Annotated in this window: 48 protein-coding genes and 1 other RNA gene (2 of these 49 cut by a window edge); 19 read left to right on the top strand and 30 right to left on the bottom strand. The window is 56.5% G+C overall.

What is annotated here, in order from left to right:
- From AABZ39_02385 to AABZ39_02375, 3 genes are all read left to right on the top strand, one after another.
- Positions 1-863: the 3' portion of a helix-turn-helix domain-containing protein gene (locus tag AABZ39_02385; protein ID MEK6793598.1), read on the top strand. Its footprint begins 235 nt before the window's first position; 863 of the gene's 1,098 nt are visible here — the last part of the coding sequence; its start codon lies beyond the left edge, outside the window; it ends in the stop codon at positions 861-863.
- Between the two features lie 196 nt (positions 864-1,059).
- Positions 1,060-1,806 (top strand): ABC transporter ATP-binding protein, encoded by a 747-nt coding sequence (locus AABZ39_02380; protein ID MEK6793597.1) that lies wholly within the window; start codon positions 1,060-1,062, stop codon positions 1,804-1,806.
- Positions 1,799-4,189 (top strand): FtsX-like permease family protein, encoded by a 2,391-nt coding sequence (locus AABZ39_02375; protein MEK6793596.1) that lies wholly within the window; start codon positions 1,799-1,801, stop codon positions 4,187-4,189. Before AABZ39_02380 ends, AABZ39_02375 begins: the two co-directional genes overlap by 8 nt.
- Positions 4,190-4,208: 19 nt before the next feature.
- Here the strand turns inward: AABZ39_02375 and queC are convergent, their stop codons facing one another.
- Both queC and AABZ39_02365 read right to left on the bottom strand, forming a co-directional pair.
- Positions 4,209-4,883, bottom strand: coding sequence for a 7-cyano-7-deazaguanine synthase QueC (queC, locus tag AABZ39_02370; protein ID MEK6793595.1), 675 nt, complete (start codon positions 4,881-4,883; stop codon positions 4,209-4,211).
- Positions 4,884-4,893: 10 nt separating this feature from the next.
- Positions 4,894-6,225, bottom strand: a complete 1,332-nt coding sequence (locus tag AABZ39_02365; protein MEK6793594.1) for a CsgG/HfaB family protein — start codon at positions 6,223-6,225, stop codon at positions 4,894-4,896.
- 111 nt (positions 6,226-6,336) lie between these two features.
- On the opposite strand from AABZ39_02365, the gene AABZ39_02360 reads away from it, so the two are divergent.
- Both AABZ39_02360 and AABZ39_02355 read left to right on the top strand, forming a co-directional pair.
- A complete protein-coding gene (locus AABZ39_02360; GenBank protein ID MEK6793593.1) occupies positions 6,337-6,822 on the top strand; it encodes a YchJ family metal-binding protein in 486 nt (161 codons plus the stop codon).
- A 2-nt stretch (positions 6,823-6,824) separates the two neighbouring features.
- The gene (locus AABZ39_02355) at positions 6,825-7,580 is read left to right on the top strand and encodes a YkgJ family cysteine cluster protein (GenBank protein MEK6793592.1); all 756 of its coding nucleotides are present in this window, start codon (positions 6,825-6,827) and stop codon (positions 7,578-7,580) included.
- Positions 7,581-7,749: 169 nt separating this feature from the next.
- Here AABZ39_02355 and AABZ39_02350 read toward each other — a convergent pair whose 3' ends face one another.
- From AABZ39_02350 to AABZ39_02295, 12 genes are all read right to left on the bottom strand, one after another.
- The gene (locus AABZ39_02350) at positions 7,750-8,148 is read right to left on the bottom strand and encodes a response regulator (GenBank protein MEK6793591.1); all 399 of its coding nucleotides are present in this window, start codon (positions 8,146-8,148) and stop codon (positions 7,750-7,752) included.
- 9 nt (positions 8,149-8,157) lie between these two features.
- Entirely contained in the window at positions 8,158-8,685 is a 528-nt protein-coding gene (locus tag AABZ39_02345; GenBank protein MEK6793590.1) for an NADH-quinone oxidoreductase subunit B family protein, read from the bottom strand.
- 3 nt (positions 8,686-8,688) lie between these two features.
- A complete protein-coding gene (locus AABZ39_02340) occupies positions 8,689-9,231 on the bottom strand; it encodes a 4Fe-4S binding protein (GenBank protein ID MEK6793589.1) in 543 nt (180 codons plus the stop codon).
- Between the two features lie 10 nt (positions 9,232-9,241).
- A complete protein-coding gene (locus AABZ39_02335; protein MEK6793588.1) occupies positions 9,242-10,141 on the bottom strand; it encodes a complex I subunit 1 family protein in 900 nt (299 codons plus the stop codon).
- A 1-nt stretch (position 10,142) separates the two neighbouring features.
- Positions 10,143-11,822 carry an NADH-quinone oxidoreductase subunit C gene (locus tag AABZ39_02330; protein MEK6793587.1) on the bottom strand — a complete coding sequence of 560 codons (1,680 nt, stop codon included), beginning with the start codon at positions 11,820-11,822 and terminating at the stop codon, positions 10,143-10,145.
- A gap of 28 nt (positions 11,823-11,850) precedes the next feature.
- Complete coding sequence (locus AABZ39_02325) at positions 11,851-13,698, bottom strand: proton-conducting transporter membrane subunit (protein MEK6793586.1); 1,848 nt, start codon at positions 13,696-13,698, stop codon at positions 11,851-11,853.
- The gene (locus tag AABZ39_02320) at positions 13,688-14,167 is read right to left on the bottom strand and encodes a hydrogenase maturation protease (protein ID MEK6793585.1); all 480 of its coding nucleotides are present in this window, start codon (positions 14,165-14,167) and stop codon (positions 13,688-13,690) included. The genes AABZ39_02325 and AABZ39_02320 overlap by 11 nt, the downstream gene beginning before the upstream one ends.
- Complete coding sequence (locus tag AABZ39_02315; protein MEK6793584.1) at positions 14,164-14,991, bottom strand: FAD/NAD(P)-binding protein; 828 nt, start codon at positions 14,989-14,991, stop codon at positions 14,164-14,166. Before AABZ39_02315 ends, AABZ39_02320 begins: the two co-directional genes overlap by 4 nt.
- Before the next feature lies 1 nt (position 14,992).
- The gene (locus tag AABZ39_02310; protein ID MEK6793583.1) at positions 14,993-16,057 is read right to left on the bottom strand and encodes a 4Fe-4S dicluster domain-containing protein; all 1,065 of its coding nucleotides are present in this window, start codon (positions 16,055-16,057) and stop codon (positions 14,993-14,995) included.
- Between the two features lie 2 nt (positions 16,058-16,059).
- The gene (locus tag AABZ39_02305) at positions 16,060-18,075 is read right to left on the bottom strand and encodes a molybdopterin-dependent oxidoreductase (protein MEK6793582.1); all 2,016 of its coding nucleotides are present in this window, start codon (positions 18,073-18,075) and stop codon (positions 16,060-16,062) included.
- Between the two features lie 257 nt (positions 18,076-18,332).
- Positions 18,333-19,673, bottom strand: coding sequence for an alpha-galactosidase (melA, locus tag AABZ39_02300; protein MEK6793581.1), 1,341 nt, complete (start codon positions 19,671-19,673; stop codon positions 18,333-18,335).
- A 91-nt stretch (positions 19,674-19,764) separates the two neighbouring features.
- On the bottom strand, positions 19,765-21,099 hold the full coding sequence (locus AABZ39_02295; protein MEK6793580.1) for an alpha-glucosidase/alpha-galactosidase: 1,335 nt from the start codon (positions 21,097-21,099) through the stop codon (positions 19,765-19,767).
- A gap of 168 nt (positions 21,100-21,267) precedes the next feature.
- Between AABZ39_02295 and AABZ39_02290 the strand changes: the two genes are divergently transcribed.
- The 4 genes from AABZ39_02290 (at position 21,268) to AABZ39_02275 (ending at position 28,540) form a co-directional block, all read left to right on the top strand.
- Complete coding sequence (locus tag AABZ39_02290; GenBank protein MEK6793579.1) at positions 21,268-22,305, top strand: substrate-binding domain-containing protein; 1,038 nt, start codon at positions 21,268-21,270, stop codon at positions 22,303-22,305.
- A 70-nt stretch (positions 22,306-22,375) separates the two neighbouring features.
- On the top strand, positions 22,376-25,942 hold the full coding sequence (locus AABZ39_02285; GenBank protein MEK6793578.1) for a sugar-binding protein: 3,567 nt from the start codon (positions 22,376-22,378) through the stop codon (positions 25,940-25,942).
- The gene (locus tag AABZ39_02280) at positions 25,939-27,219 is read left to right on the top strand and encodes an acyltransferase domain-containing protein (protein ID MEK6793577.1); all 1,281 of its coding nucleotides are present in this window, start codon (positions 25,939-25,941) and stop codon (positions 27,217-27,219) included. The genes AABZ39_02285 and AABZ39_02280 overlap by 4 nt, the downstream gene beginning before the upstream one ends.
- 64 nt (positions 27,220-27,283) lie before the next feature.
- Positions 27,284-28,540: a hypothetical protein gene (locus tag AABZ39_02275; protein MEK6793576.1), complete on the top strand. Its 1,257-nt coding sequence runs from the start codon at positions 27,284-27,286 to the stop codon at positions 28,538-28,540.
- A gap of 52 nt (positions 28,541-28,592) precedes the next feature.
- Here AABZ39_02275 and AABZ39_02270 read toward each other — a convergent pair whose 3' ends face one another.
- A complete protein-coding gene (locus tag AABZ39_02270; protein ID MEK6793575.1) occupies positions 28,593-29,327 on the bottom strand; it encodes a helix-turn-helix transcriptional regulator in 735 nt (244 codons plus the stop codon).
- Between the two features lie 143 nt (positions 29,328-29,470).
- On the opposite strand from AABZ39_02270, the gene AABZ39_02265 reads away from it, so the two are divergent.
- On the top strand, positions 29,471-30,091 hold the full coding sequence (locus AABZ39_02265) for a HEAT repeat domain-containing protein (GenBank protein MEK6793574.1): 621 nt from the start codon (positions 29,471-29,473) through the stop codon (positions 30,089-30,091).
- Between the two features lie 20 nt (positions 30,092-30,111).
- Here the strand turns inward: AABZ39_02265 and AABZ39_02260 are convergent, their stop codons facing one another.
- The 12 genes from AABZ39_02260 to AABZ39_02205 all read right to left on the bottom strand — a co-directional run bounded on the left by AABZ39_02260 (position 30,112) and on the right by AABZ39_02205 (position 47,326).
- Positions 30,112-30,543: a septum formation initiator family protein gene (locus AABZ39_02260; protein ID MEK6793573.1), complete on the bottom strand. Its 432-nt coding sequence runs from the start codon at positions 30,541-30,543 to the stop codon at positions 30,112-30,114.
- Complete coding sequence (locus tag AABZ39_02255) at positions 30,540-33,437, bottom strand: Cache 3/Cache 2 fusion domain-containing protein (GenBank protein ID MEK6793572.1); 2,898 nt, start codon at positions 33,435-33,437, stop codon at positions 30,540-30,542. Before AABZ39_02255 ends, AABZ39_02260 begins: the two co-directional genes overlap by 4 nt.
- A gap of 15 nt (positions 33,438-33,452) precedes the next feature.
- Positions 33,453-34,577 carry a hypothetical protein gene (locus AABZ39_02250; protein ID MEK6793571.1) on the bottom strand — a complete coding sequence of 375 codons (1,125 nt, stop codon included), beginning with the start codon at positions 34,575-34,577 and terminating at the stop codon, positions 33,453-33,455.
- A gap of 60 nt (positions 34,578-34,637) precedes the next feature.
- Positions 34,638-35,492, bottom strand: coding sequence for a flagellar basal-body rod protein FlgF (gene flgF, locus AABZ39_02245; GenBank protein ID MEK6793570.1), 855 nt, complete (start codon positions 35,490-35,492; stop codon positions 34,638-34,640).
- 119 nt (positions 35,493-35,611) lie between these two features.
- A complete protein-coding gene (locus tag AABZ39_02240; GenBank protein ID MEK6793569.1) occupies positions 35,612-38,212 on the bottom strand; it encodes a carbohydrate binding domain-containing protein in 2,601 nt (866 codons plus the stop codon).
- A 174-nt stretch (positions 38,213-38,386) separates the two neighbouring features.
- The gene (locus AABZ39_02235) at positions 38,387-39,751 is read right to left on the bottom strand and encodes a substrate-binding domain-containing protein (GenBank protein ID MEK6793568.1); all 1,365 of its coding nucleotides are present in this window, start codon (positions 39,749-39,751) and stop codon (positions 38,387-38,389) included.
- Between the two features lie 52 nt (positions 39,752-39,803).
- A complete protein-coding gene (locus AABZ39_02230) occupies positions 39,804-40,124 on the bottom strand; it encodes a hypothetical protein (protein MEK6793567.1) in 321 nt (106 codons plus the stop codon).
- 3 nt (positions 40,125-40,127) lie between these two features.
- A complete protein-coding gene (locus AABZ39_02225) occupies positions 40,128-42,794 on the bottom strand; it encodes a hypothetical protein (protein MEK6793566.1) in 2,667 nt (888 codons plus the stop codon).
- Positions 42,795-42,811: 17 nt separating this feature from the next.
- Positions 42,812-44,926 carry a glycosyl hydrolase family 28 protein gene (locus AABZ39_02220; protein ID MEK6793565.1) on the bottom strand — a complete coding sequence of 705 codons (2,115 nt, stop codon included), beginning with the start codon at positions 44,924-44,926 and terminating at the stop codon, positions 42,812-42,814.
- Positions 44,927-45,030: 104 nt separating this feature from the next.
- On the bottom strand, positions 45,031-45,921 hold the full coding sequence (locus AABZ39_02215; protein MEK6793564.1) for a helix-turn-helix domain-containing protein: 891 nt from the start codon (positions 45,919-45,921) through the stop codon (positions 45,031-45,033).
- A gap of 29 nt (positions 45,922-45,950) precedes the next feature.
- Positions 45,951-46,571 (bottom strand): hypothetical protein, encoded by a 621-nt coding sequence (locus AABZ39_02210; GenBank protein MEK6793563.1) that lies wholly within the window; start codon positions 46,569-46,571, stop codon positions 45,951-45,953.
- Complete coding sequence (locus AABZ39_02205; protein ID MEK6793562.1) at positions 46,568-47,326, bottom strand: polysaccharide lyase; 759 nt, start codon at positions 47,324-47,326, stop codon at positions 46,568-46,570. The genes AABZ39_02210 and AABZ39_02205 overlap by 4 nt, the downstream gene beginning before the upstream one ends.
- 413 nt (positions 47,327-47,739) lie before the next feature.
- Between AABZ39_02205 and AABZ39_02200 the strand changes: the two genes are divergently transcribed.
- From AABZ39_02200 to AABZ39_02180, 5 genes are read left to right on the top strand one after another with little or no spacing between them, the layout of a single operon-like run.
- On the top strand, positions 47,740-48,174 hold the full coding sequence (locus tag AABZ39_02200; GenBank protein MEK6793561.1) for a polymer-forming cytoskeletal protein: 435 nt from the start codon (positions 47,740-47,742) through the stop codon (positions 48,172-48,174).
- A 5-nt stretch (positions 48,175-48,179) separates the two neighbouring features.
- A complete protein-coding gene (locus AABZ39_02195; GenBank protein ID MEK6793560.1) occupies positions 48,180-48,866 on the top strand; it encodes a radical SAM protein in 687 nt (228 codons plus the stop codon).
- On the top strand, positions 48,859-49,044 hold the full coding sequence (locus AABZ39_02190) for a hypothetical protein (GenBank protein MEK6793559.1): 186 nt from the start codon (positions 48,859-48,861) through the stop codon (positions 49,042-49,044). Before AABZ39_02195 ends, AABZ39_02190 begins: the two co-directional genes overlap by 8 nt.
- The gene (gene map, locus AABZ39_02185) at positions 49,034-49,798 is read left to right on the top strand and encodes a type I methionyl aminopeptidase (protein ID MEK6793558.1); all 765 of its coding nucleotides are present in this window, start codon (positions 49,034-49,036) and stop codon (positions 49,796-49,798) included. The genes AABZ39_02190 and map overlap by 11 nt, the downstream gene beginning before the upstream one ends.
- Positions 49,773-51,209 carry a hypothetical protein gene (locus AABZ39_02180; GenBank protein ID MEK6793557.1) on the top strand — a complete coding sequence of 479 codons (1,437 nt, stop codon included), beginning with the start codon at positions 49,773-49,775 and terminating at the stop codon, positions 51,207-51,209. Before map ends, AABZ39_02180 begins: the two co-directional genes overlap by 26 nt.
- 78 nt (positions 51,210-51,287) lie before the next feature.
- On the opposite strand, the gene AABZ39_02175 is transcribed toward AABZ39_02180, so the two are convergent.
- Together AABZ39_02175 and AABZ39_02170 are read right to left on the bottom strand one after the other, a co-directional pair.
- Positions 51,288-51,809 (bottom strand): hypothetical protein, encoded by a 522-nt coding sequence (locus AABZ39_02175; GenBank protein MEK6793556.1) that lies wholly within the window; start codon positions 51,807-51,809, stop codon positions 51,288-51,290.
- A 213-nt stretch (positions 51,810-52,022) separates the two neighbouring features.
- Positions 52,023-52,991, bottom strand: a complete 969-nt coding sequence (locus AABZ39_02170) for a P13 family porin (protein ID MEK6793555.1) — start codon at positions 52,989-52,991, stop codon at positions 52,023-52,025.
- Positions 52,992-53,160: 169 nt separating this feature from the next.
- Between AABZ39_02170 and AABZ39_02165 the strand changes: the two genes are divergently transcribed.
- The 4 genes from AABZ39_02165 (at position 53,161) to ssrA (ending at position 56,520) form a co-directional block, all read left to right on the top strand.
- The gene (locus AABZ39_02165; protein ID MEK6793554.1) at positions 53,161-54,378 is read left to right on the top strand and encodes a hypothetical protein; all 1,218 of its coding nucleotides are present in this window, start codon (positions 53,161-53,163) and stop codon (positions 54,376-54,378) included.
- 165 nt (positions 54,379-54,543) lie between these two features.
- Entirely contained in the window at positions 54,544-55,410 is an 867-nt protein-coding gene (gene rpsB / locus AABZ39_02160; protein ID MEK6793553.1) for a 30S ribosomal protein S2, read from the top strand.
- Positions 55,411-55,442: 32 nt separating this feature from the next.
- A complete protein-coding gene (gene tsf, locus AABZ39_02155) occupies positions 55,443-56,036 on the top strand; it encodes a translation elongation factor Ts (GenBank protein MEK6793552.1) in 594 nt (197 codons plus the stop codon).
- A 136-nt stretch (positions 56,037-56,172) separates the two neighbouring features.
- Positions 56,173-56,520: a transfer-messenger RNA gene (gene ssrA, locus AABZ39_02150) on the top strand.
- Between the two features lie 15 nt (positions 56,521-56,535).
- On the opposite strand, the gene AABZ39_02145 is transcribed toward ssrA, so the two are convergent.
- Positions 56,536-57,671: the 3' end of a sugar-binding protein gene (locus AABZ39_02145; GenBank protein ID MEK6793551.1), read on the bottom strand. Its footprint extends 2,065 nt past the window's final position; the window shows 1,136 of its 3,201 coding nt (coding positions 2,066-3,201); its start codon lies beyond the right edge, outside the window; its stop codon occupies positions 56,536-56,538.

Below are 57,671 nucleotides of genomic sequence, written 5' to 3'. Positions count from 1 at the left end.
TCGGGGTATACGGCGAGCCCTCGCAGCTCCTGTTCGGACCGCTCATATTCCTCTACTTCCGTGGGCTTGTCGGAAAACGGCATCATCCCGCATACGCACTGCATCTCCTCCCGTTCATCGGGGCGCTCATATTGATCGCACTCCTGCATGCATCCCATGCAAGTACCGCTGGAACGGTTATCGCGGTGACGGCCTTTTTGCAGATCGTTGTCTATCTCGTCATGTGTCATTACTCCCTGCACCAGTACCGTACATCACTACTTACGAAGCATTCGGCCATCCGTGAAGAGCGGTTCTCCCTCCTCAGGGCGATCATGATAGCCATCGGCATATGTTATCTCCTCAAACTGCCCGTGCTCGTCATGCTCACACACGGCGGGCCGGAATATCTTGATGATATCCTCGCGCTCCTGCTTGCCGCTGCCGTGTATGCGGTCGGCTATAGTTCATTCCTGCCTGCTGTCACTTCGCCTGCGGAAGCGGCAGAACCGTACAAGGGGTCGCGGTTGTCTGCGAAGGAATCCCGAAAGCACTATGCGATGCTCTGCGCCCGTATGGACGGCGAACGTCTCTACAAAGACCCCGAACTCACCCTGAAGAAGCTCGCATCGATCGTGGATACGCCCTACTATCTCCTCTCACAGATGATCAACGAGAACAGCGGGAGCAATTTTTTCGATTTCGTGAACCGCCGCCGCGTGGACGAGGTGAAGCGGCTCTTCGACGATGCATCGATGAAGGGCTTTACGATGCTCGATATTGCGCTTGAGGCCGGCTTTAATTCGAAGGCAACGTTCAACAAGGTGTTCAAATCCGTCACCGGCATGACACCTTCCGCCTTCAGCCGCCGCATGCCTCGATAAAGTCTCACTTTATAAAGCAGGACGACAGGACAGCGCCGTCATAGTATCTTTGCCTCAGAACTATTTTTTCGGAGGCATTCATGAAAAAAGGCATCATTATCTCGCTCATCGCGCTCGCTGCCGTTGCAGGCACAGGGTATGTCATGCATCACTTCAATGTCGTCGCGGCGATCAAAGCCATGCACGGCCGGTAGTCATGGGAAAGAATACTCTCAAAGAACGGAACGCTCCTGCTGCGGGAACACTGCCGCTCATGCGCGTCGAATCGCTTTACAAAGTCTACCCATCGCCGATGGGTGATTTCACCGCGCTCAGCAATGTGTCCTTTCTGGCGGCACAGGGCGAGTTCATCGCGGTGGTCGGTCGGTCCGGAAGCGGAAAATCGACGCTGATGAACCTTCTCACCGGCATCGATGCACCGAGTACCGGGCACGTCGTCATCGGCGGCACGGATATACACGCACTCTCGCAGAACGACCTTTCGCTCTGGCGCGGACGGAATATCGGTGTGGTGTTCCAGTTCTTTCAGCTTCTGCCGACGCTTACCGTGCTCGAGAACATCATGCTGCCGATGGACTTCTGCAGGACATATCCCGTCCGTGAACGCTCCGAGAGGGCGCTCGCGCTCCTTTCGCGCGTCGGCATACGCGATCAGGCCGGCAAGCTCCCCGCATCGCTTTCCGGCGGACAGCAGCAGCGCGCGGCGATAGCGCGTGCGCTCGCGAACGACCCTATGATCATCGCCGCTGACGAGCCTACCGGCAATCTCGATTCCCACACCGCGGACGCTGTACTTGACCTCTTCTCAGAACTTTCCGCCGACGGAAAAACGGTCATCATGGTCACCCACGAACGCGCCATCGGTCATCGCATATCGAGGGAAATACGCCTCATGGACGGGGCCATCGTATCCGATGCCGAAGCGGAGGAACGCCATGCGTAACCCGCGCCTCGCGAAGATAATTCGTGATAGTGTCCGCACACGCGGAAGGCTCCTTCTCATGACGGCTGCGGTAGCGGCGAGCATCATCGGCATCGCCTCGGTGATGACCGCGTACTCCATACTCACCCGGGAAATACGCCGCAATTATCTGGGCACAGCGCCTGCATCCGCCACTATCGAACTTGACCGGATCGACGATGCGCTCGTTGCCGCCGTACGTACACAGGACGGCATCGCCTCGGTCGAAGCGCGCGATTCCGTTCTTGTCCGCGCACAGACGGCATCGGGGGACTGGCGCCCGCTTCTGCTCTTCGTCATCCCCGACTTTCACGATATGCGTCTCAGCAAGGTCTCCCGTGACCGCGGTGCATGGCCGCCGCCGGAAGGGAGCATGCTCGTTGAACGCAGCGCGGTATCGCTCATGACCGATGTCGGCGGCACGCTCGCCATCCGCGCACCAAGCGGCGTTCGACGCGACATATTTGTCGCAGGGACAGCGCATGATCCCGGACTTGCCCCGGCGTGGCAGGAGCGCACCGGTTACGGGTATATCACTCCCGGCACCTTCGCCCTGCTCGGCGGGTCCGGCATGCACGAACTTAAGGTCCGCGTTTCCGATGCGCTTGATGACGACCGTGCGATCGATGCACGGGTGCGTACGCTCGCATCATGGATCAATGCACGCGGGTATTCGGTGCGCGAGATACAGATACCGCCGGCGAAGAAGCATCCGCATCAGAATCAGATGACGGCGATACTCACCATGCTCTTTATATTCAGTCTGCTCGCGCTCGTGTTAAGCGGCATTCTCATGGCGGCCATGGTCTCCGTGCTCATGGCCGGTGAGATACGACAGATCGGCGTTATGAAAGCGATCGGCGGCAAAACATCGGACATAGTGTTCCTCTACCTCGCTGAGATCGCCGCAGTGAGTGTCGCATCGCTTTGTATCGGCATACCGCTCGGTACATACATCGGCACTGGATATGCGGCGGTCGTCGCCGAGCTCCTCAACTTCACGCTCTACAGCACTGCGGTACCAATGGCTATCCATGTCGGAGAGGCGGCTGTCGGCATGGCAATACCGCTCCTCCTCTCGCTGATACCCGTGCTCCGTGCAAGCCGCATGACAGTGCGCGAAGCAGTGAGCGACTACGGCGTTCGTACGGATGTCAAGCGCACTGCGCCGATACTCCCGGATATGTTCCGCACTGTGGACAGGACGCTCATCCTTGCCATCCGCAATCTCTTCCGTCGGCGCGGGCGTCTTGCGCTTACGCTCGGGCTCCTTGCATCCGCCGGTGCGCTTTTCATGACCGCACTCAACGTAAATGCCGCATGGAAAGAAACCATCGACCGCTCGTTCCGCTCGCGGCATTACGACGCGGAAATACGTACGATACGCCCGGAATCGGTCGGTCGTGTGCGCAGTGTTCTCTTGGCTGTGCCCGGCATTCGCTCCGTTGAAGGATGGGGTCATGCGCCGGCATCAGCGAACGTCGCCGGCGGGATAGAGATATCGCATGTCTATCCCGACGGCGGTCACGGAAGTTTCACCCTGCGCGGTATGCCTGCCGGGTCAACGCTCGTAACATTCCCCCTGCGGGAGGGGCGGTGGCTCCGTATGGATGATACGAACGCGGTCATGCTCAATCAGATAGCACGGCTCATGTTCCCGGACATTCGTATCGGGGGCACGATACCGCTCACGGTCAGCGGAGGACATTCCGAATGGCGTGTCGTCGGATTTATTGAGGAGATCGGCCCCGCCGCGGCGTACACGTCGCGCGCTTCGTTCGATGCGGTAATGCAGAGCGGCATTCGATCGTTTCGCATCGTCACTGCGCCCATGGAAGATGCGAAACGCGCTGTAGTGATACGCTCTGCGGAAAAAGCGCTCGTCGAGAACGCGGTCGGTGTCTCCGCCATCATCGCCGATGCCGAGTTCCGTAACGCCATTACCGAGCACGTGTCGACACTGATCTCCTCGATCGTATTCATCGCAGTGCTTATGGGCATCGTCGGCATGCTCGGGCTTGCATCGACGACAAGCACGAACATCCTTGAGCGTACGCGTGAGATCGGCGTCATGCGCGCCATCGGTGGTACACCGAACGCGATATACAGGAACCTCGTGAGCGAGGCGGTATTCATCGGGCTTATCAGCATCGTCCTTGCGACCGTACTCTCGCTCCCGCTTACTACCGCTGTCGGCAGACTGCTCGGTTCCATGGCGTTCAGAACGCCGCTCCCGCTCGTTATCTCGCCGGTCGGTCTTTCGATAGCGGTAGCCGCCGTGGTACTCGGCTCGATCGCAGCAAGCATCATGCCTGCCCGGCGCGCATCACAGCTGACGATACGAGAGACCATTGCCTATGAATGATGGGTAAAATGATCGCCTGCTATTTTCCGGAAACGAATTCGTCGAAACCATTCTTCCGAAGTACGCATGCAGGGCATTGCCCGCAGCCGTACCCCCAATCATGCATCGATCGATCGCCTTCGTAGCATGTATGCGACTTTGCGATCACGATATCGAGCACGCCCTCGGTCTCGGCACGTTTGAACGTTTCGGCCTTCGTCAGATACATGAGCGGTGTTACGATCGGTATCTGCTTATTGCTCCCGAGCGAGAGCGAACGCTCCATTGCATCGATGAACTCGCGGCGGCAGTCGGGGTAGCCGCTGTAATCTGTCTCGCACATGCCGGCGACTATCGTGTCTGCATGTATCGTCTGCGCATATGCGTGCGCGAGCGTAAGGAAAAGCGCATTGCGGTTTGGCACGAACGATGCCGGGAGCGATGCATCATCGGGATGCTTTGCAGCGATATCGCCGTCCGACAGAAGCGCGGAAGTTACCAGCGATGAAAGGAAATCGATGATGACGACCTTAAGCGGCACGTTCATCAGTGCGGCAATATCCTTCGCGGCGGTAAGTTCCACCGCATGACGCTGACCGTAGGAGAACGTTATCGCATCGACCTTCTCGGCGCGGTTCTTCGCCCATCCGAGGCAGGTGGTTGAATCCTGACCGCCGGAGAATACGACAAGCGCATGCCCCATCGCGTGTTTCATCGACACCCTGTCATTCGGGGATATAGTTCATCATCGTGCGCATCGACGCGAGATAGGACGAGCCCGGGTAGAGGTTCTCCACCGTGGACAGCATGCGTGCGGCGTTCTCTTTCTGAAAAAGTTCGCGATAGCACGAGAACATGAAATACAGTATCGTATCGGGCGTAATGCCCTGCTTCTCAAGCTCGGCAAGCGATATGGACCGGTACACTGAAAGCGCCTTGTCGTATATCTTCGCGTTGAAATATTCGCTTGCGGTACGGAAGGCGAGCATTTCCGGCGTGTTCTTCTCCGCCGCAATGGCCGCTATCTTCGTCTCGGTGCGCTTCCCGACCGTGTCGCGGTCCTTCACGATGTTCAGGTGCTCAGTAACGTAATTCTTCACCGACGAATAGTACATGGATGTCGGATAGCGTGTGAGGAAATTCCCCCCCTCGGCCGTGGTCTCCTCGGAGCGCTTCAGCATCGCGTATGAAAAAACGATGTAATAATCGGTCATCTCATCGGCGCCGATCATGGACCCCTCCGGCGCTTTCGGCGGGTTTATCCGTGCGCGAAGGCAGAAATTGAGGAGCGCGGTATAGCGCATGCTGCTCATAAAGGAAATTGTGGTGCGCGTAAACGTTGCCCAATCGGCGGTGTTTTGCCCTGACCGATTAAGCTCCACTTCGCGGCGTTTATCACTCTCTTCGATCCGTCGTTCGATATCGCGGAGCACGGCGAGGAGCATGGGCATATTGCCGCGGCTCTCGATGAGCTTCTTGATGAGCTCTCTCGCACGCGCGCTGTCGCCCGAACGCTCCGCCGCAAGGGCTTCGCCGAAACTGTTGAGTGTTGATGCATCGAGCGTTCCCGTCGCCGCTTCGTCCGGCGGCATACTGAGCCCCGGGATCATCTCGCTGACGGCGGCAGCCACGGCGCGATACAGTTTCCGTTCGAGCGCAAGCACATCGGCACCCGCGTCCACACGGCCGGTCTTCGCTATCACGCCGCTTTCTACCGCAATGACCTTCCACACCGCACTCGATGCTGTTCCGAATATACAGCTCCCGACGATGAGATAGGTCGCACCGAGCATCTTCCCTATCTTCGGGGCCGTCCTCTCGTCGGCAATGCCGGAGAGTCCGAGCTCTATCTCCTTCATCGCCTTGTCCATGTTCATGCGTTCGACGAGCGTAAGGCCCTTTACACGCCCGAGATCGGCGATAAGGAGCTCCGCCATCGCCTTGCCGGCATTCGCGTACTGCCTCTCACCGGACATATCGTCGAACGGAAGCACGGTCACCGCAGGTGCTGCGAAAGCGAAACACGCACAGAAAAGGAATACGATCATTTGTTTCATGCGATAAGTATACCGGGCTATCCATAGCTGTCAAGCCGCCCATCGCTGTACATGGAATTGACAATGTCCTTCCGCGGTATATAGTAAGGTAACATAATATGAGAGGTCGTTATGGCGTTATGTCCCTGCTGCTCGAACCGCGAATTCGATTTGTGCTGCGGTCCCATCATCGCCGGAACACCGGCCCCGACCGCGGAAGCGCTCTTCCGCTCGCGTTACACGGCATTCGCAATACGCTCGCTCGACCATATCGACCGAACGCATGCGCCTGAGGTGCGCGACGATTTCAACCGTGCTGAAGCGGAGCGATTGGCCGAACTCTGCGAGTGGCTTGACTGCAGGGTGCTTCGCGCTGAAGAATCCATTGATACCGCCGAGGTGGAATACTCCGTGAAATTCCGCCGCGAGGGGAATTACATCACGAGCGCCGCCGTCTCACGGTTCCGCCGCGAAAAAGGCGAATGGTTCTATGTAAGCAGCGTTATGAAGACACTTCCGGTACAGCGCACATCGCCGAAAATAGGGCGTAACGATCCCTGCCCCTGCAATTCCGGGAAGAAGGTCAAGCACTGCTGCGGTGAAAAAGTCCTCGCCTGATCATGGAGCACCATTTCCGCTGTACCGCCTGCGGCTCATGCTGCTTCGGATTCCTCCCGCTTACCTGGACAGATGCCTCCGCCCGCGCCGATACCTTTCCCATCGCCTTCATCTGGACCGCGGTACGGCCGGACAGCAAGGACCACGCCTATACCGCATCGTTGGGCGCAACCGTCGCAGCCGATGGACTGTCGCTTGCAGTGCAGATAACACCGACAGCATTCATACCGCCGTCATTCCCCTGCCCCGCCCTCATGGACGACAAGCGATGCGCACTGCACGGCGAAAAAAAGCCGCTTCGCTGCAGGACGATGCCGCTCTATCCGTACCGCGAAGAGCGTTTCCAGGGCGAGGTCCTTTCCCCGCGTACGGGCTGGCGCTGCGACACTTCCGATGCTGCCCCGGTGATCTATGACGGCAAGAACGTACTCGAGCGCACGGACTTTGACCGCGAGAAGGATGCACTGACCGCCCAGGTGCCGTTCCTCAGACGATACGCCGAATACATGCAGAAATATTCACCGTGGCTTCCCGCAAATCTTCTCAAAGCGTCCGAACACGGCGGCGGAACGGCCGTCACAAGCCTTGCCTCTTTCCTCACGGCAACACGCGAGCCCAATGCATCTGATATTGCTCGGCGTCAGATGCCGGTGCTCGCAGCATTCGCAGAGCGGACGGCGGGCAACGGCCGGCTCAAGGAATTCCACGCTTATTATACGAACGGGGAAAAAGAAATGGGTTATCTGGCGAAACGATAGCGAAATAATATTCATCCTCCTGCCGCCCTCAATACATTGATTTTCCTATTGTTGCGCGCATGTATGTCTGCGTCACGTGATGCGCGGAGAACAACCCCTGCCCCGCCGTTTTATTTTTTTCAAAAAATAATTTTGGTTTGCCTTACACACACTCACGAACAGGCACTATCTAGTGCGCATCGACCTTCGCGAGGAGCTGTTCCGGCGTCACGGGCTTCGTTATGAAATCGACAGCGCCGGGAAGGAAGCTCTCTCCGTCGTCGAGCGAGAAGCGCGAATGCGTCACGCGGTCGATGGCGGAAAGCACCACGATGGGAACATCCTTGAACTCGCGATACTTCGCATTGGGGCGATCGCTCCTGAGCATATTGATGAGCTCGAAGCCCGCGGTATCCGTTTCCATGATGATGTCGAGAATGATAAGATCGGGCCTGACCGATACGACCTTCATGCGCGCCTCGGCGCCGCTGTGCGCTGTCGTCACCGCATGCCCGTTCGCCGTGAGCACGCGTGTAAGTGTAGCACAGAGCTCTTTGTCGTCGTCGACGAGGAGTATCTTTTTTCCCATGGCGAGTCCTTAATCCAAAAGCTTGTAAATGACGTTGCGCTCTTCATACTCGCGGTTCTGTTTGTACTTATCGATCGGGAATTCGACCTGCTTGAGCTCTACCGGCGAGGCCTTCTTGTCCACAAGGCCCAACGCAAGCGCAACGCCGAAGATGATGGCCTCCGGGCGCGGTGGGCAGCCGGGTATGATGTAATTCACCGGTATCGCCTTGTCCGCTCCGCCCGTTACGTTGTACGTGTCGAACCAGCACCCGCCGCCCGCGGCGCAGGAACCGATGCCGAACACGAGCTTCGGATTTGGTATTGCATCATACGCTTTTTTCACGAGCGGGAGCGTGGGCCGCGTGACCGCACCGGATACGAGCATAACGTCCGCATGGCGCGGCGATGCGACGAGTTTCATGCCGAATCGCTCCACATCGTAGTACGGTGTGAGCACATTGAGTATCTCAATGTCGCAGCCGTTGCAGGCGCCGCTGTTGCAGTGATATATCCAAAGCGATCTCGGGAACGCCCGCTTGCAAAGTCCCTTGAGCATATCTTATTCCTTCACCTGCGGGCGTGTATAGTTCTCGGTCTCCGCAAGGGTCTTCGTATCGAACTGTTCGGTCGATCTCGGTATGACGGCGCGCACGGCGAGGTTATCGTAGCGGTACCCGCGCAGCGCCATCTTATCGATCATATTCGTCGTTTCCATATCGAAGCAGCGCCCGCAGCGCTGGCAGGTGAGCATGAACAATTCCATCGATACGGTGATGTCGTTCTTCTCCCCGGTGGCAAGCTCATACTGTTCGGTCATGGTTATCGCGTCTTCCGGGCAGACATCGGAACAGCGTCCGCAGTAGGTGCAGCGTGAGCCGTCATACACCATGACGCGTATGTCCTGGCAGAGGTCGCGTACGAGTATCGTCCGCGCGGGGCAATGATTGGCGCACCCGGCGCAACCCACGCATTTGTGATGGTTCCATGCCGGCTGTCCGCGGAAATCCTTCTCGACGGGCCGCGGTTTGAACGGGTACGGCATCGTGACCACGCCCGCACGGAAGCAGATGATCGCCTGTAGTATCTTACTGATGAGCCACATCAACGCCTCCCTAGAGCCCGTACACGGATAGCCCGACGGATGCGAGCGCGAGCAGAATGAGTATACCGTAATATTTCTGTGCCTGATCGATGCGCATGCGCGGGTTCGTCGATCCGATGAGGCCGACGAGAACAAAAATGACCGACACGGCGGCAAGCTCTATCAGCACATCGAGACCGTACGTACCGGTACGGACGATCGGCAGGAACGCCACGACGAAGAGCGACGCGTAGAACATCTGCTTCAGCATGAGATAATAGCGGAAGAGCGCATAGTTCGGGCCGCTGTATTCGATGAACGGTCCCTCGAGTATCTCCACTTCCGCTTCGGCGATATCGAACGGCTGACGGCCGACGAAGGCCATGAGCGCAAGGAGATAAACAAAAAGCATGAGCAGTGTCGAATAGTCATAGCCGCCGCCCGCGACCGAACCGATCGCCGGGAGTATGCCGAGCGACTTCGCCTTGACCGCACCGGCGAGGAACGTCATTGCGAGCACCGGCTCGAGCATGATCATCGTTATCATCTCGCGGCTCGCGCCGACACCGGCATAGGTGTTGCGGCTCGCAAGTCCGCCCAACATGACCGACACGCCGCCGACGGTAAGGAGATAGACGATGGTAATGACATCCGCATGCTGCGCAAGCCACCCGCTGTGATACCCGAGCGGGAAGAACGCAATGACGCCGAGTATCGATGCGAACGCGAGGAGCGGCGCTATGGTAAAGAGCGCATTCCCCGCGCTCATATTCTCCTTGCCGAGGAGCTTAAGCAGGTCGCGGTATGGCTGGATGACCGGCGGGCCTTTGCGCGACTGCACACGCGCGATGACCTTGCGCACGATGCCTTCATAGAGCGGCGCGAGCAGAAGGAAAAGTACGATCGTTACGGCTATGCTCAGTATGTCCATATCAGTTCCCCGTCCGTATCATGCAGGCATACGCTTCAAGTTCTTTGCCGGTCATACGCACGGCATCGCCGCTCTTCACATCGACGCGGAGCACTCGGTCGGTGCAGGAGAAGCACGGGTCGATGCTGCCGATGATGACGGGCATATCGGCGAGCTGTTCATTGAGGAGCATGAGCGGTACACCCTGCAGGTTCGGATACGTCGGCGCACGCACGCGCCAGCGCTCCGGACGATTGTTCTCCCCGGTGATGAGATAATGTACGGATTCACCGCGCGGCGCTTCCACCGCCATGATCGCATGGCGCAGGGGCGGTATATCCTCCGGCACTTCCACGAGAAGCGGCTGACCGTCGGGCATCTTGTCGAGCGCCTGTCGGATTATCTTTATCGATTCGAACGTCTCGAGCACGCGGACGACGATCGTACCCCACACATCGTTCGTGTCGACGACGGGTACATCGAACTGCACCGCATCATACGCGGCGTAGGGGTGATCGCGGCGTATGTCCATATCAAGACCGCGCGCGCGCGCAACGGGACCGACAAGGCTCCAGAGCTTTGCCTCTTCCTTCGTTATCGTGCCCACACCCTTGGTGCGGCGGTGTATCATCGAATCGTTCTTTATCGCTTTGTGTATCGCGGTCAGCTCCTTCTCAATGCCGTTGATGACGCCGAGAAGCTCCGCCGAAAGTTCCGCGGTTATGTCACGTCGTACGCCGCCCACGATTATCATGCCGTAGGTCTTGCGGTTGCCGGTAAGCTTCTCACCGTACCACATGAGCTTTTCGCGCACACGCCATGCCTGCATGAACACCGTATCGAAACCGATAAGATGGCCCGCGATGCCGAGCCAGAGGAGATGCGAATGTATGCGCTCTATCTCGAGCATTATCGTACGGATGAATTCCGCGCGGCGTGATATCGTAAGCCCCGCAGCAAGCTCCACCGCCTGACTGTACGCGGCGGCATGAACCGACCCGCAGATCCCGCAGATGCGCTCGGCGATGTACGGCACTTCGTTATAGGTGACCTGTGTCTGACAGAGCTTCTCTATGCCGCGGTGCACCATGAAGCCGCGGTAATCGGCGCCCTTTATCGTCTCGCCGTCGACGTACACGGCAAAATGTTCGGGCTCATGGAGCGTCGGATGGAAGGGGCCCACGGGTATGACCGTCGTGCCTTCGGGTGCTTTATCGAGTTCGTATGCTACGTTCTCCGCCGGCGGGGGCATGAGGTTCCAGGGAACATCTTTCCTGAGCGGGTACACTCCCGCGGGCCAGTCATCGGACAGCACGAGCTTTTTGGGCTTCGGGTGCCCGGTGAACTTCATGCCGAGGAGATCGGCGCATTCGCGTTCCGACCAGCCTGCGCTCGGTATATCGGGGGTGATGGAATCGAACACGGGATCATCGGCAGGGGCATGCGTGCGCAGGGATACGAAGATGCCCTCGCGGTCGAAGCTGAACGTATGGATGAGCGCGAGCGTGCGGTTATGCGCTATCATATCCGAGCCGATGCTCACCTGATACCGCGCGCCCCTGCTCACGAGCGCGGACGATACCGCTCGCACCTTTGACCGCTCGATGTCCACGTAGAGCCGCCCCTTCTGCGACGAAGAGCCGATAACGCCCCCGGGGAAGGTGCTTCGCAGCCACTCATATATCGATTCTATCGAAAGCATACGTTTCCTTCTTCTCCTCTGTTGTCCGTCACTTTTTCACATTGCCGCCGGCCCACCAGAAGGCCTTCTTGAACGCGGAGAACATGTTCGCGCTCGCATAGCGGTTCTTATCGTTGAGTTCCTGATACCCGCAGAGCCATGCCGTCGTACGTTTCTCGGTCGACCCGCCCGCACGCTTGATGAACCATCCGACAAGGAGCGCGCCGGCGACCACCGCGATAATGACAAGCGGTACCGCGGCGGACGCAAAACCGTTCATCCCCGGCACCGATACGATGACGCCGAACGATGATGCGGACACACGCTCGCCAAGCCCCGCAGTGAACAGCGCCTCAACGATGGACCCGTGTGCGGTCGCGAACGCGCGCGTAATGAGCGTAAATGCGATCGCCGGAAAAAAACCCTGCGCACAGATGATGAGCGCAAGCGCTATCTTCGGGAGAAGCAGCATGACAGGGACTTCGCGTATCGGTTTGGAGACGTTCCATTCGCTCCCTGCGGAAGCGAAACTCATGCCGAAGAATTTCACGTACGCCGCGAGTGTTATCGTGCTCGTAAAGAGCGCTATGATGCCCGCGACTACGAGCACTCCCACTTCGCTCCCGGCAAGGAGCGATGAGGATACTATCGTCCATTTGCTCGCAAAGCCGCTTAACGGCGGTATCCCTGCGATAGCGAGGGAGGCAATGAACGCGAGCACTGCGGTCACCGGCATGAACTTCATGAGCCCGCCGAGCTTGCTCAAGTCCTTGGTACCGGTAGCGTAGAGCACGCTCCCGCTCGTGAGGAAGAGAAGCCCCTTGAACACCGCATGGTTGATGACATGGTACACGGCGCCGATAAGCGCGATGACGGCGAACCCCTGCACGAATGCGCTCGTGCTGTGTATCATTGCCAGTGCCGCGCCGATGGCGAAAATGATATAGCCGAGCTGACCGATGGAACTGTAGGCAAGAAGCCGTTTCGCATCGTTCTGTTTCATCGACTGCACGGTGCCGATGAAGAGCGTCACCGCACCCATCACGGCGATGCCGATGCCCCAATAGTATCCGCTGAATCCTGCCACGCCGTCATGCGGTATCATCCAGAAGAACGTGCGAAGAAGTCCGTAGATGCCGGTCTTGAGCATTACGCCTGAGAGCATGGCGCTCACCGGCGAGGGCGCTACCGAATGCGCATCCGGGAGCCAGAGCTGCCCGAGCGGGAATACGCCCGCCTTGCAGCCGAAACCGGCGAAAAGGAGCGCGAACACGGCGATGATCCGTATCGGATCGGTAGCTGCGATCTTCCCGGTAATGACGGCAACACTGTCGCCGGGTTCTATCCCGTGAACGAAGAGCGTCGCACCGATGATGACGCCGTAAGCGAGTTCCATGAGGATAAGATATTTATTGGCGCTTGCGACATTGGCACGCTCGCGGTGCTCGAAGCGGATGAGGAAATACGAAGCGAGCGTCATGATCTGCCAGGCGGCGGTGAACCCGAAGGAGAGATCGTCCACCGTGACGACACCGATCATCCCGGCGATGAAGAGCGGGAACGCGATATAGTACGGCGCCGCGCTGTACTCCCGGTAATGCTCCATATACTTTATCGAATAGAACGAGCTTGCGATCGAGAGCACCGCAATGACGGTGATGAACACCGCGGATAACCCGTCGGCGAGGAACGGCACGGCGATGGGTCCGATATGGACGGTATGCTCGTACGGATGCCCGAGCAGTATGTTCGCACTGAATCCGATGAGCATGACCGCTCCCGCCGCGATGAACACGAAATGTATTACACCCGCAAGGAATCGTGAACGCGAGAACACCGGGGATATGACCGCGGCGGCGGCAAGCAGTGCGAGCGGGAAGAACGGATTATCGAACATCGGCGACCTTCTCCTTGCAATAGCGCGAAAGCATCTCGGCAACAGCGGCAGTGCTCTGTGCGACACGAGCGGTCATGGTGCTCCCGATATCGATATCCTCAGCCTCAATGCCGAGGAACCACACATCCTTGCCGTGCGAAGCGAGTATCGATACGGTCATGGAAAGCGCCGCCTTATGCGACGATACGCCCGCGGATTCCGCGATATCGGAAAAACGCGCAAGCACGATGGCGCCCGGCTCCGCACCCGTACGTACCGCATCGATGATAAGCACCTGCTCGGCATCGCTTTCGGCGATGGTGAACGCATAGTTCTCTATCACATCCTCGGCGATGACGACATCCGCACCGAGCGCTGCGAGATGCTCCGCAACGCGCACACCGGCACCGTCGTCGGCGCGCAGGGTATTACCCATGCCAACGATGGTCACACGGCGCGAGAATATATCGGCGAGCACTTCGTGCATCATATCTGCTCCCCGAGCGTCTTTATCTGATGGTAGGTATAGACGGGCCCGTCGGTGCAGACGAGTGTCCGGCCTATGGAGCAGTGCTGGCATTTGCCGATGCCGCACTTCATGTGCCGCTCAAGCGTCGATATGATGCTGTGTTCATCGAGCCCGCGGGAAAGGAGCTCCTTAATGACCGCGTTGAACATCATCGGGGGGCCGCAGACGAAGGCGACGGTATCCTTCACCGGTATATCGGCGTTCTTGATGAGGGTATGGACGAAACCCGTAGGTCCGTCCCAGCCGGGCATGGGATTATCGATGGCGATGAAAGTCTCGAATCCAGGGGCGGTCTTCCACTCCTTGAGATTGTACTGATACATGAGGTCGCGCGGGGTGCGTGCCCCGTAGAACATGAGTATGCGCCCGAATTTCTGATTGTTCTGCATGACATGCATTATCGAGGAGCGCAGCGGGATGATGCCGATACCGCCGCCGACATAGATGATGTTCTTGCTCTGAATATCCTCGAACGGAAAACCATTGCCGAACGGTCCGCGCACGCCGATCTTATCGCCCGGCTTGAGCTCATGGAGCGCATTGGTCACTTTGCCGGTGCGGCGTACGGTAAGATGGAACCGGTCGTTCTCCGGGCACGCCGGGAGGGACACGGCGAATTCCCCCGCACCGAACACGGTGCACATGATGAATTGGCCGGACTTGAACGCGAACGGCTTTTTTCCGGGGCGTTCATCGAAGGAGAGATAGAACGTTTTCACGTCGACTATCTCATCGCGAATTTCATCGACGGTGACTACTTCCGGTATGGTCGTATTATCGCTCATATCACTGACCCTTCTTCGTGATCTCGCGCCGTATATAGGTCACGACGTTGGGCATGCCGATATCACCGGGGCATACCCACGCGCAGCGTCCGCAGCCGACACAGCCGGGGCGCAGGTATTTCTTCGACTGCGAATAGGAGAGCTTGCAGAAAAAGCGTTTGCTCCGGCGGTCCTCCACGGGCTTGCGCGGGTTATGCCCGCCGGCCATGCGGGAATAGCCTTCGAAGGAGCAGGAATCCCAGGTGCGCGTGCGCTCGGCGGAATCCTTGCCGGTCACCGAATCGACGACGTTGAAGCACGAACAGCTCGGACAGACGAAGGAGCAGGCGCCGCATTCAAGGCATTGATCGCCGATATAGGTCCACGCCTTTTCATCGAAGAGGCCCGTCGTCACGCGGTTGACCACGCGTGATATCCACGCCTTATTGTCCTTCGCCGTTTTGGAAAAGAGCGAGAGCGACTTATCAACGGCTTTTTCCCTGTCGCGCTTCGCCGATTCGGGTGCGGATGCAAGCGAAAGCTTTTTCGCAAGCGTCTCTCCCTTCTCGCTCCCAATTTCGATGAGGTATTCATTGCCGAGGTCGGTAAGGTTCATATCGAACCCTTCGCGTGCGCTGGGACCGCTGTCCATGCAGGAACAGAAGCATTCGCGGAACGGGGTAACGCAGGTATTGGCGACGATGAACATCTTCTTCCGGTGATCGCGGTATACCTCGTCGACGAAATCCTGACCGAGATAGAAACGGTCGAGACACTGAATGCCGGTAAGGTCGCAGGCGCGTACGCCGAAAAGAGCCTTGGGCGAATTGTCGGTCTCGGGGGTGAACTTCACTTCCTGCTTCGCCTTGTCATACGCGTAGGAGAGCGTTCGGCCGAACTGCGGGAACACGACATGCTTGGGCGGCACGAGCGGGAGCGCGGCGGTAAGATTGATGCGCGCGAGGTCCTTTATCTGCGTGAACATGACCTGCAGTGTTTCGCGCTGCAGTGCCGGTGCGTAGAGCGTGTGTTCCTCCGCGAGCGCGGCGGCGATGTCGTTCACTTTGTCTTTTGCTATGCGGTACATCATCACACCTTCACTATGCGCACCGGAACGGTCGCATCCTCTCCGCGTTTCATCACGCTCTTATGCGCAAGGAAGAATCGCGTTACCATGTCGTCAACGAAATAGGCGACATATGCGGTATTCGGCTTCACCTTGTCGGTTATCTGCACCATCGCTTCCATCGAACCGTAGGGGGAGATGATCTTCACGTTCGCACGATCGCGCACGGTAAGCCGCTTGGCATCCTCGGGTGAAACGGCGACATACCCCTGCGGATAGAGGAGCAGCGTCGCATTGTATTCCCGGAGCGGGATAGTGGTCTTTTTCATCAGATTGTTCTGATGCCAGAAATGCTGTGCTTCGCCTATGACAAGCTGTACCGGATATTCCTCGCTCACCGGCGGCACCATAAAGCTCCAGTCGGTGGGAACGAACGTTATTTTTTTTGCGGCCTTTTCAATGCTGAACCGCGGTGTCCCGCCGGGATTATCCGCCGTACATGGCCACTGAATCCCGAAACTGTCGGTAAGTTTGTCGTAGCGAATATCGGAATACTCCGGTGTGAGCCGTGCTATCTCTCCCATTACGTCCGCAGGCGATGTGTACGTCCATGATGCACCGGCAGCCTTCGCGATGGCCGTATAAAGCTCCCAACCGGGCATTATCCCATCGAGCGGCTTTCGCTTCTCACGGAAGAGCTGCACGCGTCGTTCGGTATTGGTGAACGTACCGTCGCTCTCGATATAGGATGCGATCGGAAGCACAACATCGGCAAGGTCGGCGAACGGATTGTGATAGGTGCCGATATAAGCGACGAATTCTATCGCGTCTATCTCGTCGTGGTGACGTATCACCGTTTCATCGTGGTCGACGGCCACGAGCGCCTTAAGCCCGCGGCTTCTATCCATCAGGAGATCATCGATAGGCCGCCCGGGGCGGGCGCTCAGCCGAACATTCCATTCCTTGTTGAATTTGTCGCGCACCGCGGCATCAGTGATCGACTGATAACCGGTCAGAAGATCGGGCGCAATGCCCATATCGTAGCTGCCCTGCAGATTGCAGATGCCGGTGATCGGGTTCACACCGCATCCTTCCTTGCCGATCTTGCCTGCGAGCATGAAGAGATTGAAGAGATACCCTATCGTATCGCGGTCGAAACCGGATATTCCCGATGAGAAGAACGCCATCGCGGTCTTCGCGCGCGCCAATTCCCGCGCCGTTTCCTTAAGCGATTCAAGATCGATGCCTGTTTTCTCCTCGACCTCGGATTCCTTGAGGAAGGAGAGACATCCCACGAAGCCGTCATATCCTTCCGTCTGCCGTTTGATGAAATCCTCATCCGTGCGGCGCTCTTCAAGGAGCACGGTCGCCATATACGCGAGCGCGACCTTATAGGAGCCGGGTTTCAGCTGAATGAAACGGTCGGAAAGATGCGCTATCTGCGTATTGCGTGTATCGATGGTCACGAGCTTTGCGCCGGCGCGTGCGGCCATGTGCAGCTCGCTCCCGATGATGGGATTCTGCTTCGTTATGTCCGAACCGAGCACAAGAAGATATTCCGCGCGTGCGATATCCTCAAGCGATCCGATCATGCCGGCCATACCGGTGCCGGCGTGCATGACGTCGATGCTGTTGCGGTGGCCGGGGTCGGAATCGAGGCAGATGTTGCTGGTATTGAACACCGACCGGGCGAGCTTCATGAGGAGAAAATTCTCCTCGTTCGATGCCCGCGGCGACGCAAGGAAACCGGTGTTGTCAGCGGCGTCGTTCTTATAACGGGAAAGGTTCTCAACGAGCAGTGCAATAGCTTCTTCATACGTTGCCGGGACTAATACGCCGTCTTTCCGTATCAGGGGTGTCTTAATCCGTTCATTGCTGTTGATGAGCTCGTGGACATGCCAGCCGCGCACGCACAGCCGCCCCTTGCTTACCGGGTGATTGCGTACCGGAAATACGCCTGCAACATCGTTACCGCGCATATCGAGCATATGCGCGCATCCTGTGCCGCAGAAAGTACAGACACCGGATTTATAGCTCATTCTTCATTCCTGGGATCGATACGGGCGCGAACTATCGGGAACGCCCTCGCATGGATCGCTGATCTTCCGCGAGGGCTCTATCGTTGGTTCTGCGTAGGCCGGCTCATCGCTGCAGAAATAGTATAACGGAAGGCCGTGAATTGTCAATAAACATCCACCGGCTGAATATGACTATCATGCTTTTTCCGGACATGCACCCGAGCGCATAAAAAAAGCCGCCCGGCGGCGGCCGGACGGCTTGTCATGTTCTACTGTTCTCAGCGGCCGACGGTGATCTTCCCTTTGAACTGGGGCAGATAGTCCTTGTTCGCCTGGAACATCTCATTGACCATGGCGCGTGTCTCCTCCATGCTGAGGACAGCCGAGGTGAGCGGATCGAACAGCACTGCGTGGAAGACCTTGCGGGCATCGCCCTCGATCGCGCCTTCTACCGCAAGCTCTTCGCAGCGTGCGCTTATGTTATTGAGCACCGCGAGCTGCGCCGGGAGCGCACCGACATGCACCGGGTTAAGCCCGCGCTGTGAGGCGAATACCGGCACCTCGACGCAGCAGCCGTGGGGCAGGTTGTCGATGATGTTGAAATTGCGCACATTGCCGTTGAACTCGAACACAGCATTGTCGCCGAATATCGCGTTGAATATCGATGCAGCGTATTCGTGACCGCGCTCGAGCTTTACCGGTTTATCAAGTTCCTGCTTGATGAGATCTTTCCAGTCATGCATGCGCTTAAAGTAATGTTCGAGGATATAGGCATGATGCCCCGGATTCCAACCGGTACCGTTGGTGCAGTATTTTTCGATGAGGTCCTGGCGTTTTCTGAACCAGGCATTGTACTCGGAATTGTGCCCGCTCGATTCGGTCACATAGTAGTCGAGCGCGAGATACATCTCGTTGCGGACCTGTTCTTCATTATATATCTCAGGCTTCTCATTGATCGCCTTGCGGATGAGGGGATACGCATCCTTGCCGTTCCATTTGAAGTCGAGATAGAACGCCTGGTGATTGATGCCTGCGCAGAAGTAGGTTATCTCCTTCATCGGCGCGCCTATCCACTTGGCGAGCATGCCCGCTGTTCCCTGCACGGAGTGGCAGAGACCAGTGACGGACAGTTTCGGGAATTCGCTCTGCATGCCGCGGCAAAGCATGGCCATCGGGTTGGTATAGTTAAGCACGATCGCGTTCGGTGCATACTTCTCAACGTCACGCACGATATCGAGCATCGGCGGGAGCGTTCGGAGCGTGCGAAATATCCCCGACGGGCCGCGCGTATCGCCGACATTGATGTCTACCTTATATTTCTTCGGGATCTCGATGTCGGTGCGGAACACCTGCGGTCCGCCCTGGAGTATCGTGATAACGACGCCGTCGGCGCCCTTTATCGCCTCGACGCGGTCTTTCGTCGCGGTGACTTTCGCCGGATATTTTCCCGCGGCGACTATCTTCTCGACCGCCGCTTTTGTGAATGCAAGCCGCTCGTCGTCGATATCCATGAGCGCTATCGTCGCGTCCTTGAACGCGTCGAACGTGAGGATGTCGCGAACGAGACCGCGTGTGAAGCCGAAGCTCCCCGCGCCGATGAATGCGATCTTCTTAGCCATGATGGTTCTCCTTTTTATTTCACGCTCGCCCCTTCCCCTCTCTCACATCCCCGTGAGAGAGGGGAAGGGGTCGGGGGGATGGGGTGAGTGTTTATTTATACTTCGGAAGCATTTCTCCGTGTGCTGCAATGAGATCATCGCACATCGCCTTGATGTCGTCGATGGAAAGCTCACCCGCCGTATGCGGATCGAGCATGGCCGCGTGATATATGTGCTCTTTCTTTTTCGTAAGCGCGGCTTCGATCGTGAGAAGATGTACATTGATGTTCGTCATGTTAAGCGCAGCGCACTGCCGCGGGAGCATGCCGACATGCGTACCCTGTATGCCGTTCCGATCGACGAGACATGCGACTTCTACAACGGCGTCCGACGGGAGGTTCGTAATAAGCCCGTTGTTGAGCACATTCCCGCCGATGCGCGCCGGTTCATCGGTCTCCATCGCGTTCATGATGATGGAGCCATACTCATGCGACTTCTTATGCGAAAGGTTCTTGTCGTTGAGGAGTTCATCGCGCTGTTTTTTCCATCCGGCGATCTGGTTCACGCAGCGGCGCGGATATTCATCGAGCGGTATATTGTACTCCTCGATAAGGTCCGGATATTTCGCCTTGATCCAGTACGGCGAGTATTCCGCATTATGCTCCGACGATTCGGTGATGTAATGACCGACCGTAAGCATCATCGCATGGCGTACCATGTCGCCGTATTTCTTCGCCCCTTTCTTCCGCGCCTCGGCAAGCTTCTTCGCCGCGCGTTCCTTTATCTCAGGATACATGTCCTTGCCGCCGTCGGTTATCGACAGGAGCCACGACATGTGATTGATGCCCGCGATCTCCCACTGGAGCTTCTCCGGTATCGGCATCTCAAGACCTTTGAGGAGCCCTTCCGCGCACCCTTGCACTGAATGGCAGAGACCGACGGTCTTTACCGATGTGCCGCGGAGCATTGCACCGGTGAGCATGGACATGGGATTGGTATAATTGAGGAACCATGCATTCGGGCATACTTCTTCCATATCTTTAGCGAAATCAAGTAGTACCGGTATCGTCCTCAACGCACGGAATATCCCGCCTATGCCGAGCGTATCGGCTATGGTCTGACGAAGGCCGTATTTCTTCGGTATCTCGAAGTCGATGACCGTCGAGGGCTCATACCCGCCGACCTGAATGGCATCGACCACATAGTTCGCGCCACGAAGGGCGTTCTTCCGTTCGCCCACACCGAGATGCGCCGTGATCTTCGCCTTCCCGGCATTGACGTTCTTGTTGATGTTATCGAGCATGAGCTTCGACTCTTTCAACCGCTCCGCATCGATGTCATAGAGGGCGATCTCGGACTCGCACAATGACGGTGTCATCATCGAATCGCCGAGGACGTTCTTCGCGAATATCGTGCTCCCGGCGCCCATGAACGTGATCTTTGGCATGCATTCTCCTTTGGGATTGATGGGTACTAATATACGAGGGATGCTTGTCTGAAATATGTCATTTTGTTGTTTTTGTATGTGATTCTGTTGTCGTCCCAATGCCAGGGAAAACACCGTGAAATTGACGTTATGCACACTGCACATATAATGGCGGGATAAGGAGGCTCTGTGCGGCCGGATACCAGTACGCAGCGATTCATCGAAGAGCTCACGCGTTCCATACGCGAGCGCGGTCTCCAAGGACATGAGCGCATCGAGGGACAGGATGAGCTCGGGAAGAAATTCGGCGTATCCTATACGGTCGTACGTAAGGGCCTTAAGAAGCTCATCGAGCAGAAGCTCATCTATCGGATAAAAGGGAAGGGCACCTTTGTCGCGCCGCGCGAACATCTGGGGATAAAGAACTACATCGTCATAATACCGAATATCAATGCCGGGGGAATCATCCCCGATCTTTGGCAATCGATCATCGTGCTTTTAAAAGGGGATATCATTGCACATGGCTTTCTGCCGATCGTGTTTTCAAGCGCCGGCGATTTCTCCGAGATACGGAAAATGTGCTACGAGGACCAGATCAGGGCGGCGGTCTTTTTTGGGATAGATCCTGCGAAACCGGCGGTGCGTGATGCCGAGATCTTCCTGAAAAAACGGCACATACCCCTCACCTACCTTGAACAACGCGGCAAGAACACCGAGAGCACCGTCACCTTCGATGATGAGGCCGCCGGTGCGCAATGCGCTATGCATCTCGCTTCCATCGGTAAAAAACGGATCGCGATCATCGCGGATAAAAAAACCGGGGCGTTCGGCAGACGCATACACGGTTTTCTTTCGGAAGCAGAGCGGCATGCGGTGAACGCAACGCTCGTCATGTCATCCCCGCCCGACGTCATCACCCGTGAGCAGTGCCGCGCTTTCGACGGTATCGCTTTCCTGTACGAAGGTCTTGCATACTCAACACTTGCACTTCTCAAGGGATACGGCGTAAGGATACCGGATGATCTTGCCGTGATCACGATAAGCGGCTCCCCGCTTACCGCCCGTACCGACCCGCCGCTTTCCTCGTCCACTGTCCCGGTGGAGGAGATGGCTGCAGGGCTTACCGAGCGTATTTTCGCTCTGCTCGAGGGAAAACCACCGCTTTCACTCCTGCGTGTGACCCCTATCCTCATACCGAGGGAAAGCACCACGGGCAAGGCTCCTTGACAAGCGAGGGTTCTCTGAATATACTATTAAGTACTATGTTTATATTATAGATACTACCTCGGAGGCGACGATGATACCACGCAGCCTTGCGTTCTTCATAGCATCGATCGGCATGCTGGCCGCAGAAAACCTTATTGTGAACGGTGATTTCGAGGATGCCGCCGGGGATATGCCCAAGGGATGGAGTGCGGCGTCCTATGGCTCGCAGAACGAGACTGCCGCAGCAGCATCCGACGGCGCATTCATACGCGGGTCCATTTCGATGCACCTGAAGCACGCGAATGCGGAAAAAACGCCGGGGAGCAAAGGTGTCGTCATCCTGACCGAAAAGCCGGTAAGCGGCATTCAGGGCGGCAGCGAGTATACACTGACCTTTTTCGCCAAGTCGCCGTCCGCGGGGGGACTCGATGCATATTTCTACACCGGGGCCGGGAAAAAGCCGCATTTCTACAAGATGAAGTCCTTCATACTCAACGGGAATTGGACAAAATATACTTTCACGGCAAAGCTGATGACAGCCGATGACTGGAACGATCGCGACCTCTTCATCCGGTTCGATCTTCAGTACGGGGAAGCGTATATCGACGGCGTTGAACTCTCCGTTGCAGCTGCCGGCGGAAATACCGCCGTTGCCCCGTCAATACAGGCGTCAAAATATATGCTCGTCAATCCCGGTTTCGAGCTCGGATGGCTCGGCTGGGGCCCGCAGAGTTACCGTATCATGACCGCACCGTATGAGGAGAAGGAGATACCGTCGGCCATCGACACCGCGGTCAAGTACGAAGGAACGGCCTCGCTTCGGATCGAGCCCAACGGCTGCATCGGAAGCCGGCGATATAACGTTGAACCGGGAAAGACATATACCTTCTCATGCTATGCGAAAGCGGAGCCGGCCTCCGGGCAGAATAGAGCAGTACGTTTTTTTGTCATTACCCCGACATGGAATATATCGCAGAGAGCGTATACGGTAGGCAAGGATATTGGAACGGAATGGAAGCGTTATTCATTCCCGGTCAGCATTCCCGAACAAGGCGCGCCGTTCCGCAATACCGTGTACATCCGCATCGATTCGTCTGACAATACCGTCTGGGTGGATGCGGTGCAGATAGAAAAAGGAGATATGACCGCGTATCAGTCCGGTCTGCAGGCGGGCATATTGACGAAGAACGAACTCGGTCTATTTCAGCTGGCAAAACCGGAAGAAGTTTCCGTCGCGCTCGCATCCTCGGGCGGCATTGCGCGTGATGTGACCGTATCGCTCGTTTCCCGCGATGTGCAGTCGAACGTTCTCTGGAAAAAGGACATCCCGTTCGCTGCAACAAAAGATGAACTATCGCTCAAGCCGCTTATGCTCGATAATTCGGCGCTCGGTGTATTCGAGACGACCATCACCGTTGCTGTTCCCGGCGAAACGCCGCTCTCGGTGAATTCATGGCGCGCGTGCGTCATCAGCGGTGCTCCGGAATCGGCGAAACAGAATGCGCTCTTCGGCACGGAGAACACCATCGGCGGGACTCCGGCATGGCTTGAGGAATGGAATGAGCGCATGGCGAACATTGCAGGCTCCGGATTCTCTCGCGTCTTTATCTGGCAAGGCACGGTCGATGACGGCGCCGACCCTGTCGTTCTTGAACGCCTCAAAATGCAGCTTGCGCGCAAAAAGGCGAGCGGAAAGATCGTCATGATATGCGTCGGCACGCCGCGGGGGGCTAAGATACATCACGCCCAGCCGCTCAACGATGATATCACCGAAACCATGGTAAACGAAGAGACCGCATTGTATGCAGCACACGCGGGAAAAATAGCCGCTGCGCTCACCGATACGGTCGACTACTATCAGCTCCTCAACGAACCGAACATATGGACAGCCCATTCCGGGTCGAAAAAAGGTACGCGATTCCTCCCGGCGGAGCGCTATCAGCGATTCATCCGTGCCGGTGCCGCCGCCGTGCGTGCAGCGTATCCCAAGGCGAAGATCGCTGCGAACATCAACGGCATCGATGTCAACTATGTCGATGCACTGTTCGCTGCCGATGCCGCAAAAAGTATCGATGCATTCACGTTCCACTCCTACCGTATGGCGCCGGAGAATCCGTCCGTATACGATGATATCAAACGCCTGCGTGTCATCATTGATAAATATGCCAAGGGCATGCCGCTCTACAACGATGAGCAGTATTTCGGCATGCGGGACATGATCGCGCATTCCGGCGAGGATGACAGGGACTACTACAGCGACACCGAGGAAGAGCACACAGGGCGTCTCCTGCAGAATTATCTGCACCATATCGCCGCCGACCGCGTGCCTCATGCACAGTTCGCCGTGGGATCAACGCTCTACCGCTTCGGGATGAGCAGCCCGGTCTACTTTTACCATGCCTTCAGCGGCTACCGTTTCATGAGCCAGACGCTTTTTGACATCAAGGCCTCGTCAGCGCTCGATGTGAACCCTGCAGTGCGGGCATTCCTCTTTGAGCGTGCGGACGGCGTGAAGATAGTCTCGCTCAATACGCGCATGCATACCGTACGCGGCGGTATACGCAATGCAGCCGCCGACGCGGTATACGATATGAACGGCAACAGGATAAACACACCGGATATCCCCATCTCCTTCATCCCGACCTATCTTTCGTTCAAAGCAGGAACGAGCGCGGATGCCGTGCTCACCGCACTGAAGCGCGCCGACCTCTATGGATTCGATGCACCGATACGGCTCACCTTCGACATCGATGGCGGGTCACTCGTCATGAACGTCGAGAATTGCGTGAACAAGCCCCTTACTGCATCGGTAACATTCAAGAAAGTACCGAATGGATGGCAGACGCCGGCCCCGGTGACCGTTTCTGCGCTCGCTGAACGAGCAACGAAGCGATTCACGTTCCCGGTGACCGAGGAGCCGATATGGGACAGGGAATACGCGGTTGAATATACCGCTTCCGCGGGGGATAGTATTCTTTCAAAACGGGTAAAGCTCCCGTCGATGAATATTCCGCGTGCCGCCGTGGTCATAGACGGGGATTTCTCCGATTGGAAGAATGTGCCGTCGTATATGCTTGGCGAAGATAATCTGTCTGCCGATTTCTCAGGCGGAAAGATGGCTCACGCCGGACCGGCGGACTGTTCTGCGGCATTCCGCTTCGCATGGGACGATGCGAACTTTTATATTGCGGTCAAGGTGACGGACAGCGTATTCTTCACCGGCAACGGTGATGAAGGGCAGTTCTGGGGAAATGATTCCGTGCAGTTATACTTCGACATGCAGAATGACGACGGGAAGTTCTACGATGCGAATGATGCGACATACTCGGTCGGTTTCAACAAAAACGGCGTGCCGGTCGCATATCTCGATAAAGCCCCGACGGGGCGCTATGTAGGCGCGAACAATGTCGACCACGGGATCGATGACGCGGTAAAAGTCGCGTGGAAGAAAACAGCTGACGGGTATGCGCTTGAAATGGCGTTCCCGAAGGAAACACTTCCCTATATGACATTAAAAGAAGGGTCCGTGTTCGCCGTGTCCCTGCTTATCAATGACAATGACGGCGAGGGCAGAAAACAGGGAGTCACGCTCGGGCCGAAAGGCACGGAACCGTTCGGGAAGCCCGTGCTCTGGAAAACAGTGAGACTGAATAAATGACCGCAGCCGCGACGGGGAACGCCTCTCCGCGCATGGACCTGAAAGACGCGCTCAGTGCTGTCGGCGACGGTGATCTCCTGACGGCAGACGGCGCAACGCCCGAGGGTATGCGGGAGGCTTCACTTTGGAATATATACTGGGCCCATTCGCAATCGGTCATTCCGTCCGGAACGCTCCCCTTCCTGCTGCCTTCGGCGATTCGAGAGAATTGGCGTAACTGCTCATGCCCCGGCGAGGTGCCGGATGAATTGCTCGATGCTGCCGCGGCGATACAGGAACACACCGCGTTACGGGCGTTGGTATGGCATATGTGGTGGATGGGTTTTCACGCCCCGTCCCACCCCGGCATAAAAAAGAAACCGTATTTTTCTGCATTCTTCACCGATCGCGGTGTGGTGTATCTCGCCATTGCCCTCGATCTGCACCGACTGCTCAGCGAATACCACCGAGCACAGCGCATCGACCCCGAGATCACCCGCGATACGTCACGGCAGGTCGCCTGCTTTGCCGACAATTATCAGCGCGCGTGCCGAAAGCTCGGGATATTCGCGAATCAGTTCTTCTGGCTTTATCATTATCTTCATGAACCGTATGTTCGCCTCGGCCGTCTGGAATTCTGGTATCGCTCATTTCCCAAGAATATACGTGTGCTTCGGCGACGAACATCAGGCGAGCATGTCATTTTGTCTGCACCGGGCCTTACTTTTGACGGGAACGGACAGACAACGCTTCCCGGCGCTATTCCCGGTACCGACGGATGCTGGCAAAGTACGCAGGAGTATATCGGCGGTGTATGGCGTGGTAACCGGGTAGCGAAGGACGGTATCGTCGAATGCACGGTAAGTGAATATGCGGATGCGGATTATGTATCCATCCTGGGTACAGGAAGCCCGGTAGTTGATATTCATATCCCGAGCGGCGGCGGCTTGAGCGTTGAGGCTTTGCATGACAGTTTCGCGCGGGCATATACCTTCTTTGCCCCGCGCTATCCACAGGCACCGCCGGTTGCTGCTGTCTGTTTTTCATGGATGTTCACCCGGGACGTTCATGCCATCATGGAACCTGCAGCGAATCTGCCGCGTGTCCTGCGGGAACTGCAGCTCTATCCCGTCGATCAGGCAAGCCCCAACGGGCCGGCACATGTATTCATGCAGGATGCACCGTTCTCGCTCGCACATGCCGCACGGGATTCCAGCCTGCAGCGCTCGATCATAGCGTGGCTTGAAGCGGGTAATCCCTGGCGCAGCGGCGGCATGCTGCATATGTTCGAGAAATGATGCAGCGCGTGTCGTCTGCATGATCGTGTAGCCTTTCAACTGTTCGTAAGGAGTGTTATTCCCAATGGGACTTGTGATAGTCGAACTGCCGAATCTGGTTTACCCGATATCATTGATCATTGATGACGGCATGCCGATAGTTACGCCGCGGCGTTGCGCGGATATTGTCAACGGAAATTGCGCCGAAAAGAACGATGTCGATCCTTGGGATATAATGGATGGATTGCTGTCCCTCACCGCTGAATTCGGCGTCAAGGGTAAATTATCTCTGGTGCCATACCGCAAGGAACTCGGGATGATAGACATGCTCACCGACCCTGTCATAAAAGAGCACTTGAGCGATTTTACCGCGGTGATCCGTGAAAAGGTCATGCCGCACTACGATATCACCCCGGAGATAATTTCCCATGGACCAGTCATCGATATTGTAACGGACCTTCCGATAGCGCGTCAATACACCGAAAAAGATGGTGTCGATAGTACTGTCCGCCCTGAGCTTCTCAACGAAGCGCGATGGTCGCAGACCCAGGACGAAGATACGCTTGAGAAGTATATAGGCCGGGCATTGACGGCGCTTAAGAATGTCGGGGTCATCGCCAATGGTGTCACTTCCCCGTGGGATTTCGGCATTGCGAATGAAGCGGCATACTCCCGCGCTGTGGGAAATGCCTTACGGCGGGTGAATGACATCAGCGGCGGATGGTATTTTCTGCATACCCCGACCAATGATGATCTCTCCCCGCGCTTACAGTCCTTCGAGTGGTCATCCGGGTCATACGTGGTCAGTATCATGGCATCGGGTCATATGGTCGACATGACCGTAGCCGAACGCGTCGGTCCCGATCCTGACCGTCAGGCGGATGTCTATCTCAGCGCGGACGGCGCCGCCGGCGCAATGGCCGATCTGATACACGGTAAGAGCCCCGTCATTCTCTGCGGGCACTGGCAGTGTCTGGAGAAAGGCCTTGCGGTCTACCGCGAGGTGTTCCGCCGCCTGGCGCTTCATCACGGAGCAAAGGTGCAATGGATGACCTGTTCATCGATAGCCCGATACTTTGCCGCGGCAAAAACATTCCGGGTGGCGCGCAGCAATGGCGGGGACATTCTCCTCGAATCAGCCATCGAATGTCCTGATTTCACGATTCGCATGCCCATGGACAGGGCCGTGCGTCAACTGATGATACATGGCGTTGTGCTGGAACGGGATGATAATTCCGGATATTTAGCGAATGGAAAATGGCGTCAGACGGATGGCGTTCTCTACATATGCTTCGATCTGAAAAAGAGAACGGTGATCTCTGTTCAATTCGAAGGACAGTGACCGATCACACGTTCCGTGATCCGCCGATAGACGGGACCGCGCGGCTTTTACGCTAACGGCATCCGAATTCAGCCGGTGTCTTTCCCGTATGCTTCCTGAAATCGGCGCTGAAATGCTGCGATGATGAATACCCGCACTCAAAAGCGATATCGGTGATCGGCATGTCCCGTTTCGCGAGGAGTCGCTTCGCAGTACTGATGCGCACGCTGTCCCGATATTCCTTGGGACGCATGCCGGTGGTGCGGCGGAATATGCGCTCGAAATGCTCATAGCTCACGGGGATACGTCCCAAGAGCACGCGCAAGCCGACCGCTTCCGTTGCCGCATCCCTGATTATCTCCTTTGCAAAACGGACGAGGGCTGCGTTCCCCCGTTGTGCATGCTGCGGGGCGCATCGTACATATACGAATCGGCAGAAGAGATCGGCCATGGCACTGATCATCACCGCTTCGTGCGGCCTCGGGGCGATGAGCTCGCTGAAAAGATAGCGCCCCATGCTGTCAAGAATATCCTCACGGAAAAGTATCATCGAACGCTTCATCGCTATCGACTTCCCTGACCGCGGCATGATGACGAAAAAACCCCGGTACCCGTCCGGGCATGAGAGGGCAAAACGAGTATGCGGAAAAAGGACAAGCGTTTCCCCCGGATGAATACGTTTCACCGCGCCATGTTCATGAAGGCAGAGTACGCCCTCGCGGACCTGTATTATCTGCCTGAGATCGTAATCATCGCTTGCAAAGCGGTAGCCGCTCTTCCTGTCCTTGATACCGATCATTGTTTTCATGGTGTGATTATACAGCGGAGGGGGATACGCGGTCAAGACGGACCGTGCCCGGTGCATGCACGAACGGGAGGGTCGACCGCTCGGAATAACAGCGGCAATTGACATCCATGGTGTTTGCGATATAGTACCAGTAAGGATCATCAATGAACGTACGTTCCCTTATCCTGTTCTCGACGATATTCCTCATGGGCTGCGCCACACCCAAGACCATACGCATGCTCAAGGATATCGAACCGGTGTTCAACGAAGTGAGCGCCCAGACGACGCCCGATATCGCGCGGTTCCTCGAAGCCACCGAAAGCGGCGACCGTGAAGTCCGCGCGGAAGCTGTTTTTACCCTCTCGAAATTCGCCAGGCGCCTCGCTCCCCTGTCGCCCTCACGCGAACGCGTCGAACGCCTCCTGCTTAAGCTTGCAGAAACGGATTCGGATTTCAATGTGCGCTGCATGGCGGTATTCGGTATCGGGGAATACGCCATCGATAAGAAGGAAGCGATCCCCGTGATTAACCGTTCACTTGCCGATGTGTCACGCCAGGTGATGATTGAAGCGACAAAGGTCGCACGCATCTATAAGGACGAATCATCGCTCCTGCCGCTGCTGGCGAATCTGCGCACGACCGGACGCTGGCTCAAGATGGAAACGATACGCACGCTCGCGTACTATAAGGACAAGCGCGTCGATGATGCGTTCCTGCAGATAAAGAACACTGACGATGACATCGGTGTGCTGGAAGAAATAACGGCGGCAATGGCGAAACGCTAGCACGCCCGCTTGTGCGTCCGTTACGGCACCCGCTTCCGCCTCGCGACGGTGCGGATGATGATATAGAGCAGTATCGTGAGCGCCGCGAACACGATCAACACGAAATAGCTCGGCTGACTTTCCCGGATATCGGCGGTGAGTTCCTCCGCCCGCGCTTTGTTCGTCCGTATCTTATCATCGATGAAAACGACGATGCGCTCGCGGCTCGTTTCCCGGAAGCCGTACGTCTTCGCGAGCGCCTTCACGTACGACGCATCATGCGACATCCGTTCTATATCGCGTACAAGACGCGCGTTCTCGTTCGTCATGACGGCGATATCGCGCTCCATGCCTGCTATCCGCGAACGCACCTTCGATTGGTTGATGATGCCGACCTCGCTCAGTACGAACACATAGAGGGCGATGAGCACATATCCTGCGGCCGCGATGAGGATAAGGACAGGCCGCTTCATCCCATCGTCCACTTCGCAAGGAATTCGGTGTGCGCCGCACCTTTCGCCATCGAATTGAGTATGGTTACCGATGTGGTTTTGCACCCGTATATCTCAAGCGCACGCTCCATCCATCCAGCGATACGCTGTTCGATCATCTCGTTTATTTCGGCGAACGCTGTGATGCGGATGAGGCCTTCGGTCTCTCCGCGCTGTTCGACCTCCATTGCCGACGGCCGGTAATAACTGGGAAGTATGATGCTTCCCATCTTGAGGATGAAATGCACGGACCCGAAGCGCAGGAATGTCTTGAATATTCCCTTGAGCCCGATGTCGGCGCTGAGCCTCCCGACCTTCCACGCAAAGGATATCTCTCCGTTGTAGAACAGTTTGCTCAGCACAATGGACGGCTCAAGGTACATGCTCGTGAGCGGGTACCAGTTCTTGTGCGGTATGGGGTTCTCGAACACGGCACGTGCTCCCGCGGGCAGCGCGGCGAGCCACTGTGTGAACGCGTCCTCACCGAATTCGTTCTTAATGAACTCCGGCATCGATGCGATGGCGGCGCCTTTCACTACCATCCCGGCCCCCGCCGCTGCTTTTGGGACATCGAGGATTATCTCCGGCGACGGCAGCGCGACGGACCCATCCACACGGTACGTATCGATTATCTCCTCGACGGCGGTAACGCTCCTCGTCGTCTGTACGGTGCGTTCCAGCAGCGATTGTATCGCTTTGTTGAGGTCTTCAGCGTTCTGTGCCATCTCGCGCATCTTCTCAGTTATGGCGGTGGATATCTGCGTGAGGCGCTGTATCGATGTGTCATTATCCGCTGAAGCGTTCTCAAGCGTCGAAAGCCGCGATTTTATGACCGCGAGCGATTCATCTATCTGCGTATAGTTCTCTTTCACACGGGCCGTCATGCCCGACACCTGGGTGATGGCCGTGACCATTTCTGCGATGCCTGCAGACTCCTCATCGGTAGCGTGTTTCACCTCGGATATTATCGTCGAGACCGTGCTCGTCTCGGACGCGAGCATGGTGAACGTTTCCGCCGTACGAGAAAGATCGGCCGCGGTGCCTTTGACGCTGTCGGCGATGCGCTTGAGCGAGCGCTTCGCTTCCTCAGCCTGCCTGTTCGATGTTTCCGATAATTTCCTCACCTCGTCGGCGACGACGGCGAAGCCCTTGCCCTGTTCACCGGCATGCGCCGCCTCTATGGCCGCGTTCATCGCAAGAAGGTTCGTCTGCGATGCGATACCGCCGATGACGGTGACGAAATCGCTGATCCCGCCGATGGCCGAAAGCACCTCGTTCATCTTGGTCACGGTGCCTTCCATGAGCGTCCTGCTCTCCTGGGCCACGGTAAAGAGTTTCTTTGATGATTCATCCGCCTTGGCGCTCACCGTGCCGATGCTCTCGGTGGTCTTCGACATCTCCTCGGCAGCTGCGGCTATCTCCTCGATGCTCGACGCCTGCTCGGTTATCATCGTCGACAGTGCGGCCGTTTTCGACAGTATGCCGTTGACCGCCGAGACTATCTCCCCGACAGCACCGATGAGCGCATCGTTGTTCGATGCAGCGCCCGACACGAGCGAAAACTGCTCTTCGATGTTCTTCTCCACATCCTTCGTCGCAAGGGCCATTTCATTGACCGTCGTCGCCCCCGTAACCATCTCGGTGGATACGGCCTCGCTTTCCTTGCGCGACACGACAACATTCTTCTTAACGGTAACCACCATATCGCTGAAATGGTCGGCAAAACGATTGAACGCGGAAGCGAGCGTACCGACGACATCGCGCGCTGCGACCGGAAGCCGACGGGTAAGGTCGTGGTCCCCGGCAGCTATCTCGCCCAAGGCGCCGGCCAGGTGCTTGAGGGGGGATGTAAGGGAAATGGCGATGAAAAAAGAGAGTATCAACACGGCGGAGAGAACGACCAGAAATATGATGATGAGATTGAATCGAAGTTTGCTGAGCGGGGCGCTCAGTTCCTCGGCAAGAACATCCGCGCACACGATCCAATCGGTCTCCGGGATGTATGTGTAGCGGTAGATTTTCATTTTTCCTTTATTGTTGTTCGCTGCGGACGCCTGCAGTGCCGTCAGCGTTCCCTCTTTCTTCGAAGCCATTTCCTTGTGCTGGGGTGTGTTGCGTATGGTGCCTTCCAATTCTTTCATCGGATGAACGACCTGTCTCTGCGATGAGTCGAATATCTGCACATAACCAGTTTTTCCGACCTTTTTACTGAGTATAAATTCCCGAAGATCTCCAACGTCTTCTTCTTTCGTTCCGACGTACAGGCATCCGACTACCGCTCCGGAGGCGTCGTGCACGGGCTTATATCCGGTTAGAAACCATCCGGTGACTACGAACGCGCGTCCGTAGTACTCCTTCCCCGCGGCGACAGCCTGATACACGGGCGAATTGGTCGGGATGTACGTGCCGATAGCGCGGCTGCCATCGGCTTTTCGCACCGAGGTCGACACTCGGATCATCCCCTCGGGTATGAATTGAAAAATCGTCACGGTACCGCCGATATAATCGGTGATACGATCGATTAGCTCGTTATTTCCCGAAACTACAACGCCATCGACACGCATCACCGGCAGTATGTGTTTTCCTTTCTCATGCGTTATTTGATTCTCACTGGCAAACGTCATCGTCGCCCGTCGATCGGCGGATATTTTCTTTTCAACGTACTTGTTCGCCAGAGCAAGATTTCGTTTTTGTCCGTTGATCGCCATGACGACCACCGATCGAACGGAATCGATCGATTCGCCGATGAGCCGCGTATTCATCTCGGAAACGAACGCAGTAAACAGAAAAAGGCTTGCGATACCGGCGGCCAGAATCCCGACCGCGGATGCCGCACACATATACAAAGTTAATTTACTGCGAAAACCGATTGCCACACTGACCTCCTGTGATCACTTCTTTTCGTCGATCACGATTCCTTTCTTGTCCAGTATCTCTTTCGCTCGGTTCTTCACCTTGGTCACGCGGGCATTCTTATACATATCGCGAATGGCCGTGCGTGCGCTCTCCGATGCGGGGCCATCGCCGTCATCATACTCGGCGAGCGCATCGAGCACGGCAAGCACGACATCGGTCGAGGCCTCGGTAGCGAGCCGGAAGAGAAGCAGCTTCTTCGTATCCTCGCCCTTGTACTGTGAAAGCCCCTTGACCGCGGTCTCACGCACCCGCTCTGAATCGCTTTTTGCCGCGTCGATGAGTTCGCGCTTCACATCGGTGAACGCGCCGTATGCCGGAAGCACATAGATGACACGCGCGGTAAGTTCCGACACATCCTCGGCCAGAATGGATTGAAGCACGGACCAGTTCTCCCTGGTAGGGAATGCCTTGAGCGCAACAATGGCCTGATACCGGACGAAGGCGCTTTCTCCGGCATCGCGCGCAGCATTGCGTATGTGCTCTTCCGCCTCGCGCACGCCTATCTTTCCGAGGGCGGCGATGATCTCGCTTCGTGTCGATTCCTTCGTCGCTTCGTTCGTATAAAGCGCAATGAGGTTCGTCGCTGCGTTTTGCGACTTTATCTCGCCAAGCGCCTTGATGCATCCCTCGAGCGATACCGTATCCCGGAGCGTAAGTCCCTTGATCATGAACTGCTCGAGGTCCTTTTCCGGATAATACACGAGCATGCCGTACGCTTCTTTTGAAACGGCATCGTCCTCGTCGGCGAGCGCTGCAAGCAGTATGGGCTTTGCCCGCGCATCGATGACTTCCTTGAAGAACGCGAGTATGGCGAGCTTTACCGGACGCTTGCGTTCGCCCTTATAATGTTCGGAGATGATATCAAGTTCGCGATCGCTCTTCGTCTTCTTTATCCTGTCAAGCGTGCCGCGTATCTGCGCCGGTGTCCCGTAGAGGAACGTGCGCTTGGTGTTCGCAAGCGCTTCTTCCGCTTTCGATGCATTATCAGCTGTTTTTGCCGCAGCGGTCGCCGCTGACGATGATGCGGAAGCGGCAGTATTTGTCGGGGCTGCTGGAAGCGGGAGAATAAGGAATGGTAAGAGGATGATGATACGCTTCATATCGGTATGCCTTGCACTACAGAAAGTCCAAGGTCCATTATATCGCATTCGAAGAAAAATTTATACCGTTCTGCCGACCTCGTTGACGGCCTTGCCGATAAGCGTGTCATGCGTCATGATGCTCCGCGAGTTGAGCTCATAGGCGCGCTGCACTTCTATCATGGCGACCATTTCCTGCACGGCATTGACATTGGACGATTCCAGATGACCCTGAAGCACTTTCGGACGATCGATGCCGACCTGCGCGTTCATCGCCTCGCCGCTCACTTCGGTGGCCGACCACTGCGACTCGCCTTCTTTCTTAAGGAAGCGTTCGTCGTCAAAGCGTACTATGCGGAGGCGATCCGCCCTGTCGCTGCCGCGCCAGTCGTTCTCCGTCATCTGCACAAGGCGCTTGTCATCGCCCTCGAGGTCGCGATTGACGAACACCTGTCCGCTCTCGTCGACCATGAAATTGTTGGTTTTTATCTTTATCGGGCCTTCTTCGCCGAGCACGCGATAGCCCTGCTTGGTGACGACATAGCCGTCTTTGTCGAGAATGAACGAGCCGTTCCTGGTATAGCGTTCACCGGCCGGGGTTTGTATCGCAAAAAAGCCTTCGCCCTCGAGCGCGAAATCGAGCGGGTTTTCCGTTGCTTTCAGCGATCCCTCGCTGAACTCGGTGAACACCTCGTTCGTCTCAACACCGGTACCGAGGCGTCCGACATACGGGCGCATATCGGTGGAACCGAGCGGGCAGAGCACCACGCCGTCATCGTCGGTACGGGCAAGGCGCATCTCGGGATATGCCTTAAGACAGGCTATCTCGCGTTTGAACCCTTCGGTATCGACGTTCGCGAGATTGTTCGCGACCACGTCCATGCGGTATTGCTGGGCCATCATGCCGCTTGCGCTGGTGTAAAGTCCTCTGACCATAGTTCTCTCCCGATATCGATGTCATTATCAATTATCGGGAAAAACCCGGGCGGCATAAGGATTTTTTGGGTTCCGGATGGACCGATCACCGCGTCTTGCGACGGCTTTGCGGGCGGATATCATTTCAGTTTAATAAGCGCCACTTCACCGATGGCTATCTCGCCGGCACCGATAGTATGCGCACGGGCGAGGTCATCGGCAGTGAGCTCTTCCTTGATCACATAATCGTCGATCTGGAATCGGAAGGTCTTGACCGCCGCGCGGTTGAGCGCATCGAACTGTTTCGTGCTCTGTTCTCGCAGCTGTTCTTTATTGTTGAAGATGAAATGAACGGTAGTCCAGCCTTTTTCATAGAGCACCGGCACCGCATAGATATCGACGGGATTGCCCTTATCGTCGAATATCACGAGACCGATCTTGCGGATACCGCCGTCGTTCCTTATCCGAAGCGCAATGCCGTCCCATCCGTTGATGTCGGTGACCGGCGAGGGCATGGTGATGCGTATCCAGTCATTGCGGAAACCGGCGTTGTTATAGGTGAACGAGAACACACGGGCTGAGCCTTCCGTATCGTCGGTGATATCCTTCCCCGGCTCTATCGCTGCGGCGGGCGATTTGCCTTCAACATTGAAATTCTTCTGCCCAAGCGCGCCGTCCTCGACGTTCTTGAATTCAGGCGAGAGACAGCCGTTCAGTGATGCCGCTTTCTCAAGGGCATACGTTTTGCGTTCAAGCGTCTTCACAAGCCCGGAAAGCGTCTGCGCCGGCGCGGTGTACTGCTCCGACGGGACGAATGATGTTGCATGCTTTAGTCCCCCGTGCGTGGTGAACTCCGCGCGCACGCGCTTCGTGCCTGCGGTGAGCGCTATCTCTGTCTTCGCACCGGGAGCGATGTCAACAGGTTTCGATGCGTTATCCCCGGAGATAAGCGTAAAACCCTTGAGCGCATAGGGCATGATGTTCACGATGCGTATGACGGCAGCGCTGCCCTTTGCCCATGCCCCGGAGACGACGGCATGATCGAAGTCGCGGTAGAGGTAGCGCACGAAATCGCGGTACTCTTCATTGATCTTCATGTTCGCGAGGGTAAGATCGGGCTTCTGCCAGACGCCGGAAAGCACGCCGACATGGCGTTCATAATAATCGAAGAGACCGCTGTAGAGCATGGTGCCGCTGCCGCCGGCTGCGAGCATCTTTTTAAACGTCTTTTCCTGATACGGAATATGGAACGGGATATTGTTCCAGTACGGGAGTTTCCAGTAAAGGCTCGGGCAGTCCGTTTCGGAATAGACGAACGGCGTGTTGCCGCTCACCGCTTTCACTTTCGCGAAATCGAAGCTGTCCGGATCGATGTAGTGATTGTAGCCTATCACATCCTGACCGCCGGTGATGCGCTGCGATTCCATCATGAGGTTCGCATAGATGGCCGGGCGTTCATAACCGTCATCACGGCGCACATAGTCGCGCATGGTCTTTAAGAGCGCAACGAGCGCCTCTTCGCGTTCGGGCTTGTTGCCGGTTTCGATCTCATTGGCCGTGTTCCATCCGAATATCATCGGCGAAAGCGATGCGGAAGCGATATAATCGGCGATCTCATTCGTCGCCGATTCCTCGAAGGTGTACGTTTTTTTCGGGACCGGCTTCGTCCAGTCTGCTATCTCTTTGCAGGAGAAATTCCCGCTCACGACCGGGAACACCATGACGCTCTGGAACTGATCATAGTCCTTGAACCAGAGATGATTACCCTGCGGCGGCCGCACGAGGTTCACGTTCATGTCCATGAGAAGCTCGATGAGGTCGGCTGCTATCGGCTCCGGCCACAGAAGATGACCGTTGAGCCCCTTGACGATGAACTCCTCGCCGTTGAGATATATCTTCCCGTTCTTCGGTTCGATGATCACCGTATGCCAGGTGCCATCGGCCGAATCATTCCCGGCGTCAGATGCCAGCGATACCGCATATGACTTCTTGCCGAAACCGTTCCTGCTCTTCACGGCAAGATCGATGCGTGATGTTCCCGCCGCTATCGAGACCGACTTTTTCTGTTCGCCGGCAGCAGTGAGCGAGATCGCTGCATTCACGGTCTTACCGGTCCTGTTCACGCAGGTCACGCCGAAGCGGTACGCGCTCTCGACCATGCCTTTTTCCGCCACGCGTATGTCGACCAACCGTATGAATACCCCCTGTGCGCATTCGAGCGATATCCCTTTCTCGATGCCGGCAAGCCCTTTCGCACTTGGATAGGGGAAATTGCGCCATATCCATTCGCTGCGTGTCGGGTTATCGAAGAAGCGTATCGCGATGACATTTTCACCGGTACGGAAAAGTCCGCTCACATCGATGCGCCGCGCTTCGGGTATCGGGAAAAGGTTCGCCATCATGCCGATACTGCCGCGCACTTTGCCCGCGCGTTTGCCGTTCACGAACACTTCCGCTTCGTCATAAAGCCCGTCGATGACAAGTTCGGCGGGGAGCGCACCGCTCACCGACACCGTTCTCCGTGCCCAGACATGGCCGCTATCGGCGAAACCCTGCTCCTGCCAGAAGCCGGGGAAGCGCACGGTTTTCCACGATGCGTCGTCAGTACGTTCTTTCGCGAATGACAGATCGTCCTTCGTGTTGAATTTCCAATCGCCGCCGAGGTCGATGACAGTACGCGGGGCGGCGGTAAGCAGGGCGGAAAGTACAATGGCGAGAGCGGGTATCAGTATTCGTCTCATGGGCATCCTCCGATACCGGTAGTATACGTCATCTATCGGAATAAGAAATGCACTTTCAGAAAATGCACTTTTCGTTCATGTGCTCAATTCGATGCGAAAGCCGCGAAATGGTACTGCTGGCATGCGACACGCAACACTTTCGAGATCGACGACAGAACATTTTGGAACAAGGGGTCACGGTTCCCGAGCGACTCGCACTGAGCTGTGTCGAAGTGAGTCGAGGGATGACCCCTTGTTCTCTGATTTCGCGGCGGTTTTCCGAGATCTTTTTCTGTACGCAAGCGGTGTAATGCCGATATCCTTCGTGAACAGCCTGATGAAATTCTCGTACGATGCGAAACCGGATATCGACGCGATGCTCTTTACCGGCTTGGCCGTAGTGCGCAGGAGGAGCGATGCCTGCGCGAGCCGACGCTTCGTTACTGCATGCACAAAATTATCACCGCAGTACTTCCTGAACTTCCGGAGGAATGTTCCGTGATCGATGCCGAATTCAGAGGCGATGCGTTTTAACTGTAATGGCGCCGCGAAATACCGCTCGATATAGGAGTGCGCCGTGCGGCGGAACATCTCCTTTTCCTGCACGCTGTCGGAGAGCGAGCGCTTGAGCGATGAACGCCGGATCACCATCGTCGGCTCTATCGCGATGCGCGTGCCGTTCTTTGCGCGCCCCTCGATGACAGCAGCAAGGAGCGACACGCTCTCGCTGCCGATGCGGTATGCGTTCTGGTCGATCGTGGTAAGGAGTTTCGTCAGCCGCTGCGCCTCGGCACGATCCGTATCTATCGTGCAGGGGATATTGTCGAACCCGGTCACCGCGATGTCCTCGGGAACAGAAAGCCCGCGTGCGGACGCATACTGTATTAAATGATAGGCGATATGATCGCTCTCGCAGATGACGGCGCTCGGGTGCACAGGGATAGTGAGTACGGCATCGAAGGCCGCCGCCATGTGTGCGGGAAGGCTTTTCGAGAACGCGGTCACTTTCCTCAGCCGCGACTGTGCCGCACGAAAGACCCGCCGTTTGACATTGAATCCGACGACACATTCCTGCCGCACAGGGAGCGAATGACTTTCCATGACCGCAGCGAATGCGCGGAAGCGCTCGAGCGCATACGGCTCATACTTGAGCGATATATAACCGATGTCGCGGTGCCCTTCAGCGATAAGATGCTCGGTCAATTTCTCCATTCCCGCGCTGTTGTCGGGAAGCGCGCATACACCCGGCAGCGTGTTCGACAGCACCGAAACGAATGGGATCCGCTTCAGAAGACGCCGGAAATGCGGTATCTCCTCTTTGAGCTCCCAGGGGCAGGCCGCGATCACGCCGATATATCGCTTATACTGCCCGCTCGCTATGAAGCGCGGTATCGATGTGCCCTTGTCGAGGAATATCGGGAGGAAACCAGCATCTCCTGCGCCGTCGGATACGCCGCGGATGAAGTCGGAGAACAGCCTGTTCGCGGCGAGGTTCTTGAGGAAGAACTGCTTGTTGATGACGGCTATTGAGCGTGCCGCCGCCGCTGGAATACGTGCCATGTCGTTCACCCGCTGTCGAGTATAAACCGCAGGCACTATGCGTCAAGCACTGTCAGTCGTTACGAGCCATGGCATTCGCATCGCCGGCGAGGCCTGCCGTCCTCAGCGAAACGCCCGCAAGCGGCGGGAGGGCGAATGCGTTTTTATCGAGATAGAAGTATGCCGTCGAAGACCAATCGTCCTGCCGAAAGAAATTCACCCACGGCTCCGGGTTCTGCGGCTGACCGATGTCGATGCGGCCCTGTTCATAGAGCATTTCGGTCCCTACTGTCACGGGAATAAGCGGAGCATTCTTTGCCGCCAGCTGTGCCGCCACAGGGCGAGTATTCCCGCCGATGGTCTGAATGCCGCTGCCGCTCCGGTACAGTTCCATGCGTCACTCCCGCGGTACGACGAGAATATCATCGAACATATTCCTGCCGTTGCCGCGGATATATATTTTTTCAAGCGTCGGTATGACAATATCGCCTGCGCTTCCCTTGCGGACGCCATCGATGGAAAGCGTGAGCGTGCGCTCTTTCGCATTGTATTCCATCTCCATGAGCGCAAGCGGGCTCGCGGTCGCCCGGTGTCCGCTCGCCGTCGGTGTACTGGCGCGCTTTGCGTTCTTCTCGTTGAATTCGACCTCGCTCGATTTTGCTACCGTCATGAGATGAACATCGCCCTGACCGTTCGCATGCGTCAGGCCGTTGTACGTCCATGTCATGCCGACGCCGTTGCCGCCGCTCGTATCGGTAAGCCAAACACTTATCGCACGATTCGCTTCGATATGGAGCATCCGTGTCTGCACGCGGAACGACCCCGATATCGGCGCATCGAAGGGTGCGCTGAAAAGCACATTGCCGACGATGAAATTATTGTTCTCGGTGACGAAACGCTCCTTCACACGGCTTCCGATGCCTCCCCCTGAAGGCCAGGTCTTCGTCCATTTCGTTTCGCCGCTCTCGAACCGGCAGGCGAACACGGCGCCGGTGTCCTTTTTCCAGTCGGCATCCGCGGTGCTGACCGCAGCGCCGTCATCGGGCGGCGGGAATTCGTAGTTCGGTACGGCAACGAGCTTCGGCGTGCCCCAATTGCCAGCGGCATCCTGCGCGCGGAACCATACGCACTGCAGTCCCGGTTTTTCAAGACGCGCAATGGATATCGGCACATAGTACCGCACACGCTTTACCGAACCGTCGACAGGCTGAGGGTCTGTCGGGAACATTCGTTCCTCGCGCGGTGCACCGAGCACGGATATCTGTGCGATGCGCTTCTGCCCGAGGCCCGATGTCCGTATCTTCAATGATCGATTGCCGTCGATAGCGACCGGCACCGGCGTTGTCGCCGTACGTGCATGCCATCCCTCCCAGGTATCCACGCCGATGTCCTCGGGTTTATTGTGCGGCGCAAGTCGAAGCGATATATTCGATACTATCGTGCCTTCGAAACGCTTGAGCGGCGCTGCCGCTGTCATCTCCGCGGTAAGTCCCTCGAGCGGATTGATGGGATCGAGCGCATACACAGCGCCGACCGTCGGCAGTGCTCCGACCTGCGGCGCATCTTTCGCTTCGAAATTGAGCTCGGTACTGAGCGCGGTTGATGCATTCCCGATGCGGAAACGGCTCATGGAAAGCGTTGTTGTGGACTGCAGCGGCGAATTCACCGTCTGTGCGGGTGCAAGTGCGCCTGAAACAAGCGTAAGATTACCGCTCGCAGCATCCTCGCCGGGCTGCTGTGCGCGCCAGTGCCAATCGCCTTCCCATACAACCTCAAGCTTGACAACGGGATTCATGCTGTCAGCGACAATAACCTCGAAGACATCGCCGCGCTGATGCGATCGCCGCACACGTTCTATCATCGGGCCCGCACCGTCTCCGTAGCCGAGCTTCTCCCATATCGTCGGATGCACTGCGGTCTTCGGCGGATTGGGCGGCGGGATGAAATCGATACCGCGGAGCGCAGCGAGCGTGCGGCAATAGAGATACGGGTCACCGGCGAAGCCGTCGACATCCCAGCCCGGCTCAAGCGCGGTCGCCTCTTCCCAGTCATTCCATGAGGAGAGCATGATGAAATCGGAACCGGCCGCCGCCGCATTCGTCGTGATATCGATCATACGCCGGCTCCGGTAGCCGTACATCGGCACTCCCGGCGGACGCCACGGCTGCGAGCTGTTCTCGAATTTGATGTGGTTGAGATTCGATGCCTTCTTTTTACTTTCATGCGCTTTGGCGACTATCGTGAATACATCCTGTCCGCTTTTCTTCCAGTCCCAGGCGCGTGTTGTCTTGTCCTGGTAGTGACTGCTCGCCCCGCAGATGATGGCAGCGACATTGTCTATCTTCACGAGCTCATCGACATTGCCGAATATCATCCAATAGACAGGGCCGACCGCTTTTTCCACCGCATCCATCATTTTCTTCGTCGCATCCGCACCGATCCAGAACCCGAATGTCTGATAATAGTAGATCGGCTTTCCCTCGAAACGGCCGAACCCCGGATGCGAGCCGTATTTCTTGAGGAAACGTATCACGCGCTCGGTCATTATCGCCGGATCGCGCGGGGCGCCTTCCATGAACGCGACCTCGTCCATGAAGAAGATCTGGAATTTCTCCTCGGCCGCCATGGTAAGAAGTTCATCGATGAAACCGCCGCCTTCCTGCGCGAACACTTTCCCCCCGCCGTCGGTGGGGTGCACCATGATCGCAGCACCGCTGATGCCCGCCGCACGCATGCACCGCATCTGCCAGCGGATGATATCGCTGTTCTTCGAATCATAGAGTCCGGGGAGCGGGTACCCGTTCCTGTCCCAGTCAAGGCGCCACGGCTCGAGGAATTGGTTCATCGTTATCGACATGTGCGAAAGTTCGCGCGTCGGATCGGGGTACGGGAACCCCCACCAAATATGCCATTCCTGAACATAGACTGGAATGCTCTTAAGCGCCCCGAATGCAGGGTCGCTCTTCGGGATGATGATATCAGGAACGATCGGCTCTGCAGCATGCAATGAGGAGATGATGGCCGCACATACAGCGCATAGTATCGGTGATGCGATGCGTCCCATAGATGCACCCTCCGTTGTCAATATGTCGTTGCCGTGCCTTTTTCGTCGATAACACGGATGTTCTTCACGAACTGATTCGTCGCGATGTTCATATCGCCGTACCCATGCACGTTCGTGCCGAAAAGACGGATGTTCTCGAACGTAATGCCTTCAACCGTGTTCTCGGGACCGTGTCCCTTGATGTCGATGAGCGGCATGTTCGGTGCGCTCAATAACTCGATGTTCCTGAACGTGATATTCCGCATATGACCGGGAAGCTTCGTCTTCGAATAGACGTTCGGTTTTATCTCAAGCTGAATGAGATCGACAAAGCCGTTGACGAGCGCCTTCTCTATCGACTCGATGCGTATGTCGGTGAAGGTCACATCATGCACCGTGCCGTTATCCCCTACGTGTATGGCGAGCGCGCGTGATTTATGCGCCGGCTGACGCACATGCAGTATGTCGATGTTCGTGAACATCACATTATAGACATTGTTGAGCACCTCGGTACCCACCGTGAGCGGATGCGCGAGATCGGTCCATATCACCGAATTCTCCGCGAGTATGTCGTGGCTGTGCAGGTCCTTCACTTCAATGGCGACCTTGATGACGATGCCGTCGTCATAGCCGCGGTAGAATACGTCGGAAATATGCACACGCTGGCAGCCCACGATATCGTTCTGGTCGGTATTGCCGTCCCTGGCGATGACCTTCACGTTGCGTATGCGCACATCATGCGACTTGCGGTACACGGTGCAGAACGTCTCCGCGTCGAGGAAGGTGATGCCTTCAACGGTAAGGCCGTTCGCGTTCCACGCGGAGAGACAATGCGTTGTTGATGGGTCTTTCTTATATCCGTTGAACCGCGCCTCGGTATCCACGATGCCGCGGCCGCGGATGACGACATTGTCGCTGTCCCTGATCGATATGCGGGCATGATGAAGGTATGCGCCGGCGGCGATGTACACGGTCTGCCCGTTGGTAGGCACTATCGCCCCGACATTCTCATGAAATCCCGGTCCGAAATAGATGACCGATGCGTTATTGCTCGCAGTGATCGGGTTCTTCTCGATGGGGTTGACGAATATGTTCACCGCATCGTCGATGCTGTCGTTCACTTCAACGATGTACTTGCCGGGACCGGGAACATCGAACCGTATCTTGTTATCCGCTACGGCCGCCGATATCTTTTTTGAAAGCGGGCGCACAACGGCGGATGTCGCTCCGGGAACTGCAAGTTCGATGACCGCCCCCTGATTGCAGTCGATGCTCCCGTGCAGCGTGATACCGCCCCACACCGGTGTCGTATAGAGCGGGATGTCGTATGCCTTCCCGTTCTTTATGAGCGATGCTTTTCGTCCTTCGGCGACCGGTGCGCCTGCCGGTGCCGGATACGACCGTATCTCAACGGATGTTCTGTCCTCGAGGTCATCGAATTTTCGTGCATGCCGGTACGGCGTGTTCGTGACGATACGCATCCCAATGACAAGCCCCGGTATCTGCGGTAAAGCCGGTTTATTCGTCGCTGCCGAGACCACGTTCGATGTCAGCGGGTTCATGAGCGGTGCAAGCGGCGTATCGGTGATCGCATCAAGATAGATGATACCGCCCTGCCCGACCGGTACGCTTGCAATGCCGAGAAAGATACGCGTGATGGCCGAGGGATCGATCTTCGTCTTCGTACCCGGGAGCGTGAGCAGCTCCGCTGCGAAAAGCGCTACCGCACGGAATTCTCCGGCAGCCGAGCGGAAATTGGTCAGCTGCATGACCGCGTTCGCCCCCGGCGATTCAAGAAGAAGATAGAAGCTTCCGCCCGCGGGGAGATCGCGCCCCATGAAATGTATGTATGCCGTTCCCTTAGTAAGATCGAGCGTGCCGCGCGGGATATTCATATCGAGACGGATATAATCGCCCGGCCCTTTCTGATCGATGCGTTTGAACTTCATTCCAACGGCGCCTTCGCCCTCGATCTTCGTTCCCGCAGATGTTTTGATATCCACTTCGAACGACGTCTCGGGCGATGCAACGGATTTCACCGCCGGCGGACCTTCGAGAGTATCGATCGGTATTATCGTCTTCCCGTACGCGAACGGCGACGCGAGGATCAGAGAACAGATAGCGATGTACTGTACAGCTTGTCTTATACGCATGATATCCCTCGTTTCATTCATGTCCGCGACAGTATATGCTGTTTTCAGGATCCTGTCTTGTACGGAATGGCATATGCCGAAATGGACGGCTGACACGCACCCGCTTACGCGAATTTCCCCGGCGACTCCCGATACTCGCTCGGCGATTGCCCCGTATACCGCTTGAATATCCGCGCAAAATACTGGCTCGATGCAAAGCCGCTCTTGAACGCTGCCGTCGTTATATCGTTCTCACCCGCGCGCAGTATCTCCGCTGCTGCGCGTATCCGTTCGCGAAGGAGATATTCCTTGGGCGCCATGCCGGTCTCCCGGGAGAATCGGTGGCGGAACCCCGACGGCGTGAGATGCGCCTTTGCGGCAAGTGCGATCAGATCGATACGCTCGTGCGCGTGCTTTCTGATGTACCCCATGCTTGTCCGTATCGGCGCAGAAGACAGCCGTCCCCCCGCGGAGGCCTCCGCCGCAATGAGCGCAAGGAGCATATCGCTCACCGCAGTGCGGAACCGTATCGCCGCGTACGGATCATCCGTCTCGATGCGCCGTATCCGGGAGAAATGGTCGCCGATGCGAACCCCCGCATGGAATCGCCGACGCATCTTCCGTATCCCCTCGGCGAAACACCGCGCGCTTTCGGGCTCAAAGCCGATGAGCGATCCGTCATCGGCGAAACCGAGCATGAGTATGCAGACGACGGTGCGCGCATGCGTACAATACCCGTTCCCGTGCCGCTCACCCGCTCGAGCAATATACGCATCGTTCGCCGAAAGGAATTCGATGCCGTTCTCTGTGTGAAATACCATACGCCCGCGGGCGATGTAGTGTATCTCGCAGGTGTCATGCACGTGTGCGGTATGCGGCGGCTGCGGACGTTTTATCTCTATGACCGTACAGTAAGGGAGTACGTGTGAATATTTGTGTTCTCCGACGCAACAGCTCGATTCCCTGTTGCCCCAGCGGTTGACGACTCTGAATGTGGTGAACGGTTCAAAAGCCATCGCTTCATCCTGCATGAACACCGGATCGATCAGAAATACAAGCGTATCCCCGCATAATTATCCGCGAACAGTCCCGTTGTTCCCGCCCAGACATGGTTCACCGATAATTCGCTTCGTATGAAGAGACCGATGAAGTCGAGACGGAACGCCGCCTCCGGCGCACCGGTAATGCCGATGCCGTCGCCGAAAAAATTCACCTGCACGGGAAGCGAAAGCGTGCACCAGCCGAATGAGACGGCTATGCCGCCGGTGAGATACGGATAGAATCCGCTTGATGCGGTGCTCCGCGTATCGTTGTACAGCCGCGCCGCGACCGTGCCGCCCGCCCCTGCCGTCACAAGAAGAAAGCGCGGTATGATATCAAAGCGGTATGATACTGATGCGCTTACATCGAACGAGCGTATGCTCACAAGATAGAAACTCCCGTACGAACGAAGGGCCGCCGACAGCGAGAGCGGTATGCCGAGCGCGGGCGTTTCGTAGCGCACGCCGCTTATCGGATAAAAATATCCCGTCCGGTAAAATCCCCACGACGCCTCGATGCGATGGCAGTTAAGCGGATCACGGCTTTCATTCGTCCCTGCAAAAGCGGCCGATGCGAAGATCGCAAGTGCGGCAAGTGCAGAGGCGATATGCATACGCTTCTTCATGGATACACTTCCGCGAGCGTCGAACCGATGCGTATATCATCGATGTATATCGTGTTCGTCGAACGCGCCTGTGTTGCGCTTGCACCCGGTGTCCCGCGATAGAGCCCCGTCTTGAAATAACAGCCGGCTTTATTGTGCAGCGTTGCGCGGTAATATCGATGGTTGCCGCCGTTCGCGGGGGTTATCGGCGTACCGTTGACCAGTACTTCGACATAACCGGACGCATCATCCCGGAAATATATCTCCATGACATTGGTATACCACACGCCTTTCGTTATCGGTGTCCGGGCGACGACAAGCTCGCTTCCCACGTTCATGTGTATCTCAAGGTATCCGGGCACATAGACCGCGGTCACCGGCGGATGCGGATACCAGTAATCGAATGTCTCTCCGTGCTGAAAATCGGGGAGCTGATAGAGCTGCGCTATTATCTGCCATTGAAACCCATCGGGGTCGCCCACGGGGATGTAGAAGCAGAAACGGAAGAACACCGTCGCCCCGTACGGCGCGCAGTCGTATATCGCGAGCTCCGAGCGATTGCCGTTGGCAACGACATCCTCGGGCGCAACCGTTATCTTCGCCGCATAGCTCCCGAGTGCCGGCGATGATACTATCTGTGCAGCGGACGGCCGCGGCGTTTCATTCGTATAGATGCCGGCGAATGTCCCCGTCTCGAAATCGAATGTCCTCGACGCGGTCCGGGCTGTCGGTTCGTATACCGGTGTTCTCATGCATGCGATAGCGAAGAGCAGCATCACGGCACCACAAGGCATGGATATCAAATGCGATCGTGTTCTCATTACCGACGATTGTAATGCATGCAGCAAGGTAATGCAATGAGGCCCGGCGCAACACCATAACGAAAACCGCATCGTCATATCGTCAGAGAACAGCGGGTTGCAATCGCTGTTCTCTATTCTCGGCAGATGCTCTCTACGCATGGGGCTGTCTAAAAAACGGTCGCCGAGCCGTTGCCCCGAGCTGTCAGTGAGCCAAGGGCGAACAGTCGAGGTGGGAGCCGAGGCGACTATGACATCGTTTCAGCTGGATTTCGCTCATTTCGACTCCGCTCAATGAGCAAAAATTCACTTTTCAGACAGCCCTTGTTGAAATAAACCCATCGCTCTGCTATAATCCGTACACACGTATCGGAAGCAAGGAGCAAGCAATGGCACGCAATGATCAGATAAACAGCTTGATAGGCGAAGGTTCGGCGTTCGAAGGGAAATTCTATATCGCCGGCTCGCTGCAGATAGACGGCAAATTCGAAGGCGAGATAAAGACCGAGGACCATCTCATTATCGGGCCCACGGGCAAGGTGAAAACGAATATCACCGCGAGGCGTGTTACGGTAGCGGGAACGCTCATCGGCAACATCGACGCGCAGGAAGATGTGTATCTCATTGAGACAGGCCGCGTGCTCGGCAATATCGTCACACCGAAGATACATGTCAATGAAGGCGTCGTCACCCGCGGCACGGTGACCATCACCGGCGGCCAGAAGAAGGATATCGCCAAGCTCATCGAAGAGTCGTTCACGGGCGGCCCCGCGCTTCCGGAAGGCAAGGCCCCCGAAAAGGAAAGCCGCCGCAAAAGCGATTAACGCCCATGCCTGTTTTCGGGCCCGTACGTTCGCGAAGGCTCGGCCTTTCGCTCGGATTGGATATCGTTCCGGCAAAATACTGCACATGCAACTGCGTTTACTGCGAAAGCGGGAAAACGACGAAACTATCCGCCGCCCCTGCGCCATACACAACCGTCGATGAGATACTTCCGGAATTGCGCTCGCGTCTTACGGACGTTACCCCCGAGTGGCTCACCTTCAGCGGCGCCGGCGAACCGACGCTTAATTCGAACATCGGCGACATCATACGTGCGATAAAAAGTGAATTCACCATCCCTGTCTGCGTGCTCACCAACGGCATGCTCCTTCATCGCCCCGAGGTACGCAAAGCGATCATGCACGCCGACCGCGTGGTGCCGACTTACAGCACGGCAAAGCCCGAAACGTTCGCGCGCCTCATGCACCCGCACGCGGATATCACGCACGACATGCACACCGAAGGACTTATCCGCTTCTCCCGCGAATACGAAGGCGAGCTTCAGATAGAGATAATGATAGTCAAGGATGTGAACGATACGATGGAGGAGATGGAGGCGGTCAAGTGCGTGCTCTCCGACATCCGCTATTCCGCGGTGTACTGCAACACCGTGTACCGCCCGCCCGCGTTCGATGTCCGACCCGTCGATGATGCGGCCCTCGCGCATCTCTCGAAGGTGTTCGACCGTGGGTGATCTTTCACAGCGCATCATCGAATCCCTGCGCATACGGCCGCAGACGAGGGAAGAACTCTGCGATGTGTTCGGTGCCGGTACCGAGCGCACCCTGAACGCGCTGCTTGCGGAAAAAAAGATATTCGAATATACGTTCTCAGGGAACATATTCTACAAGACGACGGACAATGCCGATTAAACCGAAATCCGAGGCCGAAATAGCCATCATGCGCATGGGCGGAAAGCTCCTTGCCGAGCTTTTCATAAAGATAGAAGCGCTGGTAAGGCCCGGCGCCGTGTCCAAGGATATCGATTCCTTCGCCTACGATTTCATCACCCGTGCGGGTGCCAAGCCGTCGTTCAAGGGATACAAGGTGGGCGGCGCAAAATATCCGGCGAGCATATGCGCCTCCAGGAACGATGAGGTCATTCACGGCATCCCCAACCGCACGCCGTTCAACGAGGGCGACATCGTCGGCATCGACATCGGTCTCAATCTCCGCGGTTATCATGTCGACGCGGCGCGCACCTACGCCGTGGGAACGATATCGGCGGAGGCAGCGCGTCTCGTAAAGACGACCGAGGAAGCGTTCTTCACCGGTGTGGCCGTGCTCAAAGCGAACGTGCACCTGGGCGATCTTTCCGCTGCGATACAGTCCGCCGCAGAACGCGCCGGGTATTCCGTCGTCCGCCAGTTCGCCGGTCACGGCATCGGGAGCAAACTCCACGAAGAACCGCAGGTGAGCAATCATGGAAAAGCGGGCGAAGGGCCCACCCTCCCCGCAGGGACGACGATAGCGATAGAGCCCATGATCAACGCCGGTGTATCCGAAGTGCTCATGATGGACGATGACTGGACCATCGTCACGCGCGACGGCATGCTTTCATCTCATTATGAACACACGGTGCTCATCACCGAGACCGGATATGAGATACTCACCGCGCTGTCATAGTCACCCGCGAACAGAACGCATCCTGCATGAGGGGTATCATCCCGCCCGCACATCGTTCCTTCTTCTGGTGCTCATCATCACTCTCGCCGCCGGTGTGCGCTTGTCCGCAGCACCGCTCGTGTACCCATTGCTCGAAAAACGGATCATACGCCCGTGGGAATTACCGCTCTATCCGGACGATAACGGCATACCGAGGTTCGTGGTCACCTTCCCGCCGTTCGTCATGCTGCCGCGCACGCTTTCCCTGGGGAACGGCGAAAAAGCGCTCTGGGAATTCCACGCCGAGCCCTACGGCGGCGGGCCGCTCATCAGCGGGCGCATCAGCATCCCCGAGCGCATCGACGGCGACACCATCTTTTCCGATCACACGATAGCGCGCTATCTCCCGCGGCTGCCGATATCGAAGATACTGTTCACGCATACGTTCACGCTGCCGCCCGCAACGACCAACGGCATGAAGCTCATCACGCCAATGCTGTGGGCCGAAAGCGAGACCTACATCAATGAGCGGCGCGTATCCTGCATTACCGGCTGGCAGGTGCGCGACCGGGGCTTCACCCGCGAAACGATATTCCCGCAAAGCACGCTGCGCGGCGGCAGCAACACCATCAAGTCCCTGCTCTATCTCAGCAATCATACCGCGGACATCGCATCATATTTCGAAGCGGGCGAGGTCGTCGTCTCGTACACGATAAGCAATATCAGCCCCTATGCGGACATGGTCGATGTGCTCTATCGCCGGAGCGATCTCTACGGCTTCGAGCTTTTCCGAAGTTCGCTGCATCCGTTCCCGGTGGTCGAAACGGTGTGGAAATCGGTGTATATCGGCGGCCTCTCCAATGACCGTATCTCATTATCGCACGGCGGTTTGTTCATTGCAACGAATTACCATACATTCCCGCTTGCCGGCGAAGCGTTTTCCCTACGGACGAATCGCCCGCCCACGCGCAATTGGATAATGCTCTTCGGCGGCAATGAGAACGGAAGGGATTATCCCCTTCTTGTCGTGTACAACATGCCCCTCCTCGCGATAACATCGCTTGAGAACGGCATCATACGCCTCGATTTCCCCTATGAGATGATGTACACCTATATCGCCGTCGTACCGCTCTCCGACAGCAAGGACGGCATACCCCGCGCGCGGAGCATATCGCTTCATTCGTACATCGATAAAGAGCTTACGGCAAAATGCGATGAGATAGCGCGCATCGCCTTCAGCATGCCCGTGCGCATTCGTGGGAACGTCACTATCCCATCGGCGGCGAACTTCTCCTATGACGAGCATGAATCGCTTTTCACGAGCGTTCGCCAAGCGCCGCTCCCGCCGGAATATCCATTCCCGTCCGCTGTGCCGTTCGGTGAACGGAGAACGCTCAAGTTTGCGGGAACAGCGTGGCGCTATGTGCGATAGATAAAAAAAGGGGCGCGTTTCCGCGCCCCGTACGCACTGAATTTGCGGCAAGCTATGCAAGAACGAACGCAATGCCCTTTACTTTATCTTGAACTGTAATCCTACGCAGGCACGGACGTCGAAAAACACTACCCCCGAAGAGAACATGGGCATTGTGGCTATCAATCCAAGGTCCAGGCCGAGATTGGTACTGAGCGGCACGACATATCCGAATTCAAGTGCACCGTACGGCGCTCCTGCACTTGCACTCATTCCCATGAAGGATATCATTTGAAGCTGATATCCAGCTCCTATGCCAAGGTATATCTCCTTGGAAAGATAGAAGTTCAAGAACCCGCCGAAAAAATAATTATTGATCGTAAGCATCTGCAGACCGGCAACATAATCGACCATGAGGCGAAGACCGATAAAATCAGCGAACGGAATATCGCCGACAACACCCACCCCAAGTTCGGCGCCTGCGCCGCCGACCGGGGCAGTTTGAATTACCGCACCCCCGGTGACACGCACGCCGATGCCGCCGTCGAACGCCTGGGCGGATACACCGGATACAGCGGCTATTACCATAACGGCGATAAGAAATCGATCGAATACTTTCATACATTCTCCTTTACAATGAAAATTACCAATTACTGAACTAGTGAACAACACTTCGGCGGTCATTCCTGCCTTATAAAATAACGTCTCTGGCTTTTCGTGCTGTTACCCCCTTTCGTGTGTACAACGAACGTACGCACACCATAATAGAACAAGGAAAATAGAATGTCAAGATGCATTCCTGCTGAAAAACGGGCGTATCGGGAATTGACGCAGTCAGAAGCGATGAGCAACAGCCGCAGCAGCGAACGTCTCGTTCACACCGCAGGCATATCGTGACCCGCCATTGATCTCGAACGCGAGCTGCACACCGAGGCTTTTATTGAGAGCGTCATTATAGACGGCGGAATACACGATCGGCCATACCGCCCCCACCACGATGCCTGCGATCCATACCGCAGCGCCGACGGATGTCAGCGGTTGGTTCCCGCCCCCGAGCCCGACGGAAAGGCAGGCGACCCCGGTACCTGAAATGCCGATGAGAACGAGTCCTCCGATCACATCGCCCTGAACGAACGAGCCTACGCCGAACCCGGGCAAGGGGTAGACATTGAGAAGCAATTCCCCGAAAAAACCCTTGCGGAATTGATTGACTAACTGCAGCTTCTCCGAGTCCGTGATATACGGGGCCTCTTTTTTTATTGCGTCAACATTCTTCAGCAGATCTGTCTTTACCATGGTGTGCACTTTCAAAAAAGGCGATTCCCCCGCCTTGATGAGCCGCTTACCGCCGATGATCTGTTCGATGAGCCGCTTGACCGCTTTCGAGAGGTCGTCAAGTCCCTCCATGGAATCATTGACCGATTTCTCGACCCGTGATGTTTCGATGTCGACGATCGTCACGACAAAATAATACCGCGAGCCGAGCTTGCTCATCGTGCCGTAAAGCATTTTCTGCATATTGAGGAGCTTGCCGAGCTTCACCGCGCATTCGGTCGATGTGCATCCTGTCTGCTGGAACTGCTGCTCCTTCAGTATCTCATCCATCTTCCCGCGCTCAAGCACCGTGTACACCCCGGTGGTAACGAGTTCGCTCCGGAATACTTCCGATACGGTCCTCGCATCTATTGCGGATATGCCGCTCCCGCCTTGGAATTCGATTATCCCCACCGTTATCGGACGTTCCTGTGCGATAAGCGCCATGGCGAACATACTTGCTAAAATCGACGCAACCATTCTTTTCATGTTCGCATCTCCACCTGTGTATTTTCAGCAGAACCGCGATGTGCATACCGAATGGAAAATATATACCGATGTGCGATTTATAGCAATTCGCTCCAGCAGCAGGCATGTCATTGATATATGCCGATTTACAGTATAGCATGGTGCCGAAATAATATTTTTCGGACGATCGATGTTCAAAAAATCCATCCCTGCCGTGAAGAACGACATGCGAATGCTGACGTCATCGGCATTCGTGTACGCCGCGTTCATATTCCTGACCATCGTCATGCTTTCCTGGCACGACGGCATAAAAACGTATCTCCTCTCACGCGCTGCGTTCGGATCGGGCCACTTGGCGATCTGCGCATCCGTGCACGTACATGAAGGCATCGACCTCGCGGATTGTGTTCCCCTGACGACGATACGCGACGCTTTACAGCCGGTCAAGGAATGCCGCGCGGTGCTCCCCCGTCTGCGCTTCGATGCGACACTGACCGCCGGCGAAAAGGGGGTACGCGCGGTGGGCTTCGGCATCGATTCCGCACTTGAGAAAAGCTACTCGCCGCTCGCACGCTTCCTCGCACAGGGCAGCTATCCCGTACAGCCGAACGATATCGTGATAACACGTACGCTTGCACGTGCGCTCGCTATCGAGGCAGGGGATCATCTGAACATCATTACTATGACAAAGAACGGGGAATACGCCGGGCGCCGTATGCACGTTTCGGGGGTGGCGGTCGTGCCCCTGACGGGATATGATCACGCGTTCTTCGCCGATATCAGCGGATGCTATTCGCTCCTCAGGACGGATGCGCCGCAATTCGCCGTCATCGACTGCGAAAAAAGGGACCGCGAAACGATACAGGCCGTCATCCGCTTCCACCCATTGCTCGCCAATCTCCACAGCCACCGCCCCGAGGATACCGGAACGCTCCGAACGTTCAAGCTCATCTCTGTCATCTGCATCAGCATTTGTTCGGCATTTGTCCTTATCGCTTTCCTTTTCCAGTATGCGGCCATCGTCCTTCGTTCATCGGCCGGGGCAGTAAAACAGAAAAAGCCCGGTGATTTTGGCTCTCTGTTCGTGTCATCCATCGACCCCCGGATCATCAATGCGGTGAAATACGGCGCGCTATCTTCGACCTTTCCGCTTGCGGGGTGCGCCATCGGGGCTGCTGCCGCGTTCATCCTCATGTTCGCCGTCTTCGGCAGCGGCATATCGTGCGGGCTCATCGGGCGCATCTTCGATGTCCCGCAGGCGGATGTCATAACCCCGGTACTGTCCCCCTCCATGCTCATGACCGTTCTTTTCCCGCTCGCGGCGTTCACCGCCGGGACAGCTGCGGCCCTTGCGAAAAGCCATCCCGGAAGACGGACACCGGGAAAACACCAGCGGCGCGGCACTTGACATTTTTCGTCCCCCGGCATATTATCGCCCCCGCACTATCCAAGGTGTAATCTCCCTGTGCGTTTCCGGATGACGGTCCCGCGCCGGTGTAATAATTGTGTGTAAGCACAAAGAGTACGCCGCTTGGTAGTACTCTTTTTCTATTTTTTGTAAGGAGTTTCGGATATGCCGTTACCCAGCATGAAAGACCTTCTCGAGGCAGGCGTCCATTTCGGACACCAGACGCGCAAGTGGAACCCGAAGATGAAACCGTTCATCTTTCAGGAACGCAACAACATCTACATCATCGATCTCATGAAGACCATCAACTATGTGAAGGTGGCCTATGAGAAAGTGAAGGAGATAGCCCGCGCCGGCGGCGAATTCCTTTTCGTCGGAACGAAGAAACAGGCGTCCAAGAGCATTGAGGATGCGGCGAAGCGCTGCAACTCGTTCTTCGTATGCCAGCGATGGCTGGGCGGCATGCTCACGAACTATTCAACGATAAAGAACAGCATCGCACGCCTGAAACGCATCGAGCGCATGGAGGTCGACGGCACGTTCGAAAGCCTCCCCAAGCGTGAAACGGTGTATCTCCTCAAGGAAAAGGCGAAGCTTGAGAAGAATCTCTCCGGCATAAAGGACATGGAACGTCTGCCGGACATGGTGTTCATCATCGACCCGGTCGAGGAGTCCATCGCGGTCGAGGAAGCCCGCCGCATGCATATACCCATCGTCGCCGTCGTCGATACGAACTGCAACCCCGACGTCATCGATCTTCCGATACCGGGCAATGACGACGCGATACGCGCGATAAACCTCTTCACCAATGTCATCGCGGATGCGATCATCGAAGGACAGAACGAAGCGGGCAAGGAATCGCTTGCGCCGGCAGAAAGCGCCGAAGCGGCGCCGGCTGCGGGTGCAACACCGGCGGAGACCGCTGCGGCTCCCGTTGCGGCCCCTGCGGAGGAAGTAAGTGAAGAAGAAAAATCGGCTATTGCGGCTTACGTCGTGAAGGAAGAACCGAAGGAAGAAAAGCAAGTACTGTAACAGAGCGCTGCGCTCTGGCGAGGGAGAATGAAATGGAAATAACGAATGAGATGGTAAAGGAACTCCGTGAACGGACGAATATCGGTATCATGGACTGCAAACGTGCGCTTACGGAAGCGGATGGCGACCTTGAAAAGGCCATCAAGATATTGAAGGAAAAAGGCCTTATCACCGCGGCGAAAAAAGCGGGCCGCGAAGTGAAAGAAGGCATACTCGGCAATTATCTTCACCACGACAAGAAGCTCGGTGTGTTCGTAGAGCTCTTCTGCGAGACCGACTTTGTGGCGAAGAACGAAATCTTCATCAAGCTCGCCAATGATATCGCCATGCATGTCGCCGCGCAGGCGCCGCTCGCGATCCGCAAGGAAGACCTTGACCAGAACGCGGTCAAGGAACAGAAAGAGATATTCGTGAAGCTCACCCGCGAATCGGGCAAACCCGAGAACATGATCGAGAAGATCGCCGAGGGCCGTCTCACAAAATGGTATTCGGAAGTGTGTCTCCTCGAACAGCCGTTCTTCGTTGACGGAAAGACCACCATCCAGGAAATGATCAACGAGGCGGTGCAGAAGACCGGCGAGAACATATCGCTCGGGAAATTCCATCGTGTACAGGTCGGCGGATAAACGTCAGCCTCACGGGAATCGCTCTATAGAACAGAAAACAAGGGCTCATGAGCCCTTGTTTTTTTATAGCCGCATCATGTCGCATATTTGACAATCGGTCATGCCGATGCTATAGTATACGTACGTTCTTTGACATGGGGATGATCTGGTCTCGACTGTATGTGATTGTCGTGATCTGCGTGCCGTGGCGGTCGTCCACGTTAATAAAGGCCAAACCTATAAGTGCAGACGATTTTGCACTTGCTGCTTAATTTTTAAGTAGCCGTCGCTTCCCGCTTCTCACGCGGGGCGGGAATGTCGGCGCCACCACACGCGTGAACGCACAGGGGCTGCAATCCTAAGCCTCTGCCGCGGAACAATAGGAAGTAGTCCGTATGTTTTTTGCCAGCCTTTCAGCGTGCGGGCGAAACACCAAGGCAGGATACGCATGTAGAGGGTTATGTCGTCGCTTACAGGACGCGGGTTCGATTCCCGCCATCTCCAAAGATATCATAAGTGATCATTGCAGAATAAAACTGCCGAAGCGCGAGTAGTTACGTAGAATCCCCCCTCGCATGATCTCACCGAACAATTCAATACCTCGCCGTACCCCGTCTCTGTCTTTATCATTTATCAACACATCGATGCCGATCGTCTTTCCGGGCATGACGCTGTCCAAACCTATTTCCTTCCAGGGGATGGATATTCGATACGATGTAACATGCTTTACCTCGTCCCGGGTAATATCGGCTTGTATCGTACCGGCAAGTGCACCGGCAGGAAGTTCATTCGGGTTGTGGGTATCGTGCCGCCACGCGATGATATCTCCCGCATCCGTCAACGCAAAATCCAAACCGGTTATTTTTTTTGTAAAAATACCGCCCAGTGCATTATAGACCTCGTCCGACTCCGGATGGGTATCGAATGCAAGCTGCAGCCCATCTGCCTTCCAGATAAAATGGTCGCGGTTGGGCTGGCTGTGGAGGTCATCGTCGGTCTCTACAGAAAGATATAGAAAATGCTCGTCCCATTCGAGCTCAGCATGTGCATTCTGCTTCTGCCCGGAGGACCCCGTTCCCTGCCACGTTATGGTATTCGGAAGGCTGACAGACGACGATCCCTGACCGCGACGATGCGCCGCGAGGAAGTTTATCTTTTTGCTTACATTGACTGACGGGGAGTTCCCCGACCTTGCAGTAATGGAGAACGTGACCGCCTTACTGGGATCGAAATCGGAGAGCGGTACGAACACCGAATTCATCGACCCGGCAGGAACGGTTGCGATCCGTTTGATCGTTCCGGTTATCGCGCTGTCAATAGTAAGCGCAACGGGGATATCGACTCCCCCGCGGTTCGCGACCTTGATCTCGATGTTTTTTTGACGATTGGAAATGGCCGGACCCACCTCGGCGATCTCTACCGGGCTTCGCACCGCCAGCCAGCGTACAGGATGTGTCCCATCCCCTGCGGACAAGAGGTAGAGCCCGGGTTCGGAAACCGTATTTTCCTTCGTCCCCGGGAATCCCGAGACGGTGACATGAGCGGCCGGTACACCGCGACCGTATATGCTCGGCGGAACATGCAGATAGATCGGTGATTGTGTCAGTCCAACTGCGATCGTTCCGTTAACAGCTTTGACAGCGGTCTTTCCGCCCA

The sequence above is a fragment of the Spirochaetota bacterium genome (assembly GCA_038043445.1).
Taxonomy (GTDB): domain Bacteria; phylum Spirochaetota; class Brachyspiria; order Brachyspirales; family JACRPF01; genus JBBTBY01.
Note: the sequence above shows the minus strand (reverse complement) of the source record. Positions and strands in the feature narration are given on the sequence as shown.

Coding starts and splice junctions, on each gene's coding strand:
- AABZ39_02355 (MEK6793592.1), top strand. CDS start 6,825: ATGGAGCACCATTTCCGCTGTACCGCCTGCGGCTCATGCTGCTTCGGA.
- AABZ39_02330 (MEK6793587.1), bottom strand. CDS start 11,822: ATGCTTTCGATAGAATCGATATATGAGTGGCTGCGAAGCACCTTCCCC.
- AABZ39_02275 (MEK6793576.1), top strand. CDS start 27,284: ATGGGACTTGTGATAGTCGAACTGCCGAATCTGGTTTACCCGATATCA.
- AABZ39_02215 (MEK6793564.1), bottom strand. CDS start 45,921: ATGGCTTTTGAACCGTTCACCACATTCAGAGTCGTCAACCGCTGGGGC.
- AABZ39_02285 (MEK6793578.1), top strand. CDS start 22,376: ATGATACCACGCAGCCTTGCGTTCTTCATAGCATCGATCGGCATGCTG.
- AABZ39_02260 (MEK6793573.1), bottom strand. CDS start 30,543: ATGAAGCGGCCTGTCCTTATCCTCATCGCGGCCGCAGGATATGTGCTC.
- AABZ39_02165 (MEK6793554.1), top strand. CDS start 53,161: ATGTTCAAAAAATCCATCCCTGCCGTGAAGAACGACATGCGAATGCTG.
- AABZ39_02320 (MEK6793585.1), bottom strand. CDS start 14,167: ATGATGCACGAAGTGCTCGCCGATATATTCTCGCGCCGTGTGACCATC.
- AABZ39_02250 (MEK6793571.1), bottom strand. CDS start 34,577: ATGAAGCGTATCATCATCCTCTTACCATTCCTTATTCTCCCGCTTCCA.
- tsf (MEK6793552.1), top strand. CDS start 55,443: ATGGAAATAACGAATGAGATGGTAAAGGAACTCCGTGAACGGACGAAT.
- AABZ39_02375 (MEK6793596.1), top strand. CDS start 1,799: ATGCGTAACCCGCGCCTCGCGAAGATAATTCGTGATAGTGTCCGCACA.
- queC (MEK6793595.1), bottom strand. CDS start 4,883: ATGAAACACGCGATGGGGCATGCGCTTGTCGTATTCTCCGGCGGTCAG.
- AABZ39_02380 (MEK6793597.1), top strand. CDS start 1,060: ATGGGAAAGAATACTCTCAAAGAACGGAACGCTCCTGCTGCGGGAACA.
- AABZ39_02235 (MEK6793568.1), bottom strand. CDS start 39,751: ATGGCACGTATTCCAGCGGCGGCGGCACGCTCAATAGCCGTCATCAAC.
- rpsB (MEK6793553.1), top strand. CDS start 54,544: ATGCCGTTACCCAGCATGAAAGACCTTCTCGAGGCAGGCGTCCATTTC.
- melA (MEK6793581.1), bottom strand. CDS start 19,673: ATGGCTAAGAAGATCGCATTCATCGGCGCGGGGAGCTTCGGCTTCACA.
- AABZ39_02280 (MEK6793577.1), top strand. CDS start 25,939: ATGACCGCAGCCGCGACGGGGAACGCCTCTCCGCGCATGGACCTGAAA.
- AABZ39_02325 (MEK6793586.1), bottom strand. CDS start 13,698: ATGTTCGATAATCCGTTCTTCCCGCTCGCACTGCTTGCCGCCGCCGCG.
- AABZ39_02240 (MEK6793569.1), bottom strand. CDS start 38,212: ATGAGACGAATACTGATACCCGCTCTCGCCATTGTACTTTCCGCCCTG.
- AABZ39_02195 (MEK6793560.1), top strand. CDS start 48,180: ATGCCTGTTTTCGGGCCCGTACGTTCGCGAAGGCTCGGCCTTTCGCTC.
- AABZ39_02365 (MEK6793594.1), bottom strand. CDS start 6,225: ATGAAACAAATGATCGTATTCCTTTTCTGTGCGTGTTTCGCTTTCGCA.
- AABZ39_02310 (MEK6793583.1), bottom strand. CDS start 16,057: ATGTACCGCATAGCAAAAGACAAAGTGAACGACATCGCCGCCGCGCTC.
- AABZ39_02175 (MEK6793556.1), bottom strand. CDS start 51,809: ATGAAAGTATTCGATCGATTTCTTATCGCCGTTATGGTAATAGCCGCT.
- AABZ39_02350 (MEK6793591.1), bottom strand. CDS start 8,148: ATGGGAAAAAAGATACTCCTCGTCGACGACGACAAAGAGCTCTGTGCT.
- AABZ39_02265 (MEK6793574.1), top strand. CDS start 29,471: ATGAACGTACGTTCCCTTATCCTGTTCTCGACGATATTCCTCATGGGC.
- AABZ39_02315 (MEK6793584.1), bottom strand. CDS start 14,991: ATGAGCGATAATACGACCATACCGGAAGTAGTCACCGTCGATGAAATT.
- AABZ39_02270 (MEK6793575.1), bottom strand. CDS start 29,327: ATGAAAACAATGATCGGTATCAAGGACAGGAAGAGCGGCTACCGCTTT.
- AABZ39_02210 (MEK6793563.1), bottom strand. CDS start 46,571: ATGAAGAAGCGTATGCATATCGCCTCTGCACTTGCCGCACTTGCGATC.
- AABZ39_02180 (MEK6793557.1), top strand. CDS start 49,773: ATGAGATACTCACCGCGCTGTCATAGTCACCCGCGAACAGAACGCATC.
- AABZ39_02170 (MEK6793555.1), bottom strand. CDS start 52,991: ATGAAAAGAATGGTTGCGTCGATTTTAGCAAGTATGTTCGCCATGGCG.
- flgF (MEK6793570.1), bottom strand. CDS start 35,492: ATGGTCAGAGGACTTTACACCAGCGCAAGCGGCATGATGGCCCAGCAA.
- AABZ39_02205 (MEK6793562.1), bottom strand. CDS start 47,326: ATGCTGCTCTTCGCTATCGCATGCATGAGAACACCGGTATACGAACCG.
- AABZ39_02305 (MEK6793582.1), bottom strand. CDS start 18,075: ATGAGCTATAAATCCGGTGTCTGTACTTTCTGCGGCACAGGATGCGCG.
- AABZ39_02340 (MEK6793589.1), bottom strand. CDS start 9,231: ATGTGGCTCATCAGTAAGATACTACAGGCGATCATCTGCTTCCGTGCG.
- AABZ39_02220 (MEK6793565.1), bottom strand. CDS start 44,926: ATGCGTATAAGACAAGCTGTACAGTACATCGCTATCTGTTCTCTGATC.
- AABZ39_02345 (MEK6793590.1), bottom strand. CDS start 8,685: ATGCTCAAGGGACTTTGCAAGCGGGCGTTCCCGAGATCGCTTTGGATA.
- AABZ39_02230 (MEK6793567.1), bottom strand. CDS start 40,124: ATGGAACTGTACCGGAGCGGCAGCGGCATTCAGACCATCGGCGGGAAT.
- AABZ39_02335 (MEK6793588.1), bottom strand. CDS start 10,141: ATGGACATACTGAGCATAGCCGTAACGATCGTACTTTTCCTTCTGCTC.
- AABZ39_02295 (MEK6793580.1), bottom strand. CDS start 21,099: ATGCCAAAGATCACGTTCATGGGCGCCGGGAGCACGATATTCGCGAAG.
- AABZ39_02360 (MEK6793593.1), top strand. CDS start 6,337: ATGGCGTTATGTCCCTGCTGCTCGAACCGCGAATTCGATTTGTGCTGC.
- AABZ39_02225 (MEK6793566.1), bottom strand. CDS start 42,794: ATGGGACGCATCGCATCACCGATACTATGCGCTGTATGTGCGGCCATC.
- AABZ39_02200 (MEK6793561.1), top strand. CDS start 47,740: ATGGCACGCAATGATCAGATAAACAGCTTGATAGGCGAAGGTTCGGCG.
- map (MEK6793558.1), top strand. CDS start 49,034: ATGCCGATTAAACCGAAATCCGAGGCCGAAATAGCCATCATGCGCATG.